The following is a 57,671-nucleotide window of genomic DNA, read 5'->3' as shown; positions in this document are numbered from 1 at the left end:
CGCGCTCCTGTTCTGCGCGTTCCCGGGATCCTGTCCGCTGTCGTGCTGCTTGCGGCGGTGTCGCTGACCGGATGCGGTGGGGGCGATGGTGACGCAGGGGCCGGCGCGGACGGACGCGGCGGCCGGGGCGCGACCGAGGTCGCGGCGCCGGACGATTTCGGCTGTCTGACATCGGAGGAGGCGAAGGCTGCTTCCCTCACCTTCAAGTCCGCGGACGGGACCGAGACCGGCGCCTATGCGCCGGGCGGTGCGAGCGGCGGCGGGACCGGCGCGGGGATCGTGCTCGCGCACCAGTCCGACGGCACCGCCTGCCAGTGGAAGGACAAGGCCGACGAACTGCACCGGGCCGGCTATCGGGTGCTGGCGGTCAATTCGGCGGGCCAGGAGGTCTCCGAGATCGTCGGGGCGGCCGGGTACCTGCGCGGTAAGGGCGCGAAGAAGCTGCTGTTGATGGGGGCGTCCAAGGGAGGTACCGCCGTGCTCACCGCTGCGCCTGCCATACGGCCGCAGCCGGACGCGGTGATCGCGCTCTCCGCGCCGACGGTGTACTCCGCAATGAACGCTCTGGACGCCGTTCCGAAGCTGACCGCGCCGGTGCTCTACATGGCCGCCGAGTACGACGAGTCCTTCGGAGAGGATGCGAAGGCGCTGAACAAGGCCAGCACCAAGGCGTCGGAGCACAAGCTGATCCACATCAGGGGTGCGGGCGAGCACGGGGTGGCGCTGCTCGACAGCGTGAAGAACTGGGCCACGGTCCAGGCATTCTTCAAGAAGTACGGTTCCTGAAGAACTTCCGGTGCCGATGCGGATCACTGGTTCCCGTTCACCGGTTCCCGTCAGGTCAGCTCGGTGGGTTTGGCCGGGCCCGGGGCCAGGTCCGTCTCCTCGAACACCAGAAGTGTGCGGGTGGAGAGCACTTCGGGGATGGCCTGGATCCTGGTCAGGACCAGCTCGCGCAGCGACCGGTTGTCCGGGGTGTGCACCAGCAACAGGACATCGAAGTCGCCACTGACCAGTGCGATGTGCGTGGCGCCCGGCAGTGCCTGGAGCTGCTCGCGCACGGTGCGCCAGGAATTCTGGACGATCTTGAGAGTGATGTACGCGGAGGCGCCCTGCCCTGCCCGCTCATGGTTCACACGCGCGCTGAAACCGCGGATCACGCCGTCGTCGATGAGCCGGTTGATCCGGGCGTATGCGTTGGCCCGGGACACATGGACGCGATCGGCCACCGACCGTATCGAGGCACGGCCGTCCGTCTGGAGCAGTCGCAGGATGTCGCGGTCGATGGCGTCGAGCGGACGCGCGGGCGGAACCTGGCCGGGGTCCTCGCCCCCGTCGGCCATTTGTTCAGCTGACATGTGCCCCCGCCTCCCTGTCCTGGACGACCTGCCCCTATCCCAGGCTGTGGAGAACCGTTTGTCCACAGGCTGAAGGTGCCTGTAGCCAAAATGCGCTCGCGACCGAACAATCGGTAGGTGAGGCGCACCACATCAGTGCCTTGGACAGTGCTCGACATTTCGATGTATTTCGACACTCCTCGACATCGGACGATCCCCCGATGTCGCCAGACGCCGCTCGAAAACCCCTCGATGCCAGGAGGTGCTTGTCATGACGGTCCAAGAGCTGCCCGGCGCGGCTGCTTACCGGCCCACGCCGCCCCCGGCCTGGAAGCCGCTCACCGATCCCGCGCCGCTGCTCCCGGACCCCGAGCCGTACCGCGTGCTCGGCACGGATGCCGTGGCCGATGCCGACCCCGAACTGCTGCTGCGGCTCTACACGGAGCTGGTGCGCGGAAGGCGATACAACGCGCAGGCCACCGCTCTCACCAAGCAGGGCCGGCTCGCCGTCTACCCGTCGAGCACGGGGCAGGAGGCCTGCGAGATAGCGGCCGCGCTGGTGCTGGAGGAGCGCGACTGGCTCTTTCCCAGCTATCGCGACACGCTGGCGGCCGTGGCGCGTGGGCTGGACCCGGTCGAGGCACTGACGCTGCTGCGCGGCGACCGGCACACCGGTTACGACCCGCGCGAGCACCGCATCGCCCCGCTCTGCACCCCCCTCGCCACCCAGCTGCCGCACGCGGTGGGCCTGGCACACGCGGCGCGCCTCAAGGGCGACGACGTGGTGGCGCTGGCCATGGTCGGTGACGGCGGGACCAGCGAGGGTGATTTCCACGAGGCGCTGAATTTCGCGGCGGTCTGGCGGGCCCCGGTGGTCTTCCTCGTACAGAACAACGGCTTCGCGATCTCCGTACCGCTGGCCAAGCAGACCGCTGCTCCGTCCCTGGCGCACAAGGCCGTGGGGTACGGGATGCCGGGCCGGCTGGTGGACGGCAATGACGCGGCCGCCGTGCACCAAGTCCTCGGTGAGGCGGTCGCGCGGGCCCGGAGCGGTGGCGGTCCTACGCTCGTCGAGGCGGTGACGTACCGCATGGATGCCCATACGAACGCCGACGACGCCACGCGCTACCGCGGCGACGGCGAAGTGGAGGTGTGGCGTGCGCACGATCCCATCCAGCTCCTGGAGCGGGAGCTGACCGGACGGGGGTTGCTCGGCGACGACGGGATCGAAGAGGCGCGCGCGGCCGCGGAGCGGATGGCTGCCGCTCTGCGCGAGCGGATGAACGCCGATCCGGTGCTCGACCCGATGGATCTCTTCGCCCATGTCTACGCGGAACAGACCACGCAGCTGCGGGAGCAGGCCGCCCGATTGCGTGTCGAGCTGGAGGCCGAGCAGGGCCGGCACGGCCACGACGACCTGGAGGAAAGGCGATGACCACCGCAGCGGCACCGGCCGGAGAGCGGACGGCGAAGGCCAAACCCGCCACCATGGCGCAGGCGCTCGGGCGAGCGCTGCGCGACTCGATGGCCGAGGACCCGACGGTGCATGTCCTCGGCGAGGACGTCGGCACGCTCGGTGGGGTCTTCCGGATCACCGACGGTCTGGCGAAGGAGTTCGGCGAGGACCGTTGCACGGACACCCCGCTGGCCGAGGCGGGCATCCTCGGCACGGCCGTCGGCATGGCCATGTACGGGCTGAGGCCCGTGGTGGAGATGCAGTTCGATGCCTTCGCCTATCCGGCGTTCGAGCAGCTCATCAGCCATGTCGCAAAGATGCGGAACCGGACGGCCGGTGCCATGCCGTTGCCGATCACGGTCCGGGTGCCGTACGGCGGCGGGATCGGCGGGGTCGAGCATCACAGCGACTCCTCGGAGGCTTACTACATGGCGACGCCCGGCCTCCATGTCGTCACGCCCGCCACGGTCGAGGACGCGTACGGGCTGCTGAGGGCCTCGATCGCCTCCGACGATCCTGTGGTCTTCCTGGAGCCGAAGCGGCTCTACTGGTCGAAGGCGGACTGGTCGCCCGAGGCGCCGGTTGCCGTGGAACCGATCGGACGGGCTGTCGTCCGTCGGCCCGGGCGCAGCGCGACGCTGATCACGTACGGGCCGTCACTGCCGGTCTGTATGGAGGCTGCGGAAGCGGCCGTCGAAGAAGGCTGGGATCTCGAAGTCGTCGACCTGCGCTCACTGGTGCCGTTCGACGACGAGACCGTCGCCGCTTCCGTGCGGCGTACGGGGCGCGCCGTCGTCGTCCACGAGTCCTCCGGTTTCGGAGGCCCGGGCGGCGAGATCGCGGCCCGGGTCACCGAGCGCTGTTTCCACCATCTGGAGGCGCCGGTGCTGCGGGTCTCCGGGTTCGACATTCCGTATCCGCCGCCGATGCAGGAGCGGCACCATCTGCCGGGCGTGGACCGGGTACTCGACGCGGTCGCCCGCCTGCAGTGGGAGGCGGAGAGCTGATGCCCCAGGTATTCGAGTTCAAGCTGCCGGACCTCGGCGAGGGGCTCACCGAGGCGGAGATCGTGCGCTGGCTGGTGGAGGTCGGCGATGTCGTCGCCATCGACCAGCCGGTCGTCGAGGTCGAGACGGCCAAGGCGATGGTGGAGGTGCCGTGCCCCTACGGGGGCGTGGTGACCGCGCGGTTCGGCGAGGAAGGCACGGAACTTCCGGTCGGGGCACCGCTGTTGACGGTGGCGGTCGGGTCCGAGGGAGCCTTGGAGCCAGTGGGGCCGGCGGACTCCGGGTCGGGCTCGGGAGCTGAGGCTGGGGCGGTGGTATCGGCTGTGGGGCCGGGAGCCGGTTCAGGCGGGGCGGGTTCCGGGGCCGGTGAGGCGGAGGCGTCCGGCAATGTGCTGGTCGGGTACGGGACGGGCGCACCGGTGGCGCGCCGTCGACGGGTCCGTCCCGAGGCTATGGCGGCGTCTGTTGCCGCACATGTGACGGCTGCGGCTGCGGTTTCTGCGGCTGTTCCGGACACGGTGCAGGGGCCGGTGGCCGTCGTCTCCCCGTTGGTGCGCAAGCTGGCGCGGCAGCATGATCTCGATCTGCGGCAGCTGGCGGGTTCCGGGCCCGACGGGCTGATCCTGCGGGCCGATGTCGAATCCGCCATCAGGGCACTCACGGAGGGGGCAGCCGCTCCCACGCCGGCCTCGGCCGTCGCCGCGGTCTCGGTGCCCGAGTCGGTCCCGGCGGTACAGCCGTCGGTGCCGTTGGTGGCGCGGTCGGCTGCGAGTCCGGCCGTGGAGCGGATTCCGTTGCGCGGCGTACGGGGCGCGGTCGCCGACAAGCTGGCGCGCAGTCGACAAGAGATCCCTGATGCCACGTGCTGGGTCGACGCCGACGCCACCGAGCTGATGGCGGCCAGATCCGCGATGAACAGTGCCGGTGGTCCGGCCGCCGGGCCCAAGGTGTCGGTGCTCGCCCTGCTGGCGCGTATCTGCACCGCTGCGCTGGCCCGGTTCCCCGAGCTCAACTCCACGGTGGACCTGGAGGCGCGGGAGATCGTGCGGCTGCCGGAGGTCCACCTCGGGTTCGCGGCCCAGACCGAGCGGGGCCTGGTTGTCCCCGTCGTACGGGACGCGCAGGCCCGGAACGCGGAGTCGATCGGGGCCGAGATCGCCCGGCTGACCGAGGCGGCCCGGACCGGGCGGCTGACCCCGGCGGAGCTGACCGGCGGCACATTCACGCTGAACAACTATGGGGTGTTCGGAGTCGACGGTTCGACCCCGATCATCAACCACCCGGAGGCGGCGATGCTGGGCGTCGGCCGGATCGTGCCCAAGCCGTGGGTGCACGAGGGAGAGCTGGCCGTACGCCAGGTCGTCCAGCTCTCGCTGACCTTCGACCACCGGGTCTGCGACGGCGGTACGGCGGGTGGCTTCCTGCGCTACGTGGCCGACTGTGTGGAGCAACCGGCGGTGCTGCTGCGCACGTTGTAGGTGCCAAGGGGCGCAGGCTCCCGTTGATCCTTCACTCACTGATCCTGGATTGCGGACCGGGAGGACCAACGGGAGGCTGCGGCCCGCATACTCGGATGCATGACCGCGTATGACGCCATCGTTCTTGCCGGGGGGGCCGCCAAGCGGCTCGGCGGTGCCGACAAGCCTGGAATCCGGGTCGGTGGCCGGGCGCTGCTCGACCGGGTGCTGGCGGCCTGCGCCGGTGCCTCGACCACCGTGGTGGTGGGCGGGCGGCGGCCCACCGTGCGCGCAGTGACCTGGACGCGAGAAGAACCGCAGGGCGGCGGCCCGTTGGCCGCGCTCGACGCCGGGGTCCGGCGTACCGTCGCGGACTGGGTTCTCGTACTCTCCGCCGATCTGCCGTTCCTCCGGGAGGGCACGATCGGAGCGCTGCTGGCCGCCGCCGGTGAGGGGCAGCAGGAGGGGGCCCTGTGCACCGATCAGGGCGGTCGTGACCAGCCCCTCGTCGCCGTGTACCGTGCCGAACCACTACGCCGCGAGCTCGCCCTGCTCGCCACCGAGCACGGCAGTCTGTCCGGACTCCCCTTGCGGCTGCTGACGAATGAACTCGACCTTGCCCGGGTGGAGGCCGGCCCCCTCGCCTCCTTCGACTGCGACACCTGGGAGGACATTGCGTCGGCCCGGGCTCGGATCAGAGAGCATGGGACCGTGCTGGACGAATGGATCACCGCAGTCAAGAACGAACTGGGCATCGAACTCGATGTCGACACCGATGTCCTGCTCGATCTCGCCCGTGACGCCGCCCACGGCGTCGCCCGGCCCGCCGCGCCCCTGACGACCTTCCTGGTCGGGTACGCGGCGGCGAAGGCGAGCAGCGACGGCGACGGACCGGCGGCGGTGGCCGAGGCCGCCCGCAAGGCTGCCGCACTCGCACTTCGGTGGGCGGACGAGAACGAGACGCAATGACAGTCCGTAACGGCAGGTCCGACCCACCTCCGGCGGCCGACGTTGCGTCGACGGACGTCGGGCTCTCAGCGGACGTCGGGCCCTCGGCGGCCGACGTTGCGTCGACGGACGTCGGGCCAGCGGCGGACGTGGCGCCCCCGGCAGGTGTCGGGCCTTCGGCCCGTGACCGTCCGGCGTCGGCCGACCGAGGACTGGATGCGGACGATCGGCCATCGGCCACCAACTCATCCTCGACGGTCGGTTCGTCTTCGGCGGCCAACCCGTTGTCGGGGGGCGGCTTGTGCGCGGCGAGCGACCGTCCTGCGACGGCGGGTCGGGGCCCGAATCCGCAGGAGTTGCGGGCTGCCGAGGAGGACCGGGCTGTTGAACAGGCCCTCGCTCTGGTCGGGCGCCAGTCGTCAGGTGAGCTCCACCCCGCACGTCGGCCTCAGTCCGCGGATCAGCTCCACTTCATGGACCCCGGGTCCTCGGGGCAGTCGAACGCCACGGACCGGCCCCACCCCACGGAAAGATCTGCGTCCGCATCCCAGTCCCCGCCCCAGTCGCCGAACCGGAGCGACGACCGGCCCCACGGGCGTGACCGGCACAGGCGGGCTGCAGCCTGGCGGGAGGCGCGCGCCCTCGCCGCGCGGTCGGGCCGGAACGCTCCCGTCCGCGTGCGGCGACTCCCCCTCGATCATGCGCTCGGACACGTGCTCGCCGAGCCGCTCGTCGCGCTCACCGACCTGCCGTCCTTCGACACCTCCGCCATGGACGGCTGGGTCGTCACCGGACCGGGTCCGTGGACGATCCGCGAGGTCGAAGAAGCAGGAGAGGAGAAGAGTTCCGGGGACACGGGTGCGGGGCGCCCAGGCCAGGATCTGGGCATCCTCGCCGGGCACAGCACCCCCGCCACGCTCCCCGACGGCGACGCCGTACGGATCGCCACCGGCGCCCGCATCCCGGCGGACGCCAACGCCGTGATCCGCAGCGAACACGCTCACGTGGACGAGGCCAGGGGGCTGCTCCACGCGAAGCGGCGGGTGCTCCCGGGACAGGACATCAGGCCTCGTGGTCAGGAATGCCGTTCCGGCGATCAGCTCCTGCCCGCCGGGTCCTTGGTGACGCCCGCTGTTCTCGGTCTGGCCGCCGCTGCCGGGTACGACGAGCTCGTCACTGTCCCCCGCCCTCGCGTCGATGTCCTCGTCCTCGGTGACGAACTGCTGACCAGCGGTCTGCCGCACGACGGGTTGATCCGCGACGCGCTGGGCCCGATGATCGGCCCCTGGGTGCGAGCGCTGGGCGCTGAGGTCTCCGCCCCGCAGCGCCTCGGCGACGATGCCGCGGCCCTCCGGCGCGCCCTCACCACCTCGGACGCCGACCTGGTCATCACCACCGGCGGTACCGCCTCGGGCCCCGTCGACCACGTCCACCCGGTCCTTGCCGAGATCGGGGCCGAGTTGCTGGTCGATGGCGTCACGGTCCGCCCCGGTCACCCGATGCTGCTGGCCAGGCTCAAGACGGAGGGGTCGGACGCGGGCCCGTATCTCGTCGGACTGCCCGGCAATCCCCTGGCCGCCGTCTCCGGGCTCCTCACACTCGCCGAGCCATTGCTCCGCGGTCTGGCCGGCCATGCGCCGGAGACGCCGTACCGGGTCGTCGTGCGGGACGAGGTGCACGGGCACCCCCACGACACCCGCCTGGTGCCTGTCGTCCACCGCGCAGGCAGTGCCGGCGACAGCGTCGGCTGCCTCAGCGACACGGGAACCGGCAGCGGCGCCGAGCACGTCGTACCGCTGCACTACAACGGTCCGGCGATGCTCCGAGGAATCGCCGCGGCGGACGGGCTGGCAGTCGTACCACCGGGCGGGGTACGGTCCGGCACCGAGGTGGAGATCCTCGATTTGCCGTGGGCCTCGGCGACGCCGTGGACGGAAGGGTGTTTCACGTGAAACTTCCCGGCCACGATGCGATGGCCAGGCGCGCCGACGAGCATGTCGCGCCCACGCGGGTGGAGCTCCCGCGCAGGGTCGTCCAAGGACCGGCGCGGCAGGTCGCCAAACGGCTGATGATGGCGTTGATAGTGCTTGCCGTCACCGTGCTGATCGTCTGGCTCGACCGCGGTGGATATCACGACGCCGCCGATGACAACGTCGACCTGCTGGACGCGGTGTACTACGCGACGGTCACGCTCTCCACCACCGGCTACGGCGACATCACCCCGTACGGGGACAGTGCCCGGCTCACCAATGTGCTGCTCGTGACACCCCTGCGGGTGCTCTTCCTGATCATCCTGGTCGGCACCACTCTCGAGGTCCTTACGGAACGGACCCGGGAGGACTTTCGGCTGAAGCGTTGGAGAACCAACTTGCGTGACCACACCGTTGTCGTCGGCTTCGGCACGAAGGGCCGTTCGGCCATCCAGACCCTGCGGGCCACCGGCCTGAAGAAGGAACAGATCGTCATCGTCGACCCGGCGACCAAGGTGATCGAGATCGCCAACGCCGAAGGGTTCGTGGGTGTGGTCGGCGATGCGACGCGCAGCGAGGTGCTGTTGCGGGCAGAGCTCCAGAAGGCGCGTCAGATCATCATCGCCACCCAGCGCGACGACACGGCGGTGCTGGTGGCGTTGACGGCGCGCCAGCTCAACCGCGGCGCGAAGATCGTGGCCGCGGTGCGCGAGGAGGAGAACGCCCCGCTGCTCCGGCAGTCCGGCGCTGATGCTGTGATCACCAGCGCCAGCGCGGCGGGCCGGCTGCTCGGCCTCTCCGTCCTCAGCCCCAGCGCGGGCACGGTGATGGAGGACCTGATCCAGCAGGGCAGCGGTCTCGATCTCGTCGAACGACCGGTGATAAAGGCCGAGGTGGGCAAGAGCGTCCGGGAGACCGACGATCTCGTGGTCAGCGTGTTGCGGGGGCATCGGTTGATCGGATACGACGATCCGGCTGCCAGTCCACTGCAGTTGACGGACCGGTTGATCACCATTGTGCGTGCCTCGAACGAACCACCGCCGGGCAACCCTGCTACGGGCACGCCGCGCCCGTAGCAGGACATCGCGCCGCACCTGTGGCCCAGGCATCGCGTCGGCACGGTTCGCTTCCGTCGGCCCGGCCCGCCGGCCACGGTGTCGCCCGGCCCGCTCTCATCGTGTCGCCCGGCCTCCCGGAGTCATCACGTCGCCCGGCCCACGCCACGGAGTAGCCTCGCCGGCATGTATGCGATCACGATCCCCGAACCCGGCGGCCCCGAAGCGCTCGTATGGGCCGAGGTGCCAGATCCGGTGGCCGGCGAGGGCGAGGTTCTCGTCGATGTCGTGTCCAGCGCGGTCAATCGAGCCGATGTGCTGCAGCGGCAAGGGTTCTACAGCCCGCCGCCCGGCGCCTCCCCGTACCCGGGCCTGGAGTGCGCGGGCCGCATCTCGGCGATCGGGCCCGGTGTCACCGGCTGGTCGGTCGGCGACGAGGTCTGCGCGCTGCTCGCAGGCGGCGGTTACGCGGAGAGAGTCGCCGTACCCGCCGGGCAGTTGCTGCCCGTACCAGACGGAGTCGACCTGGCTCTGGCGGCGGCGCTGCCCGAGGTGACGGCCACGGTCTGGTCGAACGTGTTCATGGTGGCCCATCTGCGCCCTGGCGAGACGCTGTTGGTGCACGGCGGGTCCAGCGGCATCGGCACGATGGCGATCCAGCTCGCCAAGGCCGTGGGCGCAACCGTCGCGGTGACCGCGGGCGGACCGGAGAAGCTCGCGCGCTGTGCGGAGCTCGGGGCCGACATCCTGATCGACTACCGGGAGCAGGACTTCGTCGAGGAGCTGCGCAAGGCGACGGACGGGGCCGGTGCGGATGTGATCCTCGACATCGTCGGTGCGAAGTACCTGGACCGGAACGTGAAGGCACTTGCCGTCAACGGCCGGCTTGCCATCATCGGCCTCCAGGGCGGTGTCAAGGGCGAGTTGAATCTGAGTGCCCTCCTGAACAAGCGGGCCGCCATCACCGCCACCTCGCTACGTGGCCGTCCGCTCGCCGAGAAGGCCGCCATCGTCGCTGCCGTGCGCGAGCACGTCTGGCCGCTGATCGCCGACGGTGTCGTCCGGCCGGTCGTGGACCGCACGCTGCCGATGTCCGATGCCGCCGAGGCTCACCGGGTGCTGGAGTCCAGCGCACACATCGGGAAGGTGCTTCTGCAGACCCCCGCGGGCTGACGCGCGCCCCCGCCGAGCACACGCAACGGGCCCGGTACACAGGTCGTCGACCATGTGTGCCGGGCCTCGGTGTTGCTACGTGATCGAGGTGTACGAACCGATTGCGATGTACGGACTAGAGATACGGGCCCGACCGGATGGCCCCGTGATGATCCCCGCTGCCGTCCTCGTCCTCGTGCCCGCTCCCCGGCGGAAGGGCGCGGCGCATCTGCTCCAGCTGGGCCCGCGCCGCCATCTGCTGGGCGAACAGCGCCGTCTGGATGCCGTGGAAGAGGCCCTCCAGCCAGCCGACCAACTGGGCCTGTGCGATGCGGAGTTCCGCCTCGGAGGGCACCGATTCATCGGTGAAGGGCAGGGAGAGCCGCTCCAGCTCCTCCACCAGCTCCGGGGCGAGGCCGTCCTCCAGCTCCTTCACGGAGCTTGCGTGGATCTCCTTGAGCCTGACCCGGCTCGCCTCGTCGAGAGGAGCCGCCCTGACCTCCTCCAGGAGCTGCTTGATCATGCTGCCGATGCGCATGACCTTCGCGGGCTGTTCGACCATCTCCGTCACCGGGACCTCACGCGATTCGTCGTCAGTGCCACCGCCGCCGATCGCCATGCCGTCCTGCCCCACCACGAGGACTTGGGGGTGCTCCTGCGACCGTTCATTCCTCGGCATCTCCATGGCGCCATTGTCTCGTATACCTACCGCACAACACGGTGGTGCCCCCGCAAACGGTTGATCCACCGTTCTCGAGGGCACCAAATCAACCGGTCAGGCCACTGACCGCACCGCCCGTGTCATCAACCGGCCCGCCGTGCCGGCGCCAGGCGCGAGCGCGTGAACGCCGCCGCGAGCACCCCGGCCAGCAGCGGAATGCACACGACGAGCAGACCGATGGTCGTCCAGGGCAGCACGATCGGCGTGTACGCCGACTGCGTGGGATCGAGCCGCATCGACTTCAGAGCTTCCCGCAGATCTACGAGGCGCAGCGCCACCGCGGGCACCAGGCCTGCCAGTGTGCCGAGAACCACACCCGTGAGCGCCACCACCACGCACTGGAAGCCGGACAGCTTCCGCCGCACGCTCGGAGGGGCACCCACCGCGCTGAGAGTGTTGAGATCGGCTTCCGCGTCCGCCTTGGCCAGCCCCGTAGTGATCGCGGCCGCGCCCAGGGTCACCACGCCGGCGAACAGGGTCAGGATCAGCAGGATGCTGTCCTGCTCCCGGCTGAGGCCGTAATCGGACTGCACCCAGATGCCGCCGCCGGCCTGCTCGATGGCACCGGAAACCCGCTGGTCCTCGGCGGCCGTCGGCGCATGGGCGACGGCATACACGCTCCCGGACGCCCTGGTGTGCAGGCCCAGCCGCTCAGCGGTCTTCTCCGGAAGGATCATGCGGATTCCAGGGGTGGCGGCGTACTTCGCGGGGGCCACGTACACCTTCAGCCTGTCCATGGTGGTCCGTGCCTTGCCCGGGTGCTGCTTCCCGTACTTCTTGTCCTTCTCGCTGTACTGGTGGACCGCCTTGACGGTGACCTCGCCGTTCTCCGCGTACACCGGGTTGAGCAGCACCGGTGTGCCCGCGGCCAGTGCCTTGGCGGCTGCGGGGTCGTCGAGCTTCACGTACGTGTCGAGCAGGGCCGCGTCCGCGACGACGATGTTGCTCCCATCGGCGTTGAAGAGGCCCGACGCCATCAGGTCGGTGAGGCAGGCGGGGGAACGCATCAGCTTCCTGTGCTCGTCGGCGGAGAGCCGTGCGGCGAGTTCCTTGGCTCCCTTGCGGGTGAGCGGGCAGCTGTGGGCCTTGCCGGTGGGCTTGACCAGTTCCAGCGAGCCGCAGTGGTTCTCCTCGTAGTTGTTGCAGTCACTGCCTGCCCAGACCCGTCGGAAGTCCGCGTGCCCGCTGGTGACGGCCATGTTCCGTTCCACCGCCGTCCGTGCCAGCGGGAGGTGCTCGGCCGCCTTCTCGTCGGAGGACGAGACGACGATGGTCCCCTCGGAGATGTAGGGGGTGTAGTTGTACTCGAGCTCCGCGGAATGGCTGGATGTATACGTGGCGATGGCCACCGAACCCGCGACCGCCGCCATCACCGCGGCGACGGCGGGAGCGGTACGACCGCGGTTGCGGGCGGCGTCGCGCAGCGCCATCCGGGGCGAGAGAGGCAGCCTCCTGCCGAGCCGCCCGAGGAAGCCGACGATCACCGGGATGCAGGCGAGCAGCCCGAGTTCGGCGACCATCGAGCCGCCGGCGACCAGTGTCGAATTCCCGCTGGTGCCCCCGTAGAGGGCGATCGCGGCACCGAACGCCAGCACGCAGGCGCCCAGGACGGGCAGAACCCGTGAGGAGCGGCGGACGCCGCGTCGTCCGGTGAGCGAATCCAATACGGACTGCCGACTCGCCACGAGTGCCGGGGCGAATGCCGCCAGCAAACCGGTGATCAGACCGATCGCGGCGATGAGCAGCAACTCCAGCGGCGGCATCGAGAGAGAGCCGAACCGGTTTCCGGCCCAGTTCTCGATCGCGGGCTGGAGGGCCGCGGTGAGCCCGAGGCCGACCACGACACCCGCCACCGCTCCGATACCACCGAGCACCAGACCGCCACCGAGCACCACGGCCCTCACGTGGCGCCTGTCTCCGCCGCAGGTGCCGAGAAGGCCGAGCTGGCGGCGGGAGCGGCGCGCACCGACCGCGAAGGCCGGACCGGCGAGCAGCACGATCTCCAGGACCGCCATGGCAATCACGGTGATGAGTGCTGTGCTGAGCTCTCCGGAGCCGCTGTCGGCGATGCGGGGGTTCCTGGCGGTCAGTGGGACCTCGGAGTCCGGCGGCGGGTCGAGGGCGACCTGCCGGGACGTGACGAGCACGCCCGACTTATTGGCCTCCATGATGTGCGGCCAGGTCACGCCCACTCCTGCCGGGCCTTTGACCAGCCACTCCGTGATCCCGGCGTTCGGCGGAAGCACCTTCTTGTCGTGGTCGGCCCTGTCCTTCCACGGCGCGATGACCGCACCGGGTTCGGCGTAGAGGGCCTCGGTCTTCAGCTCGCTGGGCAGCTCGACCGCGCCGGTGATGGTGTACGTCCGGCCGGAGTTGCGCACGGTGGTGGTCGAGCCGACGTGCAGTCCGGTCGCCTTCAGGAACGGCTCGGTGGCGGCCATCTCGCCCTTGCCGTGCGGGTAGGTGCCGCGTACGAGGTCGATCTTGCCGCGGACCATCGTGTCCGACGTCCGGACCTCGACGATGTCGGTGTTCGTGACGCCGTACCGGGTGGTGACACTCGCCGGGACGGACTGGACGCTGATCGCCCGCGAACCCTTGGGGAACGTCGTCCTGACGTCGACCGGGTCGACGTTCTCCACGGGCGGTGCGCCGTCCACGCCCATGTAAATGTGGCTGATCTCCCCGTCGGGGAGCTGCTCGATGGGCCCCATCATCGCGTCGCTGAACAGTGCGTCGGCGGATCCCATTTTGCTGGTCAGCTGCTCGGCGACGGTCGGCGTCATGCTGCGGTACGTCACATCGAGGGCCGTGACGCCGAGGACCGGTACCGCGATCATCGCGACCACCAGTGCGCTGCGGCCCTTGGCGCGCATCGCGTCGCGCCTGGCTATGCGGAGGGAGGCGCGCCAGCCCGTGAAGACGCTCACTTGGCGCCCTCGGCGGCCAGCAGCGAGTCGGCGTCGGCGGTGAGCGCCTGGTCGACGATCGAACCGTCCCGGAGGAACACGACCCGGTCCGCCCAGGCGGCGTACCGCGGCTCGTGCGTCACCATCACACCGGCCGCGCCCCGGTCACAGCGGTTGCGCAGCAGTGCGAGCACGGCCTCGCCGGTCTCGGAGTCGAGTGCCCCGGTCGGTTCGTCGGCGAGCACGAGGCGCCGGTCCCCCACCAGCGCACGGGCGATCGCGACGCGCTGCTGCTGGCCGCCGGACATCTCGTCCGGGAACCGGTCGGCGATCTCCAGGAGCTTCAACTCCTCCAGCGCCGCCCGCGCCTCCTTGCGGGCCTTGCGCACGGAGACCCCGTCGAGCTCGCGCGGCAGGGCGATGTTCTCGGCGGCGGTGAGCGCCGGGATCAGGTTGTAGTCCTGGAAGACATAGCCGACGCTTCGGCGGCGCAGGGCGGCGACGCCCTTGCGGCCGAGGCCGGCGATGTCCTGGCCCTCGATGATGACCTGGCCGCTGGTCGCGGTGTCGAGACCGCCCGCGATGGTCAGCAGGGTGGACTTGCCGGAGCCGGAGGGGCCCATCACGGCGACGAGTTCACCGGTGCGCACGGAGAGGTCGATGCCACGCAGGGCGTGCACCTCGGCGATGCCGGTGCCGTGGGTGCGGGTGAGCGCTCGGAGTTCGAGCACCGGTGCGTCGACCGACAGCGGCGAACCGGACGAGGACGCGGATCGGGACGGGGCGCGCGAGGACATGGTGGGTGGTTCCCCCTTGGAACGGTTCTGTGGGACCGGTGACGGGCCCCGAAGCGGTTCGTGGCCGTGCCGGGTGCGTACGTGGCAGTCCGTCGGCGGCGCCCGGTGCGTACGTGAATGGTCTGAGGACAGTGCCGGTTTCCGGGTGGCCGGTGGTCAGCGCCGGGCGCGTGGGCGGGCGGTACGGGCCGGGGAGCGGTTGGCTGTACGTACCTCGGGCTCCGGCTCCGTGGCGGCGGCCTCGGCGAGGCGTACCAGCCGGGACTCGCAGTGATCCAGCCAGCGGGCCTCGGCCTCCGCCTGGAAGATCAGCTGCTCGACTACGAGCAGCCAGGCGACCTCGTCGCGGTTGGCCGGGACATCGGCGAGGGCCTGTGCCTTGAGGCGGGTGTAGTCCTGCATCGCCTTCACGGTGTGGTGGCGCTGGGACTGGATGACGGCCCGGATGTCGACACCGGGCGCGCCGACCGCCATGGCGAGCTTGATGGCCAGCTCGTCGCGGGGCGGGTTGCTGCGGTCGACGGGCGTCTCGAACCAGCTCCGCAGCTCGGTGCGGCCGTCGTCGGTGATCGCGTAGAGCGCGTGTCCCTGCTCGTCCTCGTCGTCCTGGGCGACCAGGCCGTCGCGCTCCAGCCGGCTCAGCGTCGTGTACACCTGGCCGACGTTGAGCGGCCAGGTGGAGCCGGTGCGCGACTCGAATTCGGTACGGAGCTGGGAGCCGTATCGGGGCCCCCGTTCCAGCAGGGCCAGTAGCCCGTGACGGATCGACATACTGAGTATGTATACCGGGTATGCTGCTCGACGCAAACCTCGGCCGGAGCCTGTGGGAGCTGGTGGGAGGCTGTGGTTCGTCTCAGTTCGGGCGGCGTAAACGGAATGCGAGGAAGCCCAGCCCCAGTCCTATCAGTGCGATTCCCGCGCCCAGAGACACCCGCTGCACCCGCTGCACCCGCTGCACGGACGGCCCGTCGCCGGCCTGCGGAGCGAGTCGGCCGATCTCGGGGGATGTGCTCGCCGCCGGTGTCACGGCGTTCACCGGCGCCGGGTCGGTTGCCGCGGGCCGTGGGTCGGGCTCGTCGAACGAACTGTCCGCTGGGGTGAGCTCCCACGGCGGGAGCTGCCGCCCGGGCCGCGGCCGCCCCTCCCCGGCCTCACGCCCGGCGAGCGGGGGCTGCGCTTCGGGAGGCGGCGACCCCGCGTTCGCGGCGGCGGGGGGCGAGGTCGAGGGGGAGCCGGAGGCCGGGGCGGAGGGCGGAGGGGGTGCCGGAGGTGCAGGGGCGGCCGAGACGCCCCCCGAGGGAGTGGTCGTCGGCGTGGCCGAGGCTGCGGCCGAAGGAGTGATCGAACCCTTGCCTGACGGTTCGACGCCAGGGGTGACGGAAGGCGGTGCGGAAGGTCCGGCCGACGCGGTCGTGGGCGGCGTCACCGAGGTGCCGGTCGCACCCGGCGTCCCACCGGGGGCGCGCCGGTCCGCGTGGGCCACACCGGTTGCGCCCCCCAGCGCCGCGCCCGCCGAGAATATGAGACAGACCACGCACCTCGTGGGCCGTGAAGGGAGAAGTCCTGGAGCCATGAGGGCAGCGTCACACGTGACGGCATGTCCGGCATCTCGGACATAAGTGACCCTGGAATGCGCCGTCATGTGCATGCGGACCGCAAAGCCCGCCCTCACATGTACCGGGCCGTCACCTTCGGGTGCCCATGTACACGCCCGGTCAGGCCGGGTCACCCGTCGCGACGCGCAGTTCGAAGTGGGCGCCCGTCTTGGGTATGGCAGTTCCCGAGGTCGGGAACTGGTCGATGACTTGGTCCTCCGCGTACGCGTTCCCCGGCACCTTGATCTTCTTGATGCTCCAGCCCGCCGCATCCGCGCAGGCCTTTGCGGAGAGGTAGTCCTTGTACAAGAACTTTGGCGCGTCCACCTTCTCGGGGTCGTCGGTGTCCTCCATCGCGTCCGTGCAGTCCTCGGTCTTCATCGTCCGGTTCCGCTCCGGATCCTTGTGCTCGCTCGCGGCCGGCGATTCGTTCGCGGAGGTTCCGCCGCCCGAACCCGAATCGTCCTTCAGCGAGAGCACCGTGATCAGACCGCCGATCGCGATCAGCGCGACCACGATCGAGCCCACGATCACCGGCATGTTCCGCTTGGAGCCGCCCACGCCGGAGCCGGAGTGCGTCTGCGGCGCGATCGTGTAGGGCGGCGGGGTCTGCTGCTGCATCGGGGACATCGGCGCCTGGCTCTGATATGCCGGAGCCGACTGCGGATAGCCGTACGACGGAGCCGGAGCGGGCGCCGGGGTCGGGGGACCGTACGGCCCCGACTGGGCGCCGGACTGGTACGGGCCCGGCTGGTACGGCGTCTGGACGTTCTGCGGCGCCGGGGTGGACTGGTCGACCGGCGGGAAGACCGCCGAGCCGACGCCCGATCCGCTGTTCGACGGCGCGCCGCCGCCCGCGACGATCACCGGGGCGCCCGTCTGCCCGCTCGCGTTCAGCACGCGCGCGATCTCGTCCTGCATCGCCGCGGCGCTCGGGAAGCGCTCGTTCGGGTTCTTCTTCAGTGCGCGGGCGACGAGCGCGTCCATCGCCGGGGTGATCGACCGGTTGATGGTCGAGGGCGCGACGGGCTCCTCCTGGACGTGCGCGTACGCGATGGCGAGCGGCGAGTCCGCGTCGAACGGGATGCGTCCGGTCAGCAGCTGGAACAACATGATGCCGACCGAGTACAGGTCGGAGCGCGCGTCCACCCCGCGGCCCAGGGCCTGCTCGGGGGAGAGGTACTGCGGGGTGCCGACGACCATGCCGGTCTGCGTCATCGATGTGACGCCCGACTGCATGGCGCGGGCGATGCCGAAGTCCATGACCTTCACGACACCGCGCTTGGTCACCATCACGTTGCCGGGCTTGATGTCGCGGTGGACCAGGCCCATCTCGTGGCTGGTGTCCAGTGCGGCCAGTACGTCGGACGTCACCTTGAGCGCCCTGTCGGCCGGCATCGCACCGTAATTCCGGATGTCCGCCTGGAGCACGGAGCCGAGCGGCTGCCCCTCCACGTACTCCATGACGATGTACGGCATCAGCGCGCCGCCGAGCTCGTCCTCGCCGGTGTCGAAGACCGAGACGATGTTGGTGTGCTGCAGTTTGGCAACGGCCTGCGCCTCGCGCCGGAACCGCTCACGGAAGGACTGCTCACGGCCCAGCTCCGTGTGCAGCGTCTTGATCGCGACCTGGCGGTCCAGTGCGGAGTCGTACGCCAGATAGACGGACGCCATCCCACCCTCGCCGAGCAGGTCGCGAAGCTGGTACCGGCCGCCGGCGACCGAACCGCCCGCGTAGCGCCCCTGAGCGCCGTGTGCGCCGTCCTGGCTCATGACTTGCTTCCCCCTCGGCGCGCGACTGACGCGATGATCCCTATTTACGCGCCAAGTCTGCCCGAGGGGTACGACACGTCAAGCCAGGTGCCCGTTCCGTGACCCTACGCACAGAAGCGTCTCGGAAGCGTTACAGGAACCGCATGGAATTTGCGCGCGCGGCACGCCGGCCGGTTGGATGACCCGTCCCTCTCGGAAACAGTGTGTCCGGAAGAGGCTGTAGCGTGACGTGGCAATGCAGCTAGACACCGTGAGAACCCGCGGACGCGCGGACAGATACGACGGCGAGGACTGATGGCACCCGAATCCGAAGCAAACGGCGGCGGAGTTTCGGATGGCACCGACTCCTGGGGCATCGGCGGCGTCGTCGGTGACGGACGTTACCGGATGACCCACCGGCTCGGCCGGGGCGGCATGGCGGAGGTCTTTGCGGCCGAGGACGTCAGGCTGGGACGTACGGTCGCGGTCAAGCTCCTGCGTTCCGATCTCGCCGAGGACCCGGTCTCCAAGGCCCGGTTCACGCGCGAGGCACAGTCGGTCGCGGGCCTCAACCACCATGCGATCGTCGCCGTGTACGACTCCGGCGAGGACGTCGTGGGCGGCCAGACCGTCCCCTACATCGTGATGGAGCTCGTCGAGGGCCGCACCATCCGCGATCTGTTGCTCAATGCCGAGGCCCCGCCACCCGAGCAGGCGCTGATCATCGTCTCGGGGGTGCTGGAAGCCCTCGCGTACTCGCACCAGCACGGCATCGTGCACCGTGACATCAAGCCCGCCAACGTGATCATCACGAACTCGGGTGCGGTCAAGGTGATGGACTTCGGCATCGCCCGTGCGCTGCACGGCGCGCAGTCGACGATGACACAGACCGGCATGGTCATGGGCACGCCGCAGTACCTCTCCCCCGAGCAGGCGCTGGGCAAGGCCGTCGACCACCGCTCCGACCTCTACGCCACCGGCTGCCTGCTGTACGAACTCCTGGCGCTGCGGCCCCCGTTCACGGGTGAGACGCCGCTCTCCGTGGTGTACCAGCATGTACAGGACATTCCGGTCCCGCCGTCCGACGTTCTGGACGCGGTGCCGCCGGAGCTGGACGGGCTGGTCATGCGCTCGCTCGCGAAGGACCCGGACGACCGGTTCCAGAGCGCCGAGGAGATGCGCGGCCTCGTCCAGTACGGCCTGCAGATGCTTCAGGTGCAGGGCGGCCACACGGGTACGTGGAACACCGGCCCGGTCGCGATGCACGAGGGCGGACACACCCCGGCCATGGGCATCGCCGGGGGCACGATGGCGATGAACCATCCGCAGCACGGGGACACCTCGCAGGGCCCGATCCTGCCTCCGATGAACCCCGACGACGGCGGCTACGAAGGTGGACACCAGGGCGGCGGCGGCCGCGGCAAGCTGTGGCTGTTCGTCGTGCTCGCGCTGATCGCCATCGGGGCCGGTGTCGCCATCGCCGTGAACGCGGCGAACGGCAACGGCGACCAACGCGAGAAGACGCCCACGAAGACCTCCAGTTCGCCGTCCGAGTCGGACAGCTCGCCCTCGCCGAGCGACAGGCAGAGCGAGCAGAACCAGCTGCCGGAGAACTCCACCGGCAACCAGCAGGACGCGCCGCCGCCGCGGCACTCCTACTCTCCGTCGACCACCCCGAGCAAGTCGTCCGAGCCGCCGTCGACCGAGCCGTCCACACCGGCCACGGGTGGCAGCACCGATGCCGGTACGGGCACGGCCGACGGCGGTACCGGGACGGCTGACGGGGGCACCGGCACGGCCGACGGCGGTACGGGGACGGCCGACGGCGGTACCGGGACAGCAGACGGGGGCACGGGTACGGCCGACGGCGGCACCGGCACGGCGGCCGGGACCACTGCGGGCACGGCAGGCACCGCCGCGGGCGCTGCCACTCCGTGACCCCGCGATCGTTCACGGGGCGGCCTCACCCCGTGAACGCCTCGCACACCGCCTCGTACTCACGCGTCCACCAGACCGCCAGGGCCGACACCGCAGGGAACTGCGGGTCGGCCCTTCGGTCGTGCAGGCAGTATCGCCAGCGCAGTATCCAGAAGTCGTTGAGCCGCTCCCACCACACCCGGTGCACCGCTGCGGCCAGTTCCGCCGACCCTGCCCCGGCCGCCCGCCGGTAGGCCCCCGCGTACGCCCGTACCTTCTCCAGCTCCAGCTTCCCGGCCGGCTGTACGAAGAAGATCGCCGCGGCCCGTACCGCCTCCTCCGCGCGCGGCTGGACCCCCAGCCGGTCCCAGTCGAGGATCGCGACCGGGTCCGTGTCCCGGTAGAGGACGTTCAGTGGGTGGAAGTCGCCGTGCACCCAGCCCGTGGCCGGGATGTCGGGGGTGGGCGGCCTGCGGTCGGCATGCTGTTCCAGCAGGGTGCGCCGCTCCAGGAGGCGGTGCTCGGCCAGCTCGTCGAAGGAGTCCCGGGGGCGGCACCCGCGCGCGGCCGCCAGCAGGTCGTCGATCAGGGTGAAGGTGTCGGCGGGGTCGGGGCTCCGGTGGCCGCCGGACCGCCCCGCGAGCCCCGCGCCCGCCTCCATGACCTGTTCGAGCCCGGTGTGCACGGCCCCGAGCAGCGCTCCGAGCCGTTGCGACTGGGCGGCGGTGAGCTGGGCGCCGGCCCGGTGCAGTCCGTCGACCCAGGGGTGCAGGGCGTAGCACCGGCCGCCGATCTCCGTGACCGTGTCGCCCTCGGTGTCCTCCACGGGCGGCGCGACGGGCACGCCGAGTGACTGCAGCCGCTGGGTGGCGCGGTGCTGGCGGACGATCGTGGCGCGGTCGCCGGTGGAGTCGTCGAGGTGATGCTTGAGGAAGTAGGAGCCGCGGGTGGTGGAGACGCGGTAGCCGTGGTTGAGCAGGCCCTGGGTGACGGGCTTGCAGGTGAGGGGCTCACCGGCATCCGGATAGCGGCGCAGCACCTCGTCCACCGGAGGAACGGGCGGACGGGGCACGGACGAGCACAGCACCTCGCCGGCCGGCGGAGCAGACGGAAGGGTTACAGATGAGCGCGGCACTCGCCAGATGTTAGATCACGCTGCGTTGCGGATCGTCTGACTTGCGTGGAAGCCCAGAGTGTGCGCAGAGACGAAGTGCGGGTCGACCCCCAGGTAGGCCGGGGCGAACGGCTCCCCGTTCACCTGGACGGGGTGGCACCGAAGCGCTCCCGCTGTTCGGGGGTCGGGTGCACGATCTCGGCGGGGCCGGTGAACTGCACGGACCACAGCTCGCCGTCGTCCCCCGAGGGTGCGGCGTTGAAGTTGTCCGCTCCGTACGCCACGACCGTGCCGTCGCAGGCCTCGTGGTAGCCGAGGCCGCTGTGCATCCGCAGGACGACGCGGCCGTCGACCACGATGTGGCGGGCCACCGCCAGTATCGGGAGGGCCCGCATGCTCGTCGCCAGTCGGCCGTACTGGACGCGGGCCAGCAGTTCGATCGCGTGGAGTTCCTCGGAGGGCATGCTCTCCACTCTCCGCCACGGGGGAGGCCGTAAAAAGAGGCCGCGGCCCCAGGTGGTCCGGGACCAAAGTCCCGAAAGAGCGCCGGATCGCCGAGGGCCGCGGTCGCTCCGTGCACGTCCCGGCCCTGTCACCACGCGGCGCTCAGCTCCTCATGGCCCTGTCGCCACGCAGCGCTCAGCCCTTCTCCGCCTGCAGCCTGGCCACGTACGCCGCGGCCTGCGAGCGCCGTTCCATGCCCAGCTTGGAGAGCAGACTGGAGACATAATTCTTGATCGTCTTCTCGGCGAGGTGCAGCCGCTCGCCGATCACCCGGTTCGTCAGCCCCTCCCCGATCAGATCGAGGATCTTGCGCTCCTGATCGGTGAGACCGGCGAGCTTGTCCTCACCCCGGCTCTTCTTGCCGTCGCGCAGCCGCTCCAGCACCCGGGCGGTCGCCACCGGGTCCAGCAGCGACTTCCCGGCCGCTACGTCCCTTACCGCGTTCAGCAGTTCGTTGCCGCGGATCGCCTTCAGCACGTATCCCGACGCGCCCGCCATGATCGCGTCGAAGAGCGCCTCGTCATCGGCGTACGAGGTCAGCATCAGGCATTTGATGTTCTCGTCCTGGGAGCGGATCTCCCGGCAGACCTCCACCCCGCTCCCGTCCGGCAGCCGCACATCGAGCACCGCCACATCGGGCCGGGTCGCGGGGATACGGACCAGTGCGTCCGCCGCCGTGCCGGCCTCGCCGACGACCTCGATGTCGTCCTCGACCGAGAGCAATTCATGGACCCCGCGCCGGACGACTTCATGGTCGTCCAGCAGAAAAACAGTGATTTTTCCTTGTTCGCGCACAAAACGCAGTCTCACACACTCGCCTCTTCCCTGCCGCCGAACGGCGGGATAACGTGCCGTTGTTCCGGCGGCCTGCAAGGCTGTTCCCAGTGCTGTGACCAGCGAGAGTTCCCGACTTTTTCGATTTACTTGGAAATCCAAGCAAAATCGCAGGTCAGATAGGGTTTCGCAGTTATGCGGCGTACTGGGTAACGTGCTTTTGGCAGGGCGCTCGCCGGGGCACCTGTCACGCCTGTTCCCGGACCGAGCGGCACCCACCCCGTGCACGGGTGCGGACACAGGCGAGCCGCACTGGCTTCCCGGCAGACCCCGGGGGCCGGACCGACGGAGGAGCACGCACGTGACCGTGGAGAGCACTGCCGCGCGCAAACCGCGACGCAGCAGCAAGCGGACCAGCGCCGTGAAAACGACCGCGAAGACGTCCGCGAAGACGCCACAGAGTTCCGAGCCCGAGCTCGTACAGCTGCTGACGCCCGAGGGCGAGCGCGTGGAGCATCCGGACTATTCGATCGACCTGACCGCGGACGAGCTGCGCGGTCTGTACCGGGACATGGTCCTGACCCGCCGCTTCGACGCCGAGGCCACCGCCCTCCAGCGTCAGGGCGAGCTGGGGCTGTGGGCCTCGCTGCTCGGCCAGGAGGCCGCCCAGATCGGCTCCGGCCGGGCCCTGCGCGACGACGACTACGTCTTCCCGACCTACCGCGAGCACGGCGTCGCCTGGTGCCGGGGCGTCGACCCGACGAATCTGCTCGGGATGTTCCGCGGTGTGAACCACGGCGGCTGGGACCCGAACACCAACAACTTCCACCTGTACACGATCGTCATCGGCTCGCAGACCCTGCACGCCACCGGCTACGCCATGGGCGTCGCCAAGGACGGCGCGGACTCGGCCGTGATCGCGTACTTCGGCGACGGTGCCTCCAGCCAGGGAGACGTCGCCGAGTCCTTCACCTTCTCCGCGGTCTACAACGCCCCGGTCGTCTTCTTCTGCCAGAACAACCAGTGGGCGATCTCCGAGCCGACCGAGAAGCAGACCCGCGTCCCGCTCTACCAGCGCGCGCAGGGCTTCGGCTTCCCCGGCGTCCGGGTCGACGGCAACGACGTACTCGCCTGTCTGGCCGTCACCAGGTCGGCGCTGGAGCGGGCCCGCCGGGGGGAGGGGCCCACGCTCGTCGAGGCGTTCACCTACCGCATGGGCGCGCACACCACCTCCGACGACCCGACGAAGTACCGGGCGGACGAGGAGCGGGCCTCCTGGGAGGCCAAGGACCCGATCCTGCGGCTGCGTGCCTACCTGGAGAAGCAGCAGGCCGCCGACGAGGCGTTCTTCACCGCGCTGGAGGAGGAGAGCGAAGCCCTCGGCAAGCGGGTGCGTGAAGCGGTACGGGCGATGCCCGATCCGGACCGGATGGCGATCTTCGACCACGTCTACGCCGACGGGAACCCGCTCGTCGACGAGGAGCGCGCCCAGTTCGCCGCCTACCAGGCATCGTTCGCCGAGGAGGGCAACTAGCCATGGCCATGGAAAAGATGTCCATTGCGAAGGCTCTCAACGAGTCGCTGCGCAAGGCCCTCGACACCGACCCCAAGGTCCTCATCATGGGTGAGGACGTCGGCAAGCTGGGCGGGGTCTTCCGGATCACCGACGGACTCCAGAAGGACTTCGGCGAGGACCGGGTGATCGACACCCCGCTCGCCGAGTCCGGCATCGTCGGTACGGCGATCGGCCTGGCCCTGCGCGGCTACCGGCCCATCGTGGAGATCCAGTTCGACGGCTTCGTCTTCCCCGCGTACGACCAGATCGTCACGCAGCTCGCGAAGATGCACGCCCGGGCGCTCGGCAAGATCAAGCTGCCGGTCGTCGTGCGGATTCCGTACGGCGGCGGCATCGGCGCCGTCGAGCACCACAGCGAGTCCCCCGAGGCCCTGTTCGCGCACGTCGCGGGCCTGAAGGTGGTCTCGCCCTCGAACGCGAGCGACGCCTACTGGATGATGCAGCAGGCCGTCCAGAGCGACGACCCGGTCATCTTCTTCGAGCCCAAGCGCCGCTACTGGGACAAGGGCGAGGTCGAGACCGACTCCATCCCCGGCCCGCTGCACCGGGCCGCGGTGGCGCGTACGGGCTCCGACCTCACGCTTGCCGCGTACGGCCCGATGGTGAAGGTCTGCCTGGAAGCGGCCGCGGCCGCCCAGGAGGAGGGCAAGTCGATCGAGGTCCTGGACCTGCGCTCGATGTCCCCGATCGACTTCGACACCATCCGGACCTCGGTCGAGAAGACCGGCCGGCTCGTCGTGGTCCACGAGGCGCCGGTGTTCTACGGCTCCGGCGCCGAGATCGCCGCCCGGATCACCGAGCGTTGCTTCTACCACCTGGAAGCACCGGTGCTCAGGGTCGGCGGCTATCACGCCCCGTACCCGCCGGCGCGGCTGGAGGACGAGTACCTGCCGGGCCTCGACCGTGTGCTCGACGCCGTCGACCGCTCGCTGGCGTACTGAGGACTGGGGCGTGACAACGATGAACGACACTTCCAACGCTGCTCGCTTCCGAGAGTTCAAGATGCCCGACGTGGGCGAGGGACTGACCGAGGCCGAGATCCTCAAGTGGTACGTACAGCCCGGCGACACCGTCACCGACGGCCAGGTCGTGTGCGAGGTCGAGACGGCCAAGGCGGCTGTGGAGCTGCCGATTCCGTTCGACGGGGTGGTGCACGAGCTGCGTTTCCCCGAGGGCACGACCGTCGATGTCGGTCAGGTGATCATCGCGGTGGACGTGGCGCCGGGCAGCGGTGACGCGGCCCCGGCCGCTGTTCCCGCGCCGGTTGCCGAACCGGAGCCGTCGGAGCCGGAGGCCCCCAAGGGCCGTCAGCCGGTCCTGGTCGGGTACGGCGTCGCCGAGAGCTCGACCAAGCGGCGTGCCCGCAAGGGCGCCACGACCGCGGTGCCCGCCGCCGCGGCCGCGATCCAGGGCGAGATGAACGGTCATGGCGCCGTGGCCGTTCGGGACAGCCGCCCCCTCGCCAAGCCGCCGGTGCGCAAGCTGGCCAAGGACCTGGGCATCGACCTGGCGACGGTCGTCCCGACCGGTGAGGGCGGGATCATCACCCGCGAGGACGTGCACGCGGCGGTGACGCCCGTACCGGCGCAGGCAGCGGCACCCGTCGCCGCCCCGGCGGTGGCCGAGGCCGAGGCTCCGGCCGTCGTCGTGTCGGCCGGCGCCCGCGAGACCCGTATCCCGGTCAAGGGTGTACGGAAGGCCATCGCCCAGGCGATGGTCGGCAGCGCGTTCACGGCTCCGCACGTCACCGAGTTCGTCACCGTCGATGTGACGCGCACGATGAAGCTGGTGGCGGAGCTCAAGGAGGACAAGGAGATGGCGGGGGTGCGGGTCAACCCGCTCCTGATCATCGCCAAGGCCCTCCTCGTCGCGATCAAGCGGAACCCGGACGTCAACGCCGCCTGGGACGAGGCCAACCAGGAGATCGTCCAGAAGCACTACGTGAACCTGGGCATCGCCGCCGCCACCCCGCGCGGTCTGATCGTGCCGAACATCAAGGACGCGCACGACAAGACCCTGCCGGAGCTCGCCGCGGCGCTGGGCGAGCTGGTCTCCACGGCCCGGGACGGCAAGACCTCCCCGGCCGCGATGGCGGGCGGCACGGTGACGATCACCAACGTCGGCGTCTTCGGCGTCGACACGGGCACTCCGATCCTGAACCCGGGCGAGTCCGCGATCCTCGCGGTCGGAGCGATCAAGCTCCAGCCGTGGGTCCACAAGGGCAAGGTGAAGCCCCGTCAGGTCACCACGCTGGCCCTGTCGTTCGACCACCGCCTGGTCGACGGCGAGCTCGGCTCCAAGGTTCTGGCGGACGTCGCCGCGATCCTGGAACAGCCGAAGCGCCTGATCACCTGGGCGTAGGTGCTTCAGCGGTACGTGTACGAGATGGGCCCGCGCGAACTTCGTGCGGGCCCATCGGCATGTCCGGCCCTTGCCGCAGGGCGAGTTCGGCGAACACGGTCTTGCCGACGGTGCGCGGCTCGACGCCCCAGTGGTCCGCGATCCGCGCGACGATGACGAGCCCCCGCCCGTAGCACTCGTCGGCCGCCGCCTCGCGCAGAACCGGCAGCCGTTCGCCGGCTGGGCCAACTTCCGTATCGCCCGCGACCTGGAGGCAGAGGTCAAGGAACTCCGGGACACTCCCGGCAGGGACATCCTCGTGGTCAACAGCGCGAGCGTCATCCAGGCGCTGCCGCGCGCCGACCTGATCGACGACCTGCGCTTCGTGGTCGTCCCCATGCTGCTGGGCGCCGGTCTGCGCCTGTTCGAGGAGGGCATTCCCGCCTCGGCATGGGCTCTGGCTCAGTCGACCGTGCTGACGGACGGCGCGATCGGCCTGCACTACGAGCGCGTCCGACCTGCGCTCCCTGCTGAGAGTTCGTCGCCGATCCGCTGGTCAACGTATTAATTCTCAAAGGGAATTGAGCCGCAGAGGTTAGGGTGGCTCAATGTCATCGGTCAAGAAGTTCCAGGTCACCTTCGACTGCGCGGATACCGAGCGCGTCGCTCGCTTTTGGTGCGAAGTGTTGGGGTACGTCGTAACGCTGCCCTCCGAGGGACAGGGATCATGGGCTGTGTGCGCCGATCCCACGGGTGAGGGCCCGCGCATGTATTTCCAGCAGGTTCCCGAGGGCAAGGTCGCCAAGAACAGGGTGCATCTCGACGTGCGGGTCGGTACCGGGCTCGTAGGCGCGGAGCGTCTGGCCGTGCTTGAGGCCGAACGCGATCGGCTGGTCGCGCTCGGGGCGGTGTGCCTGAACGTGCTGTACGCCGATGAGGAGAACGAGTCGTGCATCAATATGCAGGACATCGAGGGCAACGAGTTCTGTCTCGACTGAGCGTCGGCGGGCCGGAGAGGCCAGGAGAGCGGCGAGAGGGGCCCCGCGCGGTGCGGGGCCCCTCTCCGTGTGCCGCCGTGGTCGGCGGGACTACTTCTTGAAGGAGTAGTCCATGATCTTCTTCATGTCCGCGGAACGGGTGGTCGCGCTCGTGGAGGCGAGCACGGTGCCGATGACCGTCTTGCCGTTACGGGTCGCGGCGAAGACCAGGCAGTACTTGGCCGTCGGGCCGGAACCGGTCTTCACGCCGATGGCGCCGCTGTAGCTGCTGAGCATCGCGTTGGTGTTGGACCACGACATGTAGCGGTAACCACCGCTCTTCGTGGTGACCTTCTGCTTGGTCGACTTGGTCTTCACGACCGTGCGGAACGTGGAGTTCTTCATCGCGCTGCTGGCGATCTTCGTCAGGTCGCGCGGCGTCGAGTAGTTCGAGCCGTTCCCTATGCCGTCGAACGAGTCGAAGTGCGTGTTCGTCAGCCCGAGGGACTTGGCCTGGGCGTTCATCTTGCCGATGAACGACTTCACGCGGGCCGCGCGGGTGGTGCCGGAGCCGAACTTGTCGGCCAGCGCGTACGCGGCGTCGCAGCCGGACGGCAGCATCAGACCGTACAGCAGCTGGCGGACGGTGACCTTGTCGCCCACGATCAGGTGGGCCGACGAGGCCCCCTTGGAGACGATGTAGTCGCTGTACGCCTTCTGGATCGTGACCTTGGAATCCAGGTTGAGATTCTTCTGCGCCAGGACGACCTTGGCGGTCATGATCTTGGTGGTGGATCCGGTGGAGCGACGGGTGTCCGCAGCCTTGGTGAACAGGGTCTTCGCGGTGCCGTTGTTCATCACGTAACCGCCCTTGGCGGTGATCGTGGGAGTGGGCGGCGTGGCGGCCTGCGCCGTGGAGGCGAACACGCTGCCCGCGATGACGGCACCCGCGGTAAGAGCCACGGTGGCAGTGGCGGAAACGCGGTTTATGCCCTTAATGCCGATTTTCAACTTGAACGCTCCAAATGCCCCTGGAATGCGGCCACATGAGGGTGCCGCTCGGTGGTGAGACTCATGAGGCCGAAGGAAGGATGTGCTGATTCCTGAGGCAATTTCGGAGCTAAGGGTGGTTCGGGCCACGGGGTGGCCCCCGTCCCGCACCTGTCCGGATCCCGGACGGGTTTCCTCATGTACGCATGTTGTATCTATGCTGTGTACATGCCTGCCGCACCCCCAGCCGTGAAGCCCTCTGCGAAGTCCGCCGCGCAGCCGACCGTGAAGTCCTCCGTCAAGCAGCCCCCCGCCGCCGAGCGCGTCTACGCCCATATCAAGGAGGCGGTCCTGGACCGCCGCTACGAAGGCGGCACGCTCCTCACCGAAGGCGATCTCGCGGAGGCCGTCGGTGTCTCCCGTACGCCCGTGCGCGAAGCTCTGCTGCGGCTGGAGGTCGAGGGGCTGATCAAGCTGTATCCGAAGAAGGGTGCTCTCGTTCTCGCCGTCTCCGCGCAGGAGATCGCGGACGTGGTGGAGACCCGGCTGCTCGTCGAGGAGTTCGCGGCCCGCAAGGCCGTCCCCGCCTCTGCGCAGTTGATCGGACGGCTTGAGGAGCTTCTCGATGAGCAGCGGCAGTTGGCCGAGGCCGGTGACCTGGCCGCCGTGTCCGTGAAGGACCGCTGCTTCCACGCGGAGATCGTGCGCAACGCGGGCAACGACATCCTCTCGCGCCTCTACGACCAGCTGCGCGACCGGCAGTTGCGGATGGGCGTCGCCGTGATGGAGGCGCACCCGGGCAGGATCGCCGCCAACATCACCGAGCACGGCGAGCTGCTCGAAGCGATCAGGTCGGGTGACGCGGACGGTGCCGCACAGGTCGTGCGGCGACATGTCAGCCGGGTCAAGGTGTTGGTCAGGGGTGAGGACCGGTGAGTTCCGCCGCCGCTCCCACCCTGTCCCTGCCCGGAGATCCACCCGGCGGCCGGCGTGCCGCATGGGTCTGGGGCATCGGCGTCGCCGTCTACTTCGTCGCCATCATCTTCCGCACCAGCCTGGGTGTTGCCGGACTGGACGCCGCCGACCGGTTCCACGTCAACGCCTCCGCACTCTCCACGTTCTCCATCCTTCAGCTGCTCGTCTACGCGGGCATGCAGATACCCGTCGGCCTGCTGGTCGACCGGCTCGGCACCAAGAAGGTCCTCACCCTCGGGGCCGTTCTGTTCACCCTGGGGCAGCTCGGCTTCGCGCTCTCCCCCTCGTACGGCACGGCGCTGGCGTCCCGGGCGCTGCTCGGCTGCGGCGACGCGATGACCTTCATCAGCGTGCTGCGGCTCGGTGCCCGCTGGTTCCCGGCCCGGCGCGGTCCGCTGATCGGTCAGGTCGCCGCGCTCTTCGGAATGGCGGGCAACCTCGTCTCGACGCTGTTCATCGCGAGGGCCCTGCACGGATTCGGCTGGACCACCACCTTCGTGGGCAGCTCCGCCGCCGGGGTTCTCGTCCTTGTGCTTCTCCTGCTGTTCCTGAAGGACCACCCCGAGGGCCACGAGCCGCCGCCCGCCGAGCACGCGGGCGCCGCCTACGTACGCAAGCAGATCGCCGCCTCCTGGCGGGAGCCCGGCACCCGGCTCGGTATGTGGGTGCACTTCACCACGCAGTTCCCGGCCATGGTGTTCCTGCTGCTGTGGGGGCTTCCGTTCCTGGTGGAGGCACAGGGGCTGAGCCGGTCCACCGCCGGTGAGCTGCTCACCCTGGTGGTGCTCTCCAACATGGCGTTCGGACTGGTCTACGGGCAGATCATCGCCCGCCACCACGAGGCCCGCGCCCCGCTGGCCCTCGGGACGGTCACCGTGACGGCCCTGCTCTGGGCGTCGACCATCTTCTACCCGGGCGACCGTGCGCCGATGTGGCTGCTGATCGTCCTGTGCGTGGTGCTCGGCGCGTGCGGTCCCGCCTCGATGATCGGCTTCGACTTCGCACGGCCCGCCAACCCGCCGGAGCGCCAGGGCACCGCCTCGGGCATCGTGAACATGGGCGGCTTCATCGCTTCGATGACCACGCTGTTCGCCGTCGGCGTGCTGCTGGACGCGACCGGTGACAACTACCGGATCGCGTTCGCCTCGGTCTTCGTGCTGGAGGCGCTCGGCGTCGTACAGATTCTGCGGCTCCACTCCCGGGCCACGCACCGCGAGCGGGACCACCATGTGATCAGCCGCGTGGAGGCCGTGCACGTACCCGCGTAACGCGCCTGTCGCGCCTGATCGGCGGCGCGCCCGTCCTCGCACGACGGGCGCCGCCGACCACGGTGGGGCGGCGCCGTGACGCTACGGCGTCACGGCGAAGTTCTGCAGGATCGCCTCCGCCAGATCCTGGTCGCCCTCGACCTTGATCCGGTCCACGACCGCACCCGCCCGCACCCGCCCGCAGGCGAGGCGGAAGTACGTCTCCCAGTCCATCGCCAGCGTCACCGCGGGCCCGAGCGACGGCGAACCGTCCACCGAACCGCGGCCCTCCGCATCGACCCTGACCGTGCGCAGGAACTCCATCGGCCCGTGCACATCGAGCACGATCGCCGAATTGGCCGGTGCACCCGCGTCCTTGGCGACCACCTTCGGCAGCGCGGCGAGCAGGGTGTCCCGGACGACAGAAGCGCCGGGGGAGTCCAGATTGCCGGGCTGCCCCAGCGTCGCCCGCAGATCCTGCTCATGCACCCAGACGTCGAAGGCACGCATCCGCAGCGCCAGTTCGAGGGTCTGCTCGGCGCCGAGCGGCGCCCGGACCATGGTCTCGGGGTCACGTGTCTCGTTGCGCAGCTGACGTGCGCGGCGAATGATCGTGTACTCCAGCTCGGAGGTCATCTCCGGCGCGGTGTGGTGGCGCCGCACATCGACCTGCATCTCCATGTAGCGAGCGAAGTCGTTCTGTACATGGTAGAGATCGCGCGGCAGCGTGTGGATCGGACGCGGGTCGCCGAGCTGCTCGCACTCCATGCCGATGACGTGCGAGACGATGTCACGCACCGACCAGGCGGGGCACGGCGTACGGCGGTTCCACTCTCCCTCGGCGAGCGGCTTCACCAGCTCGGCGATCGACTCGATGGAGTGGGTCCAGGCATCGGTGTAGGTCTGGAGGCTGGGATGGACGGTCACGGGACCCCTCGTGCGGTTCTGCGGTGCATGGGCTGGAGTGCTGGGCGCGGGCGGCGGGCTGCGTGGGAGGTTCGATCGCTAAGTTACGCTGCGAGCAGGCACCCCGGCAGTGCTTTCGTGTGACGATCGTAGGCCCGTGTTGACGGCTCGAATGCCAGGACGGTGGTAGTGTGCGCGCCTCCCTCATCCAGATCGCAGTAGACCCGGACGAATCCGTCAATTCCCGTAGGCAACGCGCGGCTTCGCTGATCGCGGCCCAGCGCGGTGCGGATCTGGTGGTTCTTCCCGAACTCTGGCCGGTCGGCGCGTTCGCGTACAGCGACTTCGTGGACGAGGCCGAGCCGCTCCAGGGGCCCACCCACGACATCATGGCGAAGGCCGCGGCCGACGCCGGGGTCTGGCTGCACGCGGGCTCCTTCGTGGAGCGCGCGGCCGACGGCACCCTCTACAACACCGCGCTCGTCTTCACCCCCGAGGGCGAGCGGGCTGCCGCGTACCGCAAGATCCACCGCTTCGGCTTCGACAAGGGCGAGGCGGTCATGATGGGCGCCGGCGAGGAACTGGTCACGGTCGCCCTGCCGCAGACCACCCTGGGCCTCGCCACCTGCTACGACCTGCGCTTCCCGGAAATGTTCCGCGGCCTGGTCGACGCGGGCGCCGAGACGCTGATCGTCACGGCGGGCTGGCCGGAGCGCCGTCGCGCCCACTGGACGCTGCTGGCCCAGGCACGCGCCGTCGAGAACCAGTCGTACGTCCTGGCCGTCGGCACCGCGGGCACCCATGCCGGAATCCAGCAGGCCGGGCACAGCATCGTCGTCGACCCCTGGGGCGAGGTGCTTGCCGAGGCGGGCGCGGACGAGGCGGTGCTCACCGTGGAGTTCGACCCGTCGAAGGTCGCCGCCACGCGCGCGCAGTTCCCGGCGCTCAAGGACCGTCGCCTGGGGCTGGTCCGGCCGGAGACGGGCGAGTAATCACGTTTCACGTGAAACGCGCCGAGGTCAGCCCTCGTGCTCCTTGTCCGCGAGCACGATGACGCACACCGATACGGCGATGAGCAGTGCCGCGTCGGCGTCCTCCCGTACGACATCGATCCCGTACGTGTCCCGGACGGTCAGCCAACGCCGTGAGATCTGGGCCAGCAGTTCCCCGTCGTAGTCGATGGCGAACTCGCGGTCCAGGATCTTGCCGCTGACATCGAGCTCGGTGCCGTCCACCAGCGTGACCCGGTAGTGGTTGCGCAGCAGCGACAGCCGCTTGCGCTTGATCGTGGCGAGCTGTTCGCCGTCGCGCTCGATGAGCATCGTGTCGCGCAGGCTGAGCAGCTTCTGCCGGATCTCGACCAGGACCCGGCCCTGCGTGTCCTTCAGCTCGAAGGTGTCACGCACCCGCATGGCCTTGCCGTCCACGAGGAAGACCTTGCGGCCGTCCGCGTCCTCGATCCAGTAGTCGTCACCGACAGCGAAGAGCCGTTCACGCACCAGGAATCTCATGGCTCACAGGTTCCCTCAAGACCCTCCGGAATGCGTGGGGGCCACGGTGATGTTGACTGTCGATATGGCAACACGTGCGCGCGTCAGGGCCCCCGAGCTGATCGGCAAGGGCGGCTGGCTCAATACAGGCGACCAGCAGTACACCCTCGCTGACCTGCGAGGGCGCATCGTCATTCTGGATTTTTGGACGTTCTGCTGTGTGAACTGTCTGCATGTCCTCGATGAGCTGCGCGAGCTGGAGGAAAAGCACCGCGACACCGTGGTGATCATCGGTGTGCACTCGCCGAAGTTCGTCCACGAGGCCGAGCACCAGGCCGTCGTCGACGCCGTCGAGCGGTACGAGGTCCACCACCCGGTCCTCGACGACCCGGAACTGGCGACGTGGAAGCAGTACGCCGTCCGGGCCTGGCCCACGCTTGTCGTCATCGACCCCGAGGGCTATGTCGTCGCCCAGCACGCGGGCGAGGGCCATGCGCACGCCATCGCGAAGCTGGTCGAGGAGCTGGAGGCCGAGCACGGCGCGAAGGGTACGCTGCGCCGCGGCGACGGCCCCTATGTCGCGCCCGAGCCGGTGGCCACGCATCTGCGTTTCCCGGGCAAGGCCCTGCTCCTGCCGGACGGCGGGTTCCTCGTCTCCGACACCACCCGCCACCGCCTGGTCGAGATCGAGCGTGACGGTGAAACGGTCAGCCGTCATGTCGGCACGGGGGACAGGGGGTTCGCCGACGGCGGGCGCGAGGAGGTCCGGTTCTCCGAGCCTCAGGGGCTGGCCGTGCTGCCCGACGGCCGGATCGCGGTCGCCGACACCGTCAACCACGCCATCCGCGCCCTCGACCTCACCACCGGGGTGACGACGACCCTCGCCGGTACCGGCCGCCAGTGGTGGCAGGGTTCGCCGGCGACCGGCCCGGCCCGCGAGGTCGACCTCTCCTCCCCCTGGGACGTCGCCTGGTTCGCGGACCGGCTGTGGATCGCCATGGCGGGTGTGCACCAGCTGTGGACGTACGACCCCGAGACGGAGACCGTGCAGGTCGCGGCGGGCACGACCAACGAGGGCCTGGTCGACGGGCCTGCCGACGAGGCCTGGTTCGCCCAGCCTTCCGGGCTCGCCACGTCGGCCGACGGGGAGCGGCTGTGGGTCGCCGACTCGGAGACGTCCGCCCTGCGGTACGTCGAGCGCGACGGCACCGGCTTCGCCGTCCGTACAGCCGTCGGCACCGGCCTCTTCGACTTCGGGCACCGCGACGGTGCCGCGGATCAGGTCCTGTTCCAGCATCCGCTGGGGGTGACCGCGCTGCCCGACGGGTCCGTCGCCGTGTGCGACACGTACAACCACGCGCTGCGGCGCTACGACCCCGCGAGCGGTGAGGTGACCACCCTGGCCACGGATCTGCGCGAGCCCAGCGACGCCGTGCTGGTCGAAGGCGATCTCGTCGTCGTCGAGTCCGCCCGGCACCGGCTGACCCGGCTGCGGCTCCCGGAGGAGGCCGTACGCGTCGCCGGTCAGGCGCACCACACGCAGCGCGCGGCCACCGAGATCACCCCGGGCACGCTCCGGCTCGATGTGGTCTTCCAGGCCCCCGCCGGGCAGAAGCTGGACACCCGGTACGGTCCCTCGACCCGGCTGCTGGTCTCGGCGACCCCGCCCGAGCTGCTGGCGGAGGGCTCCGGTCCCGGTACCGATCTGTTCCGTGACCTGGTCCTGGCCGACGGCGTCACCGAGGGCGTCCTGCATGTGTCCGCGATGGCGGCGTCCTGCGACGACGACCCGGAGAACGAGTACCCGGCCTGCCATGTCCACCAGCAGGACTGGGGCGTCCCCGTCCGCGTGACCGCGGAAGGAACGCCCCGGCTGCCGCTGGTGCTGGCAGGGATGGACGAGCAGGCCTGACGGCGCGCGGAGCCCCGGATACGGAGGGCCTTTTGCGCCGGGTGCGGTGTGTGCGGCGAGGTAGGGGCCGCGTCCCGCGGGGCTCGTCGTACGGCCCGGCTCAGCGGGTCAGGAGGTGCCCGCCTGCTTCATGGAGCTCACCGCTTCGGCGACCGTGCTCCGGTACAGGCCGAGCTTCGGGTCGCGCACCTTCACATCGGGGCCGAGCTCGAAGTTCTGCGTCTCCGCGTTGGGCATGTGGTCGCCGTCGGCGAGCACGTTCATCTCGTTGATCCAGGTCAGACCGTTCGCACCGCTCGGGTTGAGGTCGATCACCGCGATGGCGGCCGTCTTGGGCTTGACCGGGTACGCGGGTGCGCCGCCCAGGCCGCCGGGAACGGCCGGCCTGATGTCGGAGCTGTGGTCCGAGGCCTTCGCGGCGCCCAGGCTGACCTGCGGGAAGTAGCTCAGGCCGCAGGAGTTCGCGCCGACGTTGTTGACCTCGATCACGTGCTGGGTGGCCGAACCCTCGCGGGGGTACACGCGCACCGACAGGTCCCCGCTCTTGCACGGGTGCTTGTAGGCGTAGCTGTCGCTGGTGTTCCCGCCCGTCTTGGTGCTGCTGCCCCCTGCCGTGCCGCCGCCCTTCGAGGCGCTGGTGTTCTTCGCGGTGCTGCCGCCCGACGTGGTGTCGCCACCCCCGGTGGTGTCGCCGCCCGTCGTGGTGCCGGTGTCCTTCGCGGACCCGGACGTGGAGGCGGCCGGTGCGGAGTCGTTCTTCGCCGGGCCGGCGGACTTCGTGCCGGAATCGTCGCCGCCACAGGCGGTGAGGGCCAGGGCGAGCACGGCGGTGGTCGCGGCGGCAAGGACGGTGGTGCGGTTGCGGAGCGTACTCATGGAAATTCCCCCGAGTGTGACGGTGAGGCGAACGCCGGGTCATGTGGCGTGCGCCTCTGACCTGCTGACATGTAGGAGTCTGGGGTCCGCCGCTCATGTTCTGCTGCTGTCCCGCTAACGTCCCGCTGACGCCTCGCCCCTCCCCCTCACGTCACTGCGCGGGGGTGTGGCTCACCCGTCGTCGGCGAGCCGCCGGACCGCCTGTTCGTACCGCTTGCGGTATTCCGACCGCGCCGTCACCCGCAGCAACGCTTCGAGGGCCCGTACCGCTCCCTCGTCGTAATCGGCGCGCTCCGCCTCCTCGGCCGCCCGGTCCAGCATCCGGATGCCTTCGCTCTCCTCGCCGAGTGCCAGACGGGCCTCGCCGCTGATGGTCAGCAGCAGCACCCGGCGTGCGGCCTCCTCGTGCTCGGGCCCGAGGTCGAGCGCCGTCCGGGCGGAGTCGAGGGCGTCCTGCGGCTGGTTCGCGGTGAGCTGCATCCGGGCGAGGTGCTGCAGCGCGAGCATCTCGGTGTGTGCGTCGCGTTCTTCGCGGGCCAGGCCCACGGCCCGTCCGCAGCCCTTCAGTGCCATGTCGAGCGCGCCCTCCTCGGCCTGCACGACGGCCAGGTTGATCAGCGCGGTCGCCTCGCCGAGCCGGTCGCCGGCCTGCCGGGCGAGGCCGGGGGAGCGTTCCAGCAGGGCGGCGGCCTCGGCGGTCCTGCCCTCCGCGGTCAGCACCCAGCCCAGCAGATTGATCACCCGCGACTCGGCGTACGGATCGCTCTCGGTGCGGGCGGAGTCCAGCGCCAGTTCCAGCAGCGGGGCCCAGCTGTCCCGTACCCGCCACACCACCTGTGGCCACTGGAGCAGGATGATCCGCCAGGCCCGGTCGTCGAGCCCGGCGGCCCTGGCCGCGACGGCGGCCAGGGCCAGGTCGTCGCGTTCGGTGGCCAGCCAGCGCATCGCCGCCGCCCGGTCGGTGAAGTCCCTTGTCGCGGCGGGGCGGTGGTAGTCGTCCGGCAGGACGAAGCAGGGCTCACCGCCGGGTTCGGCCGTGTCGGCGGCGGCGAGCGCGGTGGCGATGTAGTGGTCGAGGACACCGACGAGGGCCTCGGACCCGGACGCGGGGTCCAGACCGCGGGCGTAGAGGCGTACCAGATCGTGCAGCACCCAGTGACCGGGTGCCGTCTCGGTGACGAGGTGGGCGGTGGCGAGCCGTTCCAGCGCCGCCGCCGCGACGACCGGGTCCGTGCCGGCGAGTGCGGCGGCCGTGTACGGGTCGACGTGGCTGCCGGGGTGGTGGCCGAGCCGGGCGAACTGGTGGACGGCGTCCGGCGGCAGCTGCTGCACGGTCAGCCGCAGCGCGGCCGAGACACCGGTGTCGTCCACGGCGAGGTACGTCAGCCGGCTGTGCTCGTCGGCCAGTTCGTCGGCCAGTCCTGCCAGCGTCCACTGCGGACGCCCGGCCAGCCGGGCCGCGGTGACACGCAGGGCGAGCGGCAGGCCTCCGCAGAGCCCGGCGAGCCGGCGGGCCGCCACCGGTTCGGCGAGGACCCGTTCCTCGCCGAGGACACCGGCCAGCAGGGCCGTGCTGTCCTGCGGTTCGAGTATGCCGAGCGGGACGGGACGTGCCGCGTCCGAGGCGATGAGGCCTTCCAGCCGGTGCCGGCTGGTGACCAGCGTGACGCAGTCGGTACCGCCCGGCAGCAGCCGCCTGACCGTGGCGGAGTCGCGGGCGTTGTCGAGGATGATGAGCAGCCGACGCCGGTCGGTCAGGGAACGGAAGAGCGCCGCTGCGGCGGGGACGGACTCGGGGACGCGGCGCGGCGCGACGCCGAGTGCCAGCAGGAACTCACGCAGCACTTCGATGAGCGCGGGCTCACCGGTGTCACTGAATCCGCGCAGATCGGCGAAGAGCCGTCCGTCCGGGAAGGCGGCGGGGTTGCGGTGCGCCCACTGGAGGGCCAGCGCGGTCTTTCCCACGCCGGCCGGTCCGGTGACCAGACAGACGGGCGCTTCGCCGGCCGCGGCCCGGGTGAGCGCGGCCAGTTCGGCACCCCGCCCGTGGAAGCCGCGGGGTGCACGGGGCAGCAGATCGGTGGGGTGCGGCCTGCCGACAAGGGGCGGCAGGGGGAGGGGACGGAGAGGCGGCAGGCCGCGGGCGGAGTCCGCACCGGCTCCCGTTCCGCCCCCCGTATCGCTGATCGAGCCGCCCGGGCGGTCGGCCGGTTCGGCCCCCGCATCCGGCCCGGCCCGATGCTCGGCCACCGGACGGGCCATGGGCACGGCCCCGTTGCTGTTGGCGATGTCCGTGCCGTTGCTGTGACCGCTCCCACCGCCGTGGCCCCTCTCGCTGCCCGTGCCACTGCCGGGGCCGCTGCGTGGCCGGCCCGGACCGCGCGTCGGCGCTGCCGGGCCGTCGGCCGTGTTCCGTCGGGCGTCCGGTGCGGTGTCCCGCGCGGCGTCCGGCCCGGGGTCGCCGCGCAGGATCAGCGCGTACGCATCGGCGAGCTCGTGTCCCGGGTCGACCCCCAGCTCATCGGCGAGCAGTCGCCTCGTGCGGTGGAACCAGTCCAGTGCCTCCGACTGACGACCCGCCCGGTACAGCGCCGTCATCAAGGCCGCCGCCAACGACTCCCGCATCGGATGCGCAACCGCTTCCGCCCGTAGCACCGACGCAGCCCGGTTGTGCTCCCCCAGCATCGCGTAGGCGAGAGCCAGTTGCTCGACCGTCGCCAGCCGTGACTCCTCCAGTGAGTGCGCGGCCGCCTGGAGCGGCGGACCGGCGAACGCGCCGTTGAGTGCCGGTCCCTGCCACAGCGACAGGGCTTCCTTGAGCATCAGTACGGAGTCGGCGGGGCTGCGCTGCTCCCGGGCCAGCATCAGCAGTTCCTCGAACCGCTGGGAGTCCAGCAGGGTTTCCGGTACCCGCAGCAGATACGCGTCGCCGAGGGTGACCAGCTCCACCCCGTACGCCTCCGCGTCCGCGCCCACCAGGAGGGCGCGCAGCCGGGACACATGTCCCTGGATGACGCCACGGGCGTGCAGCGGCGGTGTGTCGTCCCACAGGCAGTCCGTCAACCGGGCTATGGGGACCGGTGTGTTGGCGGACAGCAGGAGCGCGGCGAGCAGGCTGCGGCGTTTGGCGGGACCGAGTGACAGCGGCCCGGTGAGTGTGTCGACGGAGACGGTGCCGAGCAACCGGAACTCCACGAGTGTCTCCCCTTCCGGGCGGGATACGCCCGAGGTGGGGCTCGGGACAAGTCCCAGAATATCGGGGGATCCGAGGGGTCGACGACGGGTCACGCCCGGTCGGCGGAGCGCGACCTGACCGGCACCGCGGGTCAGGGGTAGCGGCGCTCGTCCTCGGACACGACAGTGGTACTGGGCGGCACGACCATCCGGCGACGCCGCGCGATGCTTGAGTAGACGAAGACCCCGACGATGCCGACGATCATCATGATCCAGCCGACCAGGCCGACGTCGACGGTGTCCATCTTCCAGTCGGTGGCGAAGGCCAGTATCGCCCCGGCACCGATGAGGATGATGCATCCTCCGAGTCCCATGAATCCCGCCTCCTCGACGGCCCGGCGGTTCCGGGCCGGTGTACGGATCGCGTACCCGGCCCGGCAACGACCATGCCCGGGGCTGCGGTCGGAGCGGGGGAGACTCAGCCCGCCAGGAACGCCGTCATCGCGTTGGCCAGCAGATACGGATCGTCCGCACCGCACAGTTCACGGGCGCTGTGCATCGACAGGATCGCGACGCCGATGTCCACGGTCTGAATGCCGTGCCGGGCGGCGGTGATCGGGCCGATCGTGGTGCCGCACGGCATCGAGTTGTTGGAGACGAACGTCTGCCACGGCACGTCCGCCTTCTGGCACGCCGCCGCGAACACGGCCCGGCCGCTGCCGTCGGTCGCGTACCGCATATTGACGTTGACCTTGAGGATCGGTCCGCCGTTGACCACCGGGTGGTGGGTCGGGTCGTGGCGCTCGGCGTAGTTGGGGTGGACCGCGTGACCGGTGTCCGAGGAGAGACAGACGGTCCCGGCGAAGGCGCGGGCACGGTCCTCGTACGTACCGCCGCGGGCGAACACCGAGCGTTCCAGGACCGTGCCGAGCAGCGGTCCGTCGGCGCCGGTGTCGGACTGCGAGCCGTTCTCCTCGTGGTCGAAGGCGGCCATGACCGGGATGTACGGAAGTTCGGCGTCCGGCTGCCCGGCGACGGCGGCGAGCGCGGCGGTCGCGGAGTGAACGGAGAGCAGGTTGTCCATCCTGGGCCCGGCCAGCAGCTCACGGTCCCGGCCCAGGTAGGCGGGCGGCTCGACGGGGTGCGGCATCAGGTCCCAGCCGGTCACGTCCTCGGCGTCGACGCCCGACTCCTCGGCGACGAAGCGGATCAGGTCGCCCTCCTCGACGTCCCCGAGCCCCCAGATCGGCTGCATGTGCTTCTGTCGGTCGAGCTTCAGGCCGTCGGGGTTGGCGGAACGGTCCAGGTGCACGGCCAGCTGCGGTACGCGCAGGAGCGGCCGGTCGATGTTCACCAGCCGTTGCGTGCCGTCGCGCAGCGAGATCCGGCCGGCGAGACCGAGGTCCCGGTCGAGCCAGGTGTTGAGCAGCGTCCCGCCGTAGATCTCCACGGCGATCTGCCGCCAGCCGTACGCACCGGTGTCGGGCAGCGGCTTGACCCGCAGATTCGGCGAGTCGGTGTGCGCCCCGACGATCCGGTACGGAGTGTGCGCCGCGGCGCCCTCCGGCACGTACCAGGCCACGATCGCACCGCCGCGCAGGACGTACTTCCCCCCGCTGGTGCCGTCCCAGGCCGCGGTTTCCTCGACCTGCCGGAATCCGGCCTTCTCCAGCCGCTCGGCCGCCGTGGCCACGGCGTGGTACGGGGAGGGGGAGGCCATCAGGAAGGCCATCAGGTCGTCGGTGTGACCGCGGTCGAAGCGGAGGGAGGAACTCATGTTCTTCACTGTAACGAGGCCGGACCGGGAGGTTTCACCGTCGCCCCGGGGCGGGTGATGCCGTGACGCGACCGGGGCGACGGCCACGAGGGGCGGCCTACAACTCGTCGATTGCGGTCAGGTCGATGTCGATGTCGTACGGGACGGAGAGCTTCAGCCGGTCGTGGTGGACGCCGGTGGAGACGTACTTCTTGGTCACAGCGTCGCACTCGTACGTCCACACCACGGGCCGGTCGTGCTCGCCGCTCATTTCGACCCGCCAAAAGTGCCCGATGCCCGCCGCCGCGTACTTGTGAGGCTTGGTGTCGCGGTCGCGGTCCTCGGAGTCGGGGGAGACCACCTCGACGGCGAGCAGGACATCGGCGGCCTCGTAGCGGGTCTGGCGCAACCCCGCCACGGAATCGGCTTTCACCACGACGAGATCGGGTTCCGGCGCGTTGCGCCTGCCGAGCACGACGGCCATCTCGCGGCGCACTCGCAGGTCGTCTGGGACGTGCTGCCGCAGCCCCTGCTCCAGCAGGTACATCGCCAGCGTGTGGAAATTCCGCTGCGGACTCACGAAGACCAGGCTCCCGTCGATCAGCTCGGTGTGCGGCGGGAGGTCAAGCGTGAAGAATTCGTCCACGGTGAAGCCGTCCGCTGGCGGGACTGGCCACCTGGAGCCGTCCGGCTGACGGTGCAGCGAGTCGGGCAGTGCCTCGGCGGTCATGGTTCCTCCCATGGACGGGATTCTGAGCGCTGCAGCCAGCGTACCCAGCTGATACGACAGCACCGCCACCCGAAAGCGTGTCCGGGTGACGGTGCGTGTTGACGATCTGGGGCGGAGAAGGCTTAGAACGCGGCCTCGTCCAGCTCCATCAGCGAGTTGTCGACGGACTCGGCGAGCGCGCGCTCGGCGGAGACGCCCGGCAGGACGTTCGCGGCGAAGAACTTCGCGGCGGCGATCTTGCCCTGGTAGAAGGCGACATCCTTCGCGGAGGCGGCCGGCAGCTTCTCGGCCGCCACGGCCGCGCCCTTGAGCAGCAGGTAGCCGACGACGACATCGCCGGAGGCCATCAGCAGGCGGGTGGTGTTGAGGCCCACCTTGTAGATGTTCTTGACGTCCTCGCCGGTCGCCGTGAGGTCGGTGATCATCGTGCCGACGATCGCCTCCAGGTCCACGGCCGCCTTGGCGAGCGAGTCCAGCGCACCGGACAGTTCCTCGTTGCCCTGGGCACCTGCGAGGAACTTCTTGATCTCCTCGGAGAGGGCATTGAGCGAGGCACCCTGGTCGCGGACGATCTTCCGGAAGAAGAAGTCCTGGCCCTGGATCGCCGTCGTGCCCTCGTACAGCGTGTCGATCTTGGCGTCACGGATGTACTGCTCGATCGGGTACTCCTGGAGGTACCCGGAGCCGCCGAACGTCTGGAGCGACTGCGCCAGCTGCTCGTACGACTTCTCGGAGCCGTAGCCCTTCACGATCGGGAGCAGCAGGTCGTTGAGGCCGTGCAGCGCCTTCGCGTCCTCGCCCGCGGCCTCCTTCTCCTGGATCGCGTCCTGGACGGAGGCGGTGTACAGCACGAGGGAGCGCATGCCCTCCGCGTACGCCTTCTGCGTCATGAGCGCGCGGCGCACGTCGGGGTGGTGCGTGATGGTGACCTTGGGGGCGGCCTTGTCCATGAACTGCGACAGGTCCGTGCCCTGGACGCGCTCCTTGGCGTACTCCAGCGCGTTCAGGTAGCCGGTCGACAGGGTCGCGATGGCCTTCGTGCCGACCATCATGCGGGCGAACTCGATGATGCGGAACATCTGCCGGATGCCGTCGTGCTTGTCACCGATCAGCCAGCCCTTGGCGGGGTGCTGGTCGCCGAACGTCATCTCGCAGGTGTTGGACGCCTTGAGGCCCATCTTGTGCTCGACGTTCGTCGCGTACACGCCGTTGCGCTCGCCCAGCTCGCCCGTGGTCCAGTCGAAGTGGAACTTCGGGACCATGAAGAGCGAGAGGCCCTTCGTGCCCGGACCTGCGCCCTCGGGGCGGGCCAGCACGTAGTGGATGATGTTCTCGGACATGTCGTGCTCGCCCGAGGTGATGAAGCGCTTCACACCCTCGATGTGCCAGGAGCCGTCCTCCTGCTCGATGGCCTTCGTGCGGCCCGCGCCGACGTCCGAACCGGCGTCCGGCTCGGTCAGCACCATCGTCGAGCCCCACTGCTTCTCGACGGCGATCTCGGCGATCTTCTTCTGCGCCTCGTTGCCCTCGTCGAAGAGGATGCCGGCGAACGCCGGGCCCGAGGAGTACATCCAGACGGCCGGGTTCGAGCCGAGCAGCAGCTCCGCGTAGGACCAGATCAGGGAGCGCGGGGAGGTGGTGCCGCCGATCTCCTCGGGCAGGCCCAGACGCCAGTACTCGGAGTCCATGAACGCCTGGTACGACTTCTTGAAGCTCTCCGGGACCGGCGCGGTGTTGGTCTCCGGGTCGAAGACCGGCGGGTTGCGGTCGGCGTCGGCGAAGGATTCGGCCAGCTCGTTCTCCGCGAGGCGGGCGACCTCGTCGAGGATGCTCTTCGCCGTCTCGACGTCCATCTCGGCGAACGGACCGGTGCCGTACGTCTTGTCGCGCCCGAGCACCTCGAAGAGGTTGAACTCGATGTCGCGGAGATTCGACTTGTAGTGCCCCATGGGAAGGCTCCGTAATCAATAGCAGTGGCGTGCAGCACCCCGGGAAGGGGTGTGGGCCGGGCGGGCGACGAGCTGGCGGTGCGTATATCAGCTGACCTCTCCGATGATGCTACCCGTCAGTAATAAGATGCAACCCTCCAAGGGCCTGATGTGTCCGATTACTCTTTGCGGTATGTACGGCTACGACCAGAACCCGGGCGCACAGCAGCAGATGGGTGGCGGCTACGGCGAGCAGCCGCTGTATCCCGAGCCCTCGCCGCCGTCCCTGGGGGACGCGGTACGGGCCTTCACCACCGGCTCGCTGTCCGCCGAGGACTTCCAGCAGATCTTCGCGACGTCGAAGGTCTACTGCCCGCGCGGCGACAACCCCGGATTCCTCGCGCTCCACAACACCCAGCAGCCGGTGATCCCGATGTTCACCACCCTCAAGGAGCTGCGGCTGTACGCGGGCAAGGAGTCCAAGTACTTCGTGATCACCGGGGCCGAGGTGATCGATCTGCTGCCGACCGGCTACGGCTTCGTCCTCGACATGGAGGGCGAGCACCGCATGGTCTTCGATGCCAAGGCCGTGGAGCAGATGGTCGACTTCGCGATGCGCCGTATGTACGGCTGACGTCCGAGTTCCCCGGAAGGGGCCCGTACCGATCGGTGCGGGCCCCTTCTCGTTGCCGTGGGTGGTGCGGGAATGAACGACGCCTTGCAGGATGTTCACTGTTCAACTAAATTGGGCTCAGGACAATCCCGGAGGTGGCTCCCATGCCTGCAGTGACCGTCGAAAACCCGCTGACCCTGCCCAAGGTCGCCGCCTCGGGCGACGCCACGGCCCGTCCCGTGCTCGCCGTCACCACGGCGCCGAGCGGATTCGAGGGCGAGGGCTTCCCGGTTCGCCGCGCGTTCGCCGGGATCAACTACAAGCACCTCGACCCGTTCATCATGATGGACCAGATGGGCGAGGTGGAGTACGCGGCGGGAGAGCCGAAGGGCACCCCCTGGCACCCGCACCGCGGCTTCGAGACCGTCACGTACCTGATCGACGGAACCTTCGTCCACCAGGACTCCAACGGCGGCGGCGGAACCATCCGCAACGGTGACACCCAGTGGATGACCGCCGGGTCCGGCCTCCTCCACATCGAGGCCCCGCCGGAGTCCCTCGTGATGTCGGGCGGTCTCTTCCACGGTCTCCAGCTCTGGGTGAACCTGCCCAAGGCCGACAAGATGATGGCCCCCCGCTACCAGGACATCCGCGGCGGCCAGGTCCAGCTCCTCGCCTCCCCGGACGGCGGCGCGCTGCTCCGCGTCATCGCCGGTGAGCTCGACGGGCACGAGGGCCCCGGCATCACCCACACCCCGATCACGATGATCCACGCCACCGTCCGTCCCGGCGCCGAGGTGACCCTGCCGTGGCGCGAGGACTTCAACGGACTCGCGTACGTGCTCGCCGGGCGCGGGACCGTCGGTGCGGAGCGCCGCCCTGTCCACATGGGGCAGACCGCGGTCTTCGGCGCCGGTTCCTCGCTGACCGTCCGCGCGGACGAGAAGCAGGACGGCAACACCCCGGACCTGGAGGTCGTCCTGCTCGGCGGTCGTCCGATCCGCGAGCCGATGGCGCACTACGGGCCGTTCGTGATGAACAGTCAGGCCGAACTCAAGCAGGCGTTCGAGGACTTCCAGGCCGGCCGCCTCGGTACGGTGCCCGCCGTCCACGGAATGTGACACCCGCGGACGGAGTGGACATCACACCTGCACCGTGATCGGGTGGGAGGGTGCAGACCCCAAAGCCCCTCCTGCCCGACGGTGCGCGGCGCACAGCCGCCTGGTGCGGTGTCGTTCTCCTCGTCACCGGGGTTGCCGCGGTGGCGGTCTGGCTGTGCGTCATCTTCAAGACCGCGGTCACCCCCGTTCTGCTCGCGCTGCTCGGCACGGCACTGCTCGGCCCGGTCCACCGCCGGCTGACCGCCCGCGGAATGAACCGCTCACTGGCCGCGGGGCTCACCTGTGCCCTGCTCGTCGCGGTGGTCGGTGGCGCCGGATACATCGTCGTCACCGCGCTCGTCGACACCGGTGACCAGATCGTCCGGTCGCTGAAGGACGCCGGGCAGTGGATCATCAACCACTTCGGGATCAGCAAGAACACCAATGTGGACGATCTCGTCGCCAACGCCCAGAAGCTCGTCGAGAAGTTCGGCGCGAGCGCCGCGGGCGGGCTCCTCTCCGGGATCAGCCTGATCGGCTCGCTGATCGCGACCAGCGTCCTCGCCCTCCTGCTGACCTTCTTCTTCCTGCGCGACTCCGACAAGGCCGTGGACCTCGCCCACTCGGTCGCCCCGCGCGGTACCGGGGACCTGGTCGAAGCCATGGGGCGGCGGGCCTTCGAAGCCGTCCAGGGGTTCATGCGCGGCACCACGTTCATTGCGCTGATCGATGCCATCTGCATCACGGTCGGTCTGCTGATCCTGCGGGTGCCGGGCGCGGTGGGGCTCGGTGCGCTGGTCTTCGTCGGCGCCTACATCCCCTACCTCGGGGCGTTCATCTCCGGTGCGGTCGCGATCCTGGTCGCGCTCGCCGACCGGGGATTCGTGATCGCACTGTGGGCGCTGGGGGTGGTGCTCGCCGTACAGGTGCTGGAGGGCCATGTGCTCCAGCCGATGATCCAGAGCCGTACGGTCCAGATGCACCCCGCCACCATCATGATCGCGATCACCGCGGGCGCGAGCGTGGCGGGCCTGCTGGGCATGCTGCTCGCGGTGCCGGCCTGCGCGGCGGCCTTCGGCATTCTCGGCGAACTGCGCGGAGAGCGTTCCAGCCCGTCCGGCGTCTGAGGGCGGAACCGTCCACGCGCCGGGCGCGAACACGCCGACCCGGTTCAGTCCCCTGCCCCCGACTCGTACAGCTCGAACCAGATCGACTTCCCAGCCCCCCGCAGATCCACTCCCCACGCATCGGCGAGCATCTCCATCAGCAGCAGCCCCCGTCCGCTGGAAGCCATCTCCCCGGGCCGCCGCTTGTGCGGAAGCTCGTCGCTGCCGTCGGCCACCTCCACCCGCAGCCGACGCTCGCCGTGCTCCCCCGTCGCCCGGGCGACCATCACCGCGTCCCCGTCCGTGTGGACGAGGACATTGGTGGCCATCTCGGAGATCATCAGCACCGCCGCGTCGACCTGCTCCGGGTCCGCCCAGTCGTGCAACAGCTCCCGCAGCTGCTGCCGGGCAGCCGCGACCCGCGCCGGCTCGGCCTGCGCGATGGTCAGTGCGGTGCGCCTCGGCGCCGTCTCCCTCGGCGTCCCGCCGTCGCGCCGCAGCAGCAGCAACGCGATGTCGTCCTCCCGGCGGTCCGCCAGCGGCCCGGTCGTGTAGTGCGACGCCGGCCCGTGCACGGCCTGGACGAGGGCGTCGGCGAGCTTCTCCAGATCGGACGTGTCCCGTTCCAGGACCGGCCGCAGCCGGATCCAGCCGGTCCACATGTCGTGGCCGCCGGTCTCGATCAGCCCATCGGTACAGAGCATGATCGTTTCTCCGGCCTCCAAGGTGAGCCGCGTCGTCGGATAGTCGGCGTCCGCCTCGACGCCGAGCGGCAGCCCACCCTCGGTCTGACGGATCACCGCGGTCCCGTCGGCGGTCATCACCACCGGATCGGGGTGGCCGGCCCGCGCGATGTCCAGGACGCCGGTCGCCGGGTCGGCCTCCGCGTACAGACAGGTCGCGAAGCGTGGTCCGGTCTCCTCCCCGTCCTCGTACGCCTCGGTGAGCCCGGAGAGGAACCGCGACGCACGGGAGAGCACCGCATCCGGGCGGTGCCCCTCGGCGGCGTACGCGCGCAGGGCGATCCGCAACTGCCCCATCAGGCCCGCGGCGCGCACATCGTGGCCCTGGACGTCACCGATGACGAGGGCGAAGCGGCCGTTGGGGAGCGGAATCTTGTCGTACCAGTCGCCGCCTACCTGGAGCCCGCCGCCGGTCGGGATGTAGCGGGCGGCGACCTCCATCCCCGGAATGTCGGGGCCGAGGGAGGGCATCATCGAGCGCTGCAGCCCCAGCGACAGTTCCCGCTCGGTCTCGGCGACGCCGGCACGGGTCAGCGCCTGGGCGAGCATCCGGGCCACGGTCGTCAGCACGGACCGCTCGTCCGGTGAGAACGACACCGGGTGGCGGAACCCCGCCATCCAGGCGCCCATAGTGCGCCCCGCCACGATCAGCGGCAGAAAGGCCCAGGAGCGGCGCCCGAAACGGCCGGCGAGCGGCCAGGTGGCCGGGTAGCGGCGGCTGTAGTCCTCGGGCGAGGGCAGATAGATGGCCTGCCCCGTCCGTACGACCTCGGCGGCCGGATAGTCGGTCTCCAGCGGCATGTCGTCGAACGGGCCCTCGTCGCCCATCCGGTGCCCGTGGTGCCCGATGATCGTCAGTCGTTCGCCCGCGATGCCGAAGACCGCCAGACCGTCGGGCGAGAATCCGGGCATGGAGAGCGAGGCGGCGACCCGCAGCACCTCCTCGGTCGACCGGGCCTCGGCCAGCGCCCGTCCCGCGTCCAGCAGGAACGCCTCGCGGGCGCGCCGCCAGTCACCGGTGATGGGGGTGTGCGCCCCAGTGGTGCCGGGCTGCGGCTCGGCGACCTCCTGAAGGGTGCCGACCAGCACATAGGACGTGCTGCCGGGCTCCTCGGGCGGGAGCGGCTTGGAACGGCTGCGTACGGTACGCAGCACCCGGCCGCCTTCGTCCACGATCCGCAGCCGGGCCTCGGCGAGGGTGCCCTCGGCGACCGCGAGATTCACCACCCCGTAGATCTCGTTCCAGTCGACCGGATGGAAGCGGGAACGCACTGCGGACTCACGGAAGACACCGGCAGCGATGGGCAGCTCGAGCAGCCGGGCCGCCTCCGCATCGAGCGCGACGGTCCCGCTTCCGTTGTCCCAGCGCCACAGGCCGGTCGCGGTCGCGGCCAGGACGTCCTCGGTGCGCATTGCCCCAATTTAAGAAGATCTGCTCCGTGGACGCCACCGAGGAATGCTGTCCAGGGCCCGCCCGGGCACGGTCCGCCACCCGCCCGTCGCGCCCCGGATGATCTTGAAATGTCAATGTCAATGATTCCGTGCGGGTGCGGGCGGTAGCCTGGGGAGGCTGAATCCACCCCGAACCGCGAAGACTGGATGAACGAGAATGCATCGGTACAGGTCCCACACCTGCGGCGAGCTCCGCGCCTCTGACGTCGGCACCGACGTCCGGCTGAGCGGCTGGCTGCACAATCGCCGAGACCTGGGTGGCATCCTCTTCATCGATCTGCGCGACCACTACGGTCTGGTGCAGCTCGTCGCCCGTCCCGGCACCCCCGGCAACGAGGCCCTGGCGAAGCTCACCAAGGAGACCGTCGTACGGATCGACGGCAAGGTCTCCGCGCGCGGCGCCGACAACGTGAACCCGGAGCTCCCGACCGGCGAGATCGAGATCGAGGTCGCCGAGGTCGAGGTGCTGGGCGAGGCCGCGCCGCTGCCCTTCACGATCAACACCGACGACGGGGTCAACGAGGAGCGGCGCCTGGAGTACCGCTTCCTCGACCTGCGCCGCGAGCGCATGCACCGCAACATCATGCTGCGCTCGGCCGTCATCGCCTCCATCCGCTCCAAGATGGTGGCCCTCGGCTTCAACGAGATGGCGACCCCGATCCTCACCGCGACGTCCCCCGAGGGCGCCCGTGACTTCGTCGTCCCGTCCCGCCTGAACCCGGGCAAGTTCTACGCCCTGCCCCAGGCCCCGCAGCAGTTCAAGCAGCTGCTGATGATCTCCGGCTTCGACCGCTACTTCCAGATCGCGCCGTGCTTCCGTGATGAGGACGCCCGCGCCGACCGTTCGCCCGGTGAGTTCTACCAGCTCGACGTCGAGATGTCGTTCGTGGAGCAGGAGGACGTCTTCCGGCCGATCGAGAAGCTGATGACCGAGCTCTTCGAGGAGTTCGGCAACGGCCGCCATGTCACCTCGCCGTTCCCGCGCATCCCGTTCCGCGAGGCGATGCTGAAGTACGGCAACGACAAGCCGGACCTGCGCGCCCAGCTGGAACTGGTCGACATCTCCGACATCTTCGCCGACTCGGAGTTCAAGGCGTTCGCCGGCAAGCACGTCCGTGCCCTCCCGGTCCCGGACACCGCCGGCCAGTCCCGGAAGTTCTTCGACGGCCTCGGCGACTACGCCGTCCAGCACGGCGCCAAGGGCCTGGCCTGGGTCCGCGTCGGCGAGGACGGCACCCTTGCCGGTCCGATCGCCAAGTTCCTGACCGAGACCGACATCAAGACCCTCACCGAGCGTCTGTCCCTCGTCCCCGGCCACGCGGTCTTCTTCGGCGCGGGCGAGTTCGACGAGGTCTCCAAGATCATGTCCGTCGTTCGCGTCGAGGCCGCCAAGCGCGCCGGCCACTTCGAGGAGGGCGTCTTCCGGTTCTGCTGGGTCGTCGACTTCCCGATGTACGAGAAGGACGAGGACACCGGCAAGATCGACTTCTCGCACAACCCCTTCTCGATGCCCCAGGGCGGCATGAAGGACCTGGAGGAGAAGGACCCGCTGGACATCCTCGCCTGGCAGTACGACATCGTCTGCAACGGCATCGAGCTGTCCTCCGGCGCCATCCGCAACCATGAGCCCGACGTGATGCTCAAGGCCTTCGAGATCGCCGGCTACGACCGCGAGACCGTCGAGCACGAGTTCGCGGGCATGCTCCGCGCCTTCCGCCTCGGCGCCCCGCCGCACGGCGGCATCGCCCCCGGTGTCGACCGCATCGTGATGCTCCTGGCCGACGAGCCCAACATCCGGGAGACGATCGCCTTCCCGCTCAACGGCAACGCGCAGGACCTGATGATGGGCGCGCCGACCGTGCTGGACGAGGCGCGGCTGCGCGAGCTGAACATCCAGCTCCGCAAGCCCGCCGCGCCGGCGAAGGAGAAGGCCGAGGCCAAGGACTCGGTAGCGAGGGACACCGGCGCGAAGTAAGCGTCAGCAGTTCCGCTTCTGTTCCACGTGAAACAGCCCCTGGCCGTCGGTCAGGGGCTGTTTTGCGTCGTGGCCGCCCTCCACAGCAACGCACAGCCGACACCCATTCCCCTCCCAGCTTTCCTGCCTAGCCTCACTGTTCATGACAGAGACTCAAGGGCCCGCACACAAGAAGGACATGACGCGCCGCAGGATGGTGCTCGCCGGGGGTGCGGCGATCGTTGCCGCCGGGATCGGGGCGGGCGTTGTGGCCACCGCGTCCGCCGACGAAGACACGGCCGGCGCGAAGAAGCCCGGTGGCGGACAGGGCGAGGAGTGTTACCGGCTCACCTCGGAGACCACCGAGGGGCCGTACTACATCGACGCCGACAAGTTCCGGAAGGACATCACCGAGGACAAGGAGGGCATCCCCCTCACCCTCCGGCTCAAGGTGATCGACTCCGACACCTGCAAGCCGGTGAAGCACGCGGCCGTCGACATCTGGCACTGCGATGCCCTGGGGGTCTACTCGGGTTACGAGGCCATGAGCTCCGGCGGGCCCGGGGGCCCCGGCGGTGGCGGTACGCCACCCAGCGGTACGCCCACCGACGCGCCCAGCGGCACCCCCACCGGTGCGCCCCCGTCCGGCGGACCCGGAGGCGGGGGTGGTGGGCACAGTGAGCCCACCGACGACAAGCGGTATCTGAGGGGCACCCAGCTCACCGACAAGCACGGGTACGTGGAGTTCAAGACGATCTTCCCGGGCTGGTACCAGGGGCGCTGCGTGCACATCCACACCAAGGTGCACGTCGGCGGGAGGATGACCGATGCCGGGTACGAGGGCGGACACACCTGCCACACCGGGCAGTTCTTCTTCGCGGAGTCCGCGGTCCTCGACTCGGCGGAGGTCGAACCGTACTCGACCAGCACCACCACCCGAACGACCCTCACCGAGGACACCATCTACGACCAGAGCGGGGTCACGGGCGGACTGATGAAGCTCTCGTACCGCAAGCACCACATGGCGCGTGGCGTCGTCGGCTCCCTCACGATGGGCGTGGACCCGGACGAGACGCACGACGGCACGGATCTCTGACCTGCCCTCAGACCTCCGTACCCCGCAGAGATGAAGGGCCCGGAACCTGTACCCACGAAACGGTTCCGGGTTCTTTCCGCGGGCGCGCCCGGCGGGCGGTACAGCCGTATGGCCCTCGTGCGGATTCGCGCTCGCGGGGCGCGGCGTTAACTGGGTTCAGCGGGACGAGGCGTGACGGGGAGGCCGCCCGTGCTGCCCTCGCCCACGACCGCTGAGGAGTACCCGTGTCCGTGTTCCGTCCATCGGCTGACCGGCGTCCCCCGTACGCCGTCTGCGCCGGAACGTGTGCCGCCGCGATTCTGCTGCTCACGGCCTGCGACACCACCTCCCACACTGCCACGGGAACCCGCGATGTTCCGGTAGGCGCGACGGTTTCCGCCGGTGTCGCGGGTCCCCAGGCTGCCGGGGACCGGGGGCGGGCCGCCCCCGGTCCGTACGCGCCGCGCATCAGCCCCCGCGAGATCCCCGCGCTGGGACCGAAGACCAGGTTCGCGATCCCGGCGGATTCGCGGCAGGCACTCGTCGTCACCGGCGACGACTACGACTCCAGCCTGTCCACCGCGGTCCTGTACACCCGCGACGACCCCGCCCAGGGCTGGCGCGCGGCCACGGAACGCTGGCCGGCCCGCAACGCCCTGAACGGCTGGACGGACGAGCATTGGGAGGACGATCTCCGCACCCCGACCGGGGTCTACGGACTGACGTCCGCGGGCGGCCGGCTCGAACCCCCGGGGACCATGCTCCCGTACAACCAGAGCCCGTCGTTCGCGGTGAGTGGCGAGGGGTTCGACGGGGAGTCGCTCGAGGGTTCTTTCGACTATGTCATCGCCATCGACTACAACCGGATCCCCGGCGCCTCCCCCCTGGACCAGAAGCGTCCGCTCGGCCAGGAGCGGGGCGGCGGCATCTGGATCCATGTGGACCACGACGGCCCGACCCAGGGCTGTATCTCGCTCCCCGAGGACCGGATGAGGGAACTGCTGAAACTCCTCGACCCGGCGAAGAAGCCGGTCGTCGTGATGGGGGACGTGGAGGCGCTGGAGCGGTGAACCGGGTACGGGCCGGGTGGGGCGCCCGTACGCTGGACGCAGCCCGGTTTCCTTCAGGAGGCAGTGATGAGTGTGGTTGAGGAGAGTGTGCTGACCCAGGAGGTCTTCGAGGACCTCGCCCGTCACGCCATACGTGCCGACGAAGCACTGCGTCTGGAGTTCGTGAACGGAAAACTGGGGGTCAAGGCTGTGCCGGACGGGGATCACGGGCGGATTGTCGAGTGGCTGACACGCCTGTGTATGCAGGCTGACCCAGGTCGCTGGCTTTACGCCGAACAGGGGCTGCGGATCGAGACGTACCGTAAGGGCAACGCCCGCCCCGATGCTGTGCTCGCCCGCAGTGGCGCCTTTGTGGGCCAGGGCGAGTGGGCCGGCCCCGACGACGTCCTGATGGTCGTGGAGGTCACCTCCTACGACGAGGACACCGACCGCCGGGACCGCGTCGAGAAGCCGCGCGCGTACGCGGAGACCGGCATTCCCGTCTACCTGCTGATCGACCGCGACACCTGTGAGGTGAAGGTGCACTCGCAGCCCGATGGCGTGCGGTACGAGCAGGTGGTGACGGTGCCGTACGGGAAGACCGTCGAACTGCCTGACCCGGTGGGCATCGAACTCGACACCGAGCCGCTGAAGAACTGGGTCCGCTGACCCGAAGAGGGCGGAGCATGGCAAAGGGCCGGGACCGATCGTGCGGTCCCGGCCCCTTGCCGGTGTACGTGCGTGCGCCCGCTTACGCCGGCTTCTCCTCCAGGCGGGGGAACAGCACCGCGCCCTTCGTCACCGTTGCGCCCACCGGGAGCCGGCCCCAGGTGCCCGCGTCCTGTACGCGCTGGTCGGACAGTGCGCCCAGGGACGACTCGGCGCCGAGGGAGTCCCACAGCTTCTGCGAGGTCTCCGGCATCACGGCGTTCAGCAGGACCGCGACACCGCGCAGCGACTCGGCGGCCGTGTAGAGGATCGTCGCGAGGCGGGCCTGACCCTCGGGGGAGGTGTCCTTGGCGACCTTCCAGGGCTCCTGCTCCGTGATGTAGCCGTTGACCTGCTTCACGAAGTCGAAGATCGCCAGGATGCCGGCCTGGAAGTCCAGCTCCTCGCCGATCTTCTGGTCGGCCGTGGCGACGGCCTTCGCCAGCCCCTCCTGGACCGCCTTCTCGGCGTCACCCGCGGCGGTGGCCTCCGGGAGCGCCCCGCCGAAGTACTTGCCGACCATGGCGGCGACACGCGAGGCGAGGTTGCCGTAGTCGTTGGCGAGCTCGGAGGTGTAGCGGGCGGAGAAGTCCTCCCAGGAGAACGAGCCGTCGCTGCCGAACGCGATGGCGCGCAGGAAGTACCAGCGATACGCGTCCACGCCGAAGTGCGAAGTCAGGTCCTGCGGCTTGATGCCCGTCAGGTTCGACTTCGACATCTTCTCGCCGCCGACCATCAGCCAGCCGTTGGCCGCGACCCGGCCCGGCAGCGGCAGACCCTGCGCCATCAGCATCGCGGGCCAGATCACCGCGTGGAAGCGGAGGATGTCCTTGCCAACCAGATGGACGTCGGCGGGGAAGGTCCCGTCGAACTTCTCCTGGTTGGCGCCGTAGCCGACCGCCGTGGCGTAGTTGAGCAGGGCGTCGACCCACACGTAGATGACGTGCTTCTCGTCCCACGGAACCGGGACGCCCCAGTCGAAGGTCGAGCGGGAGATGGAGAGGTCCTGCAGGCCCTGCTTGACGAAGTTCACGACCTCGTTGCGGGCGGACTCGGGCTGGATGAAGCCCGGGTTGTTCGCGTAGAACTCCATCAGCTTCGGGCCGTACGCGCTCAGCTTGAAGAAGTAGTTCTCCTCCTTGAGGATCTCCACCGGCTTCTTGTGGATCGGGCACAGCTTGACGCCGTTCTCGTCCTCGATGAGGTCGCCGGGGAGCTTGTACTCCTCGCAGCCCACGCAGTACGGGCCCTCGTACCCGCCCTTGTAGATCTCGCCCTTGTCGTACAGGTCCTGCACGAACTCCTGCACCCGGTCGGTGTGCCGCTTCTCCGTCGTACGGATGAAGTCGTCGTTCGCGATGTTCAGGTGCTCCCAGAGGGGCTTCCATGCCTCCTCGACGAGCTTGTCGCACCACTCCTGCGGAGTGACATTGTTCGCCTCGGCAGTGCGCATGATCTTCTGACCGTGCTCGTCCGTGCCGGTGAGGTACCACACCTTCTCGCCGCGCTGGCGGTGCCAGCGGGAGAGCACGTCGCCTGCGACGGTCGTGTAGGCGTGGCCCAGGTGAGGAGCGTCGTTGACGTAGTAGATGGGGGTCGAGACGTAGTACGCCGTCGCCCCCTGCTTCTCGGATCCAGTGGCCGCCATGGTCGAAATCCTAACGGCCTGCGGGAGATCAACTCACACCGATAAACCGGGCCCAGTGCGCGGAGACCTTTGCGAAACATTCCTTCCCGTAACAAAGACGCATCCTGGGAGGGAGTGGACACGCATGCACGAGGCAGGGGACATCACGATGCGGGTACTGGTCGCCGAGGACGAGGAGATTCTGGCGGAGCTGGTCGCCACCGGGCTGCGGCGGGCAGGGTTCGCCGTCGACACGGTGTACAGCGGCGACGCCGCCCTCGCCTACCTGGGGCTGCACGACTACGACGTCGTCGTCCTCGACCGCGACCTGCCGCGGGTGCACGGCGACGACGTGGCGCGGGGGCTGGTCGCCTCCGGCTCGCGAACCAGGATCCTGATGCTCACCGCCGCCGGTTCCGTGGAGGACCGGATCGCCGGCCTCGACCTCGGCGCAGACGACTATCTGGGCAAGCCGTTCGAGTTCCCCGAGCTGGTGTCGCGGGTACGGGCGCTGCGGCGGCGCAGCGCCCGCCCCGTACCGCCGCAGCTGGAGCGGCACGGCATCCGGCTCGACACCGTACGGCGCACCGCTTCCCGGGAGGGGCGGGAGCTGGACCTCTCACCCAAGGAGTTCTCGGTGCTCCAATTGCTGCTGGAGGCCGACGGCGGGACCGTCAGCGCGGAGGAGCTGCTGGAGCGGGCCTGGGACGCCAACGCCGATCCGTTCACCGGCGCGGTCCGCGTCTGCATGAGCAAGCTGCGCGGGAAGCTCGGGGAACCGGCACTGATCCGAACGGTGCAGGGTGTGGGGTACGCCCTGTGAAGCGCCTGTTGCGCGTTCCGCATGTCCAGCACTCCACGATCCGGACGAGGATCGCGCTCGTGTACGGCGGGGTGTTCCTGGTGCTCGGGACGGCGATGCTCACCACTGTCAACCTCGCCGCCCGCGCGGGTACGGACTCCCAGGCGCGCGCCATCGCCCGCACGGCCGTGGTCGTCCAGCCCGGATATGCGGTGAACGGCCCTCTCATCACCCGGCGCAGCCTCGGGCCGCCCACCGTCTACGACCTCACCGACGACGTCAGCGACGCGGCCGGTCATCAGCTGCTCATGTGGTCCGCGGCTTCGCTGCTCGTCATGACGGCCTGCGCGGTCGGCGTGGGGTGGTGGACCGCGGGGCGGGTCCTGCGGCCCGTCCACGCCATGACCGCGAAGGCGCGCCGGCTCTCCGAACACACCCTGCACGAACGGATCGCGTCCAGCGGCCCCGACGACGAACTGAAGGAGCTCGGCGACACGCTCGACGCGCTGCTGGCCCGGCTGGAGAAGGCGTTCGACAGCCAGCGGCGGTTCATCGCCAACGCCTCGCACGAGCTGCGGACACCGCTCGCCACCCAGCGGGCCGCGATCCAGATCGGCCTCGACGATCCGTCCCAGGAGGATCTCGTACGGACCCGGCAGACGCTCCTGGACAACAACCGGCGCAGCGAGCGTCTCATCGAGGGACTGCTGGTCCTGGCACGCAGTGAGCGCGGGCTCGCCGCGGGCGAGCGGGAAGCGGTGGACCTTGCCCAGGTGGTGGCGGAGGAGGTGGCCCGGCATCCGGGAGTGAAAGTCGACGCCGGGCCCTGTGCGGTACGGGGGAACCGGCTGCTGCTCGCCCAACTGGTGGCGAATCTGCTGGCCAACGCCGTCACGTACAACGTGCCCGACGGGACGGTGGAGGTGTCCCTGGTGACGGCGGGCGACGGGGTGCTGCTGGAGGTGTGCAACACCGGGCCGGTGGTGGACGCGGCGGACATCCCCGGGCTGTTCGAGCCGTTCCGGCGGGGTGAGGGCAAGGACCGGATGGGGCGCGGATCGGGGCTCGGTCTCTCGATCGTTCGATCCATCGCTGTGGCGCACGGCGGTACGGTCACGGCGGTGCCGGGCCCCGAGGGCGGGCTCGCCGTGACCGTACGCCTGCCGGTGGATCAGTTCTCGGCCGCAGCTTCGCGGGCCGTGACCCAGGCGGGGAGGGCGGCGAGGACCTCGCGGTAGAACGTGCTGTCCGCGACCTCGCGGGGGGTGGGGCCCGCGTGGAAGAACCCGGCGTTCGGGACGTTCAGCTTCCGCAGGAAGTCGAAGCCCTTCGCGTCCTCGTCGCCGAACGCGACGAACTGGAAGAACAGCGGCAGCCGTGCCGCCTCGGCCAGCGCCTGCTTGGCGGGCTGCTTGGCGTCCGGCGGGCCGTCCGTCTGGAAGATCACCAGGGCGGGACCGGTGGCCTCCGACTTCTCGTAGTGCGCGACGACCTCTTCGACGGCGCGGTGGTAGTTCGTACGGCCGAGGCGGCCCAGGCCCGCGTTCAGCTCGTCGATCCGGCCCTCGTGCGAGGCGAGGTCGACCGTGCCGGTGCCGTCGATGTCGGTCGAGAAGAAGACGACGGGGACGGTGGCGTTCTCGTCCAGGTGGGCGGCGAGGGCCAGGGTGCGGTCGCCCAGGTGCTGGGCGCTGCCGTCCTTGTAGAACGGCCGCATGGAGCCGGAGCGGTCGAGGACCAGGTAGACGGTGGCGCGCAGCCCGGTCAGCCCGTGCTCCTCCAGCCCGGCCTGGGCTGCCTTGTACGAGTCGACGAGCCCGGGCGCGTGGGACTTGACCTGGGCGAGGGGGAGGGCGGGCTCGGGGGTCGGGGTTGCTTCGGGGGCCGTGTCGGCCGGGGTTTCGGCCTCCGGCTCGGTCTCGGCGGGGGCCTCGACGGCAGCAGGCGCGGCCTCCGGTTCGGCCTCGGCGGGGGCCTCGACCTTGACGGCGGGAGCCTCGGTCTCGGCGGTGACGGGTGCAGGCTCGGCGGGGGCCTCGACCGTGGCCTCGGCGGTGACGGGTTCCGGCTCGGCGGGAGCCTCGGCGGTGGCGGTGGCGG

47 protein-coding genes and 1 pseudogene (1 of these 48 running past the window's edge) are annotated in these 57,671 nt (G+C 69.9%); 27 read left to right on the top strand and 21 right to left on the bottom strand.

All coding sequences use genetic code 11. The features are described from left to right. Positions 1-786 carry the 3' portion of an alpha/beta hydrolase family protein gene (locus GA0115254_RS10480; protein WP_093895004.1) on the top strand. The gene continues 15 nt to the left of window position 1, outside the view, so 786 of the gene's 801 nt are visible here — the last part of the coding sequence; its start codon lies off the left edge, out of view; its stop codon occupies positions 784-786. Positions 787-836: 50 nt separating this feature from the next. Here GA0115254_RS10480 and GA0115254_RS10475 read toward each other — a convergent pair whose 3' ends face one another. Continuing rightward, a complete protein-coding gene (locus tag GA0115254_RS10475; protein ID WP_093895003.1) occupies positions 837-1,343 on the bottom strand; it encodes an Lrp/AsnC family transcriptional regulator in 507 nt (168 codons plus the stop codon). Between the two features lie 265 nt (positions 1,344-1,608). Between GA0115254_RS10475 and pdhA (GA0115254_RS10470) the strand changes: the two genes are divergently transcribed. From pdhA (GA0115254_RS10470) to GA0115254_RS10440, 7 genes are all read left to right on the top strand, one after another. Then, complete coding sequence (gene pdhA / locus GA0115254_RS10470; RefSeq protein ID WP_093895002.1) at positions 1,609-2,772, top strand: pyruvate dehydrogenase (acetyl-transferring) E1 component subunit alpha; 1,164 nt, start codon at positions 1,609-1,611, stop codon at positions 2,770-2,772. Next, positions 2,769-3,800, top strand: coding sequence for an alpha-ketoacid dehydrogenase subunit beta (locus GA0115254_RS10465; RefSeq protein ID WP_093895001.1), 1,032 nt, complete (start codon positions 2,769-2,771; stop codon positions 3,798-3,800). Before pdhA (GA0115254_RS10470) ends, GA0115254_RS10465 begins: the two co-directional genes overlap by 4 nt. Next, positions 3,800-5,278, top strand: a complete 1,479-nt coding sequence (locus GA0115254_RS10460) for a dihydrolipoamide acetyltransferase family protein (RefSeq protein ID WP_093895000.1) — start codon at positions 3,800-3,802, stop codon at positions 5,276-5,278. Before GA0115254_RS10465 ends, GA0115254_RS10460 begins: the two co-directional genes overlap by 1 nt. Positions 5,279-5,377: 99 nt before the next feature. Further along, positions 5,378-6,226 carry an NTP transferase domain-containing protein gene (locus GA0115254_RS10455; RefSeq protein ID WP_093894999.1) on the top strand — a complete coding sequence of 283 codons (849 nt, stop codon included), beginning with the start codon at positions 5,378-5,380 and terminating at the stop codon, positions 6,224-6,226. Positions 6,227-6,489: 263 nt separating this feature from the next. Continuing rightward, a complete protein-coding gene (locus GA0115254_RS10450; RefSeq protein ID WP_093895159.1) occupies positions 6,490-8,157 on the top strand; it encodes a molybdopterin molybdotransferase MoeA in 1,668 nt (555 codons plus the stop codon). Beyond that, positions 8,115-9,251, top strand: a complete 1,137-nt coding sequence (locus GA0115254_RS10445) for a potassium channel family protein (RefSeq protein ID WP_093894998.1) — start codon at positions 8,115-8,117, stop codon at positions 9,249-9,251. Before GA0115254_RS10450 ends, GA0115254_RS10445 begins: the two co-directional genes overlap by 43 nt. A 165-nt stretch (positions 9,252-9,416) precedes the next feature. Continuing rightward, on the top strand, positions 9,417-10,403 hold the full coding sequence (locus GA0115254_RS10440) for an NAD(P)H-quinone oxidoreductase (RefSeq protein WP_093894997.1): 987 nt from the start codon (positions 9,417-9,419) through the stop codon (positions 10,401-10,403). A 115-nt stretch (positions 10,404-10,518) separates the two neighbouring features. On the opposite strand, the gene GA0115254_RS10435 is transcribed toward GA0115254_RS10440, so the two are convergent. The 5 genes from GA0115254_RS10435 to GA0115254_RS10410 all read right to left on the bottom strand — a co-directional run bounded on the left by GA0115254_RS10435 (position 10,519) and on the right by GA0115254_RS10410 (position 18,177). Further along, positions 10,519-11,067, bottom strand: a complete 549-nt coding sequence (locus GA0115254_RS10435) for a bacterial proteasome activator family protein (protein WP_093894996.1) — start codon at positions 11,065-11,067, stop codon at positions 10,519-10,521. A 119-nt stretch (positions 11,068-11,186) separates the two neighbouring features. Further along, on the bottom strand, positions 11,187-14,033 hold the full coding sequence (locus tag GA0115254_RS10430) for an FtsX-like permease family protein (protein WP_093894995.1): 2,847 nt from the start codon (positions 14,031-14,033) through the stop codon (positions 11,187-11,189). Beyond that, positions 14,030-14,809, bottom strand: coding sequence for an ABC transporter ATP-binding protein (locus tag GA0115254_RS10425; RefSeq protein ID WP_093894994.1), 780 nt, complete (start codon positions 14,807-14,809; stop codon positions 14,030-14,032). The genes GA0115254_RS10430 and GA0115254_RS10425 overlap by 4 nt, the downstream gene beginning before the upstream one ends. A gap of 156 nt (positions 14,810-14,965) precedes the next feature. Continuing rightward, complete coding sequence (locus tag GA0115254_RS10420) at positions 14,966-15,580, bottom strand: PadR family transcriptional regulator (protein WP_093894993.1); 615 nt, start codon at positions 15,578-15,580, stop codon at positions 14,966-14,968. Positions 15,581-16,524: 944 nt separating this feature from the next. Further along, complete coding sequence (locus tag GA0115254_RS10410; RefSeq protein ID WP_093894991.1) at positions 16,525-18,177, bottom strand: protein kinase domain-containing protein; 1,653 nt, start codon at positions 18,175-18,177, stop codon at positions 16,525-16,527. A 294-nt stretch (positions 18,178-18,471) separates the two neighbouring features. Here GA0115254_RS10410 and GA0115254_RS10405 point away from each other — a divergent pair, with 294 nt between their 5' ends. Then, complete coding sequence (locus GA0115254_RS10405; protein WP_093894990.1) at positions 18,472-20,094, top strand: protein kinase domain-containing protein; 1,623 nt, start codon at positions 18,472-18,474, stop codon at positions 20,092-20,094. Positions 20,095-20,119: 25 nt separating this feature from the next. On the opposite strand, the gene GA0115254_RS10400 is transcribed toward GA0115254_RS10405, so the two are convergent. The 3 genes and pseudogenes from GA0115254_RS10400 to GA0115254_RS10390 form a co-directional block, all read right to left on the bottom strand. Further along, entirely contained in the window at positions 20,120-21,112 is a 993-nt protein-coding gene (locus GA0115254_RS10400; RefSeq protein ID WP_093895158.1) for a phosphotransferase, read from the bottom strand. Positions 21,113-21,223: 111 nt separating this feature from the next. After that, positions 21,224-21,651 (bottom strand): annotated as a pseudogene (locus GA0115254_RS10395) (pyridoxamine 5'-phosphate oxidase family protein). Positions 21,652-21,826: 175 nt separating this feature from the next. Continuing rightward, positions 21,827-22,486: a response regulator gene (locus tag GA0115254_RS10390; protein WP_093894989.1), complete on the bottom strand. Its 660-nt coding sequence runs from the start codon at positions 22,484-22,486 to the stop codon at positions 21,827-21,829. A 340-nt stretch (positions 22,487-22,826) separates the two neighbouring features. Between GA0115254_RS10390 and pdhA (GA0115254_RS10385) the strand changes: the two genes are divergently transcribed. The 5 genes from pdhA (GA0115254_RS10385) to GA0115254_RS10365 all read left to right on the top strand — a co-directional run bounded on the left by pdhA (GA0115254_RS10385) (position 22,827) and on the right by GA0115254_RS10365 (position 27,379). Next, positions 22,827-23,999 (top strand): pyruvate dehydrogenase (acetyl-transferring) E1 component subunit alpha, encoded by a 1,173-nt coding sequence (pdhA, locus tag GA0115254_RS10385; RefSeq protein ID WP_093894988.1) that lies wholly within the window; start codon positions 22,827-22,829, stop codon positions 23,997-23,999. Positions 24,000-24,001: 2 nt separating this feature from the next. Then, positions 24,002-24,982 carry an alpha-ketoacid dehydrogenase subunit beta gene (locus tag GA0115254_RS10380; protein WP_093894987.1) on the top strand — a complete coding sequence of 327 codons (981 nt, stop codon included), beginning with the start codon at positions 24,002-24,004 and terminating at the stop codon, positions 24,980-24,982. Positions 24,983-24,992: 10 nt separating this feature from the next. Continuing rightward, a complete protein-coding gene (locus tag GA0115254_RS10375; RefSeq protein ID WP_093894986.1) occupies positions 24,993-26,402 on the top strand; it encodes a dihydrolipoamide acetyltransferase family protein in 1,410 nt (469 codons plus the stop codon). A 70-nt stretch (positions 26,403-26,472) separates the two neighbouring features. Continuing rightward, the gene (locus tag GA0115254_RS10370; RefSeq protein WP_218105524.1) at positions 26,473-26,949 is read left to right on the top strand and encodes a dihydrofolate reductase family protein; all 477 of its coding nucleotides are present in this window, start codon (positions 26,473-26,475) and stop codon (positions 26,947-26,949) included. A 40-nt stretch (positions 26,950-26,989) separates the two neighbouring features. Next, a complete protein-coding gene (locus tag GA0115254_RS10365; protein ID WP_093894984.1) occupies positions 26,990-27,379 on the top strand; it encodes a VOC family protein in 390 nt (129 codons plus the stop codon). A gap of 90 nt (positions 27,380-27,469) precedes the next feature. Here the strand turns inward: GA0115254_RS10365 and GA0115254_RS10360 are convergent, their stop codons facing one another. After that, positions 27,470-28,369: a D-alanyl-D-alanine carboxypeptidase family protein gene (locus GA0115254_RS10360; RefSeq protein ID WP_176740059.1), complete on the bottom strand. Its 900-nt coding sequence runs from the start codon at positions 28,367-28,369 to the stop codon at positions 27,470-27,472. A 207-nt stretch (positions 28,370-28,576) separates the two neighbouring features. On the opposite strand from GA0115254_RS10360, the gene GA0115254_RS10355 reads away from it, so the two are divergent. Then, positions 28,577-29,284 carry a GntR family transcriptional regulator gene (locus GA0115254_RS10355; protein WP_093895157.1) on the top strand — a complete coding sequence of 236 codons (708 nt, stop codon included), beginning with the start codon at positions 28,577-28,579 and terminating at the stop codon, positions 29,282-29,284. Then, positions 29,281-30,591 carry an MFS transporter gene (locus GA0115254_RS10350; RefSeq protein ID WP_093894982.1) on the top strand — a complete coding sequence of 437 codons (1,311 nt, stop codon included), beginning with the start codon at positions 29,281-29,283 and terminating at the stop codon, positions 30,589-30,591. Before GA0115254_RS10355 ends, GA0115254_RS10350 begins: the two co-directional genes overlap by 4 nt. 81 nt (positions 30,592-30,672) lie before the next feature. Here the strand turns inward: GA0115254_RS10350 and GA0115254_RS10345 are convergent, their stop codons facing one another. Further along, a complete protein-coding gene (locus tag GA0115254_RS10345; protein WP_093894981.1) occupies positions 30,673-31,497 on the bottom strand; it encodes a maleylpyruvate isomerase family mycothiol-dependent enzyme in 825 nt (274 codons plus the stop codon). 170 nt (positions 31,498-31,667) lie between these two features. Between GA0115254_RS10345 and GA0115254_RS10340 the strand changes: the two genes are divergently transcribed. Beyond that, positions 31,668-32,468 (top strand): carbon-nitrogen family hydrolase, encoded by an 801-nt coding sequence (locus GA0115254_RS10340; RefSeq protein ID WP_093894980.1) that lies wholly within the window; start codon positions 31,668-31,670, stop codon positions 32,466-32,468. A 27-nt stretch (positions 32,469-32,495) separates the two neighbouring features. Here the strand turns inward: GA0115254_RS10340 and GA0115254_RS10335 are convergent, their stop codons facing one another. Beyond that, positions 32,496-32,987, bottom strand: coding sequence for an LURP-one-related/scramblase family protein (locus tag GA0115254_RS10335; RefSeq protein ID WP_093894979.1), 492 nt, complete (start codon positions 32,985-32,987; stop codon positions 32,496-32,498). Positions 32,988-33,051: 64 nt separating this feature from the next. On the opposite strand from GA0115254_RS10335, the gene GA0115254_RS10330 reads away from it, so the two are divergent. Continuing rightward, positions 33,052-34,878 (top strand): NHL domain-containing thioredoxin family protein, encoded by a 1,827-nt coding sequence (locus tag GA0115254_RS10330; RefSeq protein WP_093894978.1) that lies wholly within the window; start codon positions 33,052-33,054, stop codon positions 34,876-34,878. Between the two features lie 108 nt (positions 34,879-34,986). Here the strand turns inward: GA0115254_RS10330 and GA0115254_RS10325 are convergent, their stop codons facing one another. From GA0115254_RS10325 to GA0115254_RS10300, 6 genes are all read right to left on the bottom strand, one after another. Continuing rightward, positions 34,987-35,754 carry a DUF4232 domain-containing protein gene (locus GA0115254_RS10325; RefSeq protein ID WP_093894977.1) on the bottom strand — a complete coding sequence of 256 codons (768 nt, stop codon included), beginning with the start codon at positions 35,752-35,754 and terminating at the stop codon, positions 34,987-34,989. 171 nt (positions 35,755-35,925) lie between these two features. Then, a complete protein-coding gene (locus GA0115254_RS10320; RefSeq protein ID WP_093894976.1) occupies positions 35,926-38,949 on the bottom strand; it encodes an AfsR/SARP family transcriptional regulator in 3,024 nt (1,007 codons plus the stop codon). A gap of 131 nt (positions 38,950-39,080) precedes the next feature. Beyond that, positions 39,081-39,302, bottom strand: coding sequence for a DUF6458 family protein (locus GA0115254_RS10315; protein ID WP_093894975.1), 222 nt, complete (start codon positions 39,300-39,302; stop codon positions 39,081-39,083). Positions 39,303-39,406: 104 nt separating this feature from the next. Then, entirely contained in the window at positions 39,407-40,705 is a 1,299-nt protein-coding gene (locus tag GA0115254_RS10310) for a M18 family aminopeptidase (RefSeq protein WP_093894974.1), read from the bottom strand. A 97-nt stretch (positions 40,706-40,802) separates the two neighbouring features. Then, entirely contained in the window at positions 40,803-41,426 is a 624-nt protein-coding gene (locus GA0115254_RS10305) for a Uma2 family endonuclease (protein ID WP_093895156.1), read from the bottom strand. A 110-nt stretch (positions 41,427-41,536) separates the two neighbouring features. After that, on the bottom strand, positions 41,537-43,363 hold the full coding sequence (locus tag GA0115254_RS10300; protein WP_093894973.1) for an acyl-CoA dehydrogenase: 1,827 nt from the start codon (positions 43,361-43,363) through the stop codon (positions 41,537-41,539). 172 nt (positions 43,364-43,535) lie between these two features. Here GA0115254_RS10300 and GA0115254_RS10295 point away from each other — a divergent pair, with 172 nt between their 5' ends. The 3 genes from GA0115254_RS10295 to GA0115254_RS10285 all read left to right on the top strand — a co-directional run bounded on the left by GA0115254_RS10295 (position 43,536) and on the right by GA0115254_RS10285 (position 46,182). Continuing rightward, positions 43,536-43,976: an SseB family protein gene (locus GA0115254_RS10295; RefSeq protein ID WP_072487501.1), complete on the top strand. Its 441-nt coding sequence runs from the start codon at positions 43,536-43,538 to the stop codon at positions 43,974-43,976. 143 nt (positions 43,977-44,119) lie between these two features. Continuing rightward, positions 44,120-45,076: a pirin family protein gene (locus tag GA0115254_RS10290; RefSeq protein ID WP_093894972.1), complete on the top strand. Its 957-nt coding sequence runs from the start codon at positions 44,120-44,122 to the stop codon at positions 45,074-45,076. A 50-nt stretch (positions 45,077-45,126) separates the two neighbouring features. After that, positions 45,127-46,182 carry an AI-2E family transporter gene (locus tag GA0115254_RS10285; protein ID WP_093894971.1) on the top strand — a complete coding sequence of 352 codons (1,056 nt, stop codon included), beginning with the start codon at positions 45,127-45,129 and terminating at the stop codon, positions 46,180-46,182. A gap of 44 nt (positions 46,183-46,226) precedes the next feature. On the opposite strand, the gene GA0115254_RS10280 is transcribed toward GA0115254_RS10285, so the two are convergent. Next, complete coding sequence (locus GA0115254_RS10280) at positions 46,227-48,317, bottom strand: ATP-binding SpoIIE family protein phosphatase (RefSeq protein WP_093894970.1); 2,091 nt, start codon at positions 48,315-48,317, stop codon at positions 46,227-46,229. A gap of 196 nt (positions 48,318-48,513) precedes the next feature. Here GA0115254_RS10280 and aspS point away from each other — a divergent pair, with 196 nt between their 5' ends. From aspS to GA0115254_RS10260, 4 genes are all read left to right on the top strand, one after another. Beyond that, on the top strand, positions 48,514-50,331 hold the full coding sequence (gene aspS, locus GA0115254_RS10275; protein ID WP_093894969.1) for an aspartate--tRNA ligase: 1,818 nt from the start codon (positions 48,514-48,516) through the stop codon (positions 50,329-50,331). Between the two features lie 142 nt (positions 50,332-50,473). Continuing rightward, positions 50,474-51,406, top strand: coding sequence for an intradiol ring-cleavage dioxygenase (locus GA0115254_RS10270; protein WP_093894968.1), 933 nt, complete (start codon positions 50,474-50,476; stop codon positions 51,404-51,406). A 224-nt stretch (positions 51,407-51,630) separates the two neighbouring features. Then, complete coding sequence (locus tag GA0115254_RS10265; protein WP_370740847.1) at positions 51,631-52,455, top strand: L,D-transpeptidase family protein; 825 nt, start codon at positions 51,631-51,633, stop codon at positions 52,453-52,455. A 66-nt stretch (positions 52,456-52,521) separates the two neighbouring features. After that, a complete protein-coding gene (locus GA0115254_RS10260) occupies positions 52,522-53,103 on the top strand; it encodes a Uma2 family endonuclease (RefSeq protein ID WP_093894967.1) in 582 nt (193 codons plus the stop codon). 82 nt (positions 53,104-53,185) lie between these two features. Here the strand turns inward: GA0115254_RS10260 and metG are convergent, their stop codons facing one another. After that, positions 53,186-54,790, bottom strand: coding sequence for a methionine--tRNA ligase (gene metG / locus GA0115254_RS10255; protein WP_093894966.1), 1,605 nt, complete (start codon positions 54,788-54,790; stop codon positions 53,186-53,188). Between the two features lie 148 nt (positions 54,791-54,938). Between metG and GA0115254_RS10250 the strand changes: the two genes are divergently transcribed. Together GA0115254_RS10250 and GA0115254_RS10245 are read left to right on the top strand one after the other, a co-directional pair. Beyond that, the gene (locus tag GA0115254_RS10250) at positions 54,939-55,592 is read left to right on the top strand and encodes a response regulator transcription factor (RefSeq protein ID WP_218105525.1); all 654 of its coding nucleotides are present in this window, start codon (positions 54,939-54,941) and stop codon (positions 55,590-55,592) included. Further along, the gene (locus GA0115254_RS10245; RefSeq protein WP_256102484.1) at positions 55,589-56,809 is read left to right on the top strand and encodes a sensor histidine kinase; all 1,221 of its coding nucleotides are present in this window, start codon (positions 55,589-55,591) and stop codon (positions 56,807-56,809) included. Before GA0115254_RS10250 ends, GA0115254_RS10245 begins: the two co-directional genes overlap by 4 nt. Here the strand turns inward: GA0115254_RS10245 and GA0115254_RS10240 are convergent. Continuing rightward, positions 56,743-57,671 (bottom strand): VWA domain-containing protein (locus GA0115254_RS10240; RefSeq protein WP_176740058.1); only part of this gene is annotated, 929 nt, incomplete at its 5' end. The two genes, GA0115254_RS10245 and GA0115254_RS10240, sit on opposite strands and share 67 nt — an antisense overlap.

This window comes from Streptomyces sp. Ncost-T10-10d (assembly GCF_900091955.1).
GTDB lineage: Bacteria > Actinomycetota > Actinomycetes > Streptomycetales > Streptomycetaceae > Streptomyces.
Note: the sequence above shows the minus strand (reverse complement) of the source record. Positions and strands in the feature narration are given on the sequence as shown.

Coding starts and splice junctions, on each gene's coding strand:
- GA0115254_RS10280 (WP_093894970.1), bottom strand. CDS start 48,317: ATGCGCACCGAGGACGTCCTGGCCGCGACCGCGACCGGCCTGTGGCGC.
- GA0115254_RS10290 (WP_093894972.1), top strand. CDS start 44,120: ATGCCTGCAGTGACCGTCGAAAACCCGCTGACCCTGCCCAAGGTCGCC.
- GA0115254_RS10440 (WP_093894997.1), top strand. CDS start 9,417: ATGTATGCGATCACGATCCCCGAACCCGGCGGCCCCGAAGCGCTCGTA.
- GA0115254_RS10270 (WP_093894968.1), top strand. CDS start 50,474: ATGACAGAGACTCAAGGGCCCGCACACAAGAAGGACATGACGCGCCGC.
- GA0115254_RS10405 (WP_093894990.1), top strand. CDS start 18,472: ATGGCACCCGAATCCGAAGCAAACGGCGGCGGAGTTTCGGATGGCACC.
- GA0115254_RS10435 (WP_093894996.1), bottom strand. CDS start 11,067: ATGGAGATGCCGAGGAATGAACGGTCGCAGGAGCACCCCCAAGTCCTC.
- GA0115254_RS10305 (WP_093895156.1), bottom strand. CDS start 41,426: ATGGGAGGAACCATGACCGCCGAGGCACTGCCCGACTCGCTGCACCGT.
- pdhA (WP_093895002.1), top strand. CDS start 1,609: ATGACGGTCCAAGAGCTGCCCGGCGCGGCTGCTTACCGGCCCACGCCG.
- aspS (WP_093894969.1), top strand. CDS start 48,514: ATGCATCGGTACAGGTCCCACACCTGCGGCGAGCTCCGCGCCTCTGAC.
- GA0115254_RS10355 (WP_093895157.1), top strand. CDS start 28,577: ATGCCTGCCGCACCCCCAGCCGTGAAGCCCTCTGCGAAGTCCGCCGCG.
- GA0115254_RS10475 (WP_093895003.1), bottom strand. CDS start 1,343: ATGGCCGACGGGGGCGAGGACCCCGGCCAGGTTCCGCCCGCGCGTCCG.
- GA0115254_RS10315 (WP_093894975.1), bottom strand. CDS start 39,302: ATGGGACTCGGAGGATGCATCATCCTCATCGGTGCCGGGGCGATACTG.
- GA0115254_RS10380 (WP_093894987.1), top strand. CDS start 24,002: ATGGCCATGGAAAAGATGTCCATTGCGAAGGCTCTCAACGAGTCGCTG.
- GA0115254_RS10410 (WP_093894991.1), bottom strand. CDS start 18,177: ATGAGCCAGGACGGCGCACACGGCGCTCAGGGGCGCTACGCGGGCGGT.
- GA0115254_RS10260 (WP_093894967.1), top strand. CDS start 52,522: ATGAGTGTGGTTGAGGAGAGTGTGCTGACCCAGGAGGTCTTCGAGGAC.
- GA0115254_RS10425 (WP_093894994.1), bottom strand. CDS start 14,809: ATGTCCTCGCGCGCCCCGTCCCGATCCGCGTCCTCGTCCGGTTCGCCG.
- GA0115254_RS10250 (WP_218105525.1), top strand. CDS start 54,939: ATGCGGGTACTGGTCGCCGAGGACGAGGAGATTCTGGCGGAGCTGGTC.
- GA0115254_RS10300 (WP_093894973.1), bottom strand. CDS start 43,363: ATGGGGCACTACAAGTCGAATCTCCGCGACATCGAGTTCAACCTCTTC.
- GA0115254_RS10365 (WP_093894984.1), top strand. CDS start 26,990: ATGTCATCGGTCAAGAAGTTCCAGGTCACCTTCGACTGCGCGGATACC.
- GA0115254_RS10330 (WP_093894978.1), top strand. CDS start 33,052: ATGGCAACACGTGCGCGCGTCAGGGCCCCCGAGCTGATCGGCAAGGGC.
- GA0115254_RS10295 (WP_072487501.1), top strand. CDS start 43,536: ATGTACGGCTACGACCAGAACCCGGGCGCACAGCAGCAGATGGGTGGC.
- GA0115254_RS10465 (WP_093895001.1), top strand. CDS start 2,769: ATGACCACCGCAGCGGCACCGGCCGGAGAGCGGACGGCGAAGGCCAAA.
- metG (WP_093894966.1), bottom strand. CDS start 54,790: ATGGCGGCCACTGGATCCGAGAAGCAGGGGGCGACGGCGTACTACGTC.
- GA0115254_RS10325 (WP_093894977.1), bottom strand. CDS start 35,754: ATGAGTACGCTCCGCAACCGCACCACCGTCCTTGCCGCCGCGACCACC.
- GA0115254_RS10310 (WP_093894974.1), bottom strand. CDS start 40,705: ATGAGTTCCTCCCTCCGCTTCGACCGCGGTCACACCGACGACCTGATG.
- GA0115254_RS10335 (WP_093894979.1), bottom strand. CDS start 32,987: ATGAGATTCCTGGTGCGTGAACGGCTCTTCGCTGTCGGTGACGACTAC.
- GA0115254_RS10460 (WP_093895000.1), top strand. CDS start 3,800: ATGCCCCAGGTATTCGAGTTCAAGCTGCCGGACCTCGGCGAGGGGCTC.
- GA0115254_RS10455 (WP_093894999.1), top strand. CDS start 5,378: ATGACCGCGTATGACGCCATCGTTCTTGCCGGGGGGGCCGCCAAGCGG.
- GA0115254_RS10420 (WP_093894993.1), bottom strand. CDS start 15,580: ATGTCGATCCGTCACGGGCTACTGGCCCTGCTGGAACGGGGGCCCCGA.